At 40.6% G+C, this 57671-nt stretch carries 57 protein-coding genes and 1 pseudogene (1 of these 58 running past the window's edge); 27 read left to right on the top strand and 31 right to left on the bottom strand.

From position 1 onward, the window contains the following. From topA to F897_RS00865, 9 genes are all read left to right on the top strand, one after another. Positions 1 to 148: the final stretch of a type I DNA topoisomerase gene (gene topA, locus F897_RS00905; RefSeq protein ID WP_005232311.1), read on the top strand. It extends 2495 nt beyond the left edge of the window; only the last 148 of its 2643 coding nucleotides appear in the window; its start codon lies off the left edge, out of view; its stop codon occupies positions 146 to 148. 124 nt (positions 149 to 272) lie between these two features. Further along, complete coding sequence (locus F897_RS00900) at positions 273 to 470, top strand: hypothetical protein (RefSeq protein WP_005232309.1); 198 nt, start codon at positions 273 to 275, stop codon at positions 468 to 470. Between the two features lie 32 nt (positions 471 to 502). Beyond that, positions 503 to 1261, top strand: a complete 759-nt coding sequence (locus F897_RS00895; protein WP_005232308.1) for a hypothetical protein — start codon at positions 503 to 505, stop codon at positions 1259 to 1261. A 125-nt stretch (positions 1262 to 1386) separates the two neighbouring features. Continuing rightward, complete coding sequence (locus tag F897_RS00890; protein ID WP_005232306.1) at positions 1387 to 1959, top strand: HdeD family acid-resistance protein; 573 nt, start codon at positions 1387 to 1389, stop codon at positions 1957 to 1959. Between the two features lie 123 nt (positions 1960 to 2082). After that, positions 2083 to 3225, top strand: coding sequence for a glycerate kinase (locus F897_RS00885; protein WP_005232304.1), 1143 nt, complete (start codon positions 2083 to 2085; stop codon positions 3223 to 3225). A 289-nt stretch (positions 3226 to 3514) separates the two neighbouring features. Then, complete coding sequence (locus F897_RS00880; RefSeq protein ID WP_005232302.1) at positions 3515 to 5503, top strand: ATP-dependent helicase; 1989 nt, start codon at positions 3515 to 3517, stop codon at positions 5501 to 5503. 83 nt (positions 5504 to 5586) lie between these two features. Further along, positions 5587 to 5838 (top strand): RNA recognition motif domain-containing protein, encoded by a 252-nt coding sequence (locus F897_RS00875; RefSeq protein WP_005232301.1) that lies wholly within the window; start codon positions 5587 to 5589, stop codon positions 5836 to 5838. A 208-nt stretch (positions 5839 to 6046) separates the two neighbouring features. After that, positions 6047 to 6550 (top strand): DUF6586 family protein, encoded by a 504-nt coding sequence (locus F897_RS00870; protein ID WP_005232300.1) that lies wholly within the window; start codon positions 6047 to 6049, stop codon positions 6548 to 6550. A gap of 104 nt (positions 6551 to 6654) precedes the next feature. Then, entirely contained in the window at positions 6655 to 6933 is a 279-nt protein-coding gene (locus F897_RS00865; protein WP_004781893.1) for a hypothetical protein, read from the top strand. A gap of 201 nt (positions 6934 to 7134) precedes the next feature. Here the strand turns inward: F897_RS00865 and F897_RS00860 are convergent, their stop codons facing one another. From F897_RS00860 to F897_RS00845, 4 genes are all read right to left on the bottom strand, one after another. Beyond that, positions 7135 to 8862 carry a cation:proton antiporter gene (locus F897_RS00860; RefSeq protein ID WP_005232299.1) on the bottom strand — a complete coding sequence of 576 codons (1728 nt, stop codon included), beginning with the start codon at positions 8860 to 8862 and terminating at the stop codon, positions 7135 to 7137. A 153-nt stretch (positions 8863 to 9015) separates the two neighbouring features. After that, a complete protein-coding gene (gene rpmG / locus F897_RS00855) occupies positions 9016 to 9171 on the bottom strand; it encodes a 50S ribosomal protein L33 (RefSeq protein ID WP_001205031.1) in 156 nt (51 codons plus the stop codon). A gap of 16 nt (positions 9172 to 9187) precedes the next feature. Next, on the bottom strand, positions 9188 to 9424 hold the full coding sequence (gene rpmB / locus F897_RS00850) for a 50S ribosomal protein L28 (protein ID WP_000048256.1): 237 nt from the start codon (positions 9422 to 9424) through the stop codon (positions 9188 to 9190). Positions 9425 to 9589: 165 nt separating this feature from the next. Further along, on the bottom strand, positions 9590 to 11038 hold the full coding sequence (locus F897_RS00845) for a coniferyl aldehyde dehydrogenase (RefSeq protein ID WP_005232298.1): 1449 nt from the start codon (positions 11036 to 11038) through the stop codon (positions 9590 to 9592). Between the two features lie 115 nt (positions 11039 to 11153). Here F897_RS00845 and F897_RS00840 point away from each other — a divergent pair, with 115 nt between their 5' ends. The 5 genes from F897_RS00840 to F897_RS00820 all read left to right on the top strand — a co-directional run bounded on the left by F897_RS00840 (position 11154) and on the right by F897_RS00820 (position 14824). Beyond that, complete coding sequence (locus F897_RS00840; protein ID WP_034580311.1) at positions 11154 to 11873, top strand: TetR/AcrR family transcriptional regulator; 720 nt, start codon at positions 11154 to 11156, stop codon at positions 11871 to 11873. Between the two features lie 61 nt (positions 11874 to 11934). Next, positions 11935 to 12801, top strand: a complete 867-nt coding sequence (purU, locus tag F897_RS00835) for a formyltetrahydrofolate deformylase (RefSeq protein ID WP_005232297.1) — start codon at positions 11935 to 11937, stop codon at positions 12799 to 12801. Positions 12802 to 12994: 193 nt separating this feature from the next. Next, the gene (locus F897_RS00830) at positions 12995 to 13771 is read left to right on the top strand and encodes a hypothetical protein (RefSeq protein WP_005232296.1); all 777 of its coding nucleotides are present in this window, start codon (positions 12995 to 12997) and stop codon (positions 13769 to 13771) included. 25 nt (positions 13772 to 13796) lie between these two features. Next, positions 13797 to 14420, top strand: a complete 624-nt coding sequence (locus F897_RS00825) for a MotA/TolQ/ExbB proton channel family protein (protein ID WP_004781903.1) — start codon at positions 13797 to 13799, stop codon at positions 14418 to 14420. Then, entirely contained in the window at positions 14420 to 14824 is a 405-nt protein-coding gene (locus F897_RS00820) for an ExbD/TolR family protein (RefSeq protein WP_004781905.1), read from the top strand. Before F897_RS00825 ends, F897_RS00820 begins: the two co-directional genes overlap by 1 nt. Before the next feature lie 89 nt (positions 14825 to 14913). Here the strand turns inward: F897_RS00820 and msrA are convergent, their stop codons facing one another. From msrA to F897_RS00790, 6 genes are all read right to left on the bottom strand, one after another. After that, positions 14914 to 15438: a peptide-methionine (S)-S-oxide reductase MsrA gene (gene msrA / locus F897_RS00815; RefSeq protein ID WP_004781907.1), complete on the bottom strand. Its 525-nt coding sequence runs from the start codon at positions 15436 to 15438 to the stop codon at positions 14914 to 14916. A gap of 98 nt (positions 15439 to 15536) precedes the next feature. Beyond that, entirely contained in the window at positions 15537 to 15998 is a 462-nt protein-coding gene (locus tag F897_RS00810) for an META domain-containing protein (RefSeq protein ID WP_005232292.1), read from the bottom strand. Between the two features lie 103 nt (positions 15999 to 16101). After that, positions 16102 to 17148: an Lnb N-terminal periplasmic domain-containing protein gene (locus tag F897_RS00805; RefSeq protein ID WP_005232289.1), complete on the bottom strand. Its 1047-nt coding sequence runs from the start codon at positions 17146 to 17148 to the stop codon at positions 16102 to 16104. A 26-nt stretch (positions 17149 to 17174) separates the two neighbouring features. Further along, positions 17175 to 17687, bottom strand: a complete 513-nt coding sequence (dfrA40, locus tag F897_RS00800) for a trimethoprim-resistant dihydrofolate reductase DfrA40 (RefSeq protein WP_005232285.1) — start codon at positions 17685 to 17687, stop codon at positions 17175 to 17177. A gap of 98 nt (positions 17688 to 17785) precedes the next feature. Beyond that, the gene (gene thyA / locus F897_RS00795; RefSeq protein WP_265596761.1) at positions 17786 to 18148 is read right to left on the bottom strand and encodes a thymidylate synthase; all 363 of its coding nucleotides are present in this window, start codon (positions 18146 to 18148) and stop codon (positions 17786 to 17788) included. 62 nt (positions 18149 to 18210) lie between these two features. After that, a complete protein-coding gene (locus tag F897_RS00790) occupies positions 18211 to 18450 on the bottom strand; it encodes a helix-turn-helix domain-containing protein (RefSeq protein ID WP_023188500.1) in 240 nt (79 codons plus the stop codon). A 654-nt stretch (positions 18451 to 19104) separates the two neighbouring features. Between F897_RS00790 and F897_RS00780 the strand changes: the two genes are divergently transcribed. From F897_RS00780 to F897_RS00750, 6 genes are all read left to right on the top strand, one after another. Continuing rightward, positions 19105 to 20142 carry a hypothetical protein gene (locus F897_RS00780; RefSeq protein ID WP_005232283.1) on the top strand — a complete coding sequence of 346 codons (1038 nt, stop codon included), beginning with the start codon at positions 19105 to 19107 and terminating at the stop codon, positions 20140 to 20142. A gap of 53 nt (positions 20143 to 20195) precedes the next feature. Beyond that, positions 20196 to 21361 (top strand): IS3-like element ISAba22 family transposase gene (locus F897_RS00770; protein WP_087748731.1). Its coding sequence is split into 2 segments (ribosomal slippage): positions 20196 to 20454 and positions 20454 to 21361, totalling 1167 coding nucleotides; the frame shifts between segments, so codons are not numbered across the junction. A 145-nt stretch (positions 21362 to 21506) separates the two neighbouring features. After that, positions 21507 to 23762 carry a hypothetical protein gene (locus tag F897_RS00765; RefSeq protein WP_034580296.1) on the top strand — a complete coding sequence of 752 codons (2256 nt, stop codon included), beginning with the start codon at positions 21507 to 21509 and terminating at the stop codon, positions 23760 to 23762. Continuing rightward, the gene (locus F897_RS00760; RefSeq protein ID WP_005232280.1) at positions 23755 to 24243 is read left to right on the top strand and encodes a hypothetical protein; all 489 of its coding nucleotides are present in this window, start codon (positions 23755 to 23757) and stop codon (positions 24241 to 24243) included. The genes F897_RS00765 and F897_RS00760 overlap by 8 nt, the downstream gene beginning before the upstream one ends. Further along, positions 24243 to 25439, top strand: coding sequence for a phosphorylase family protein (locus F897_RS00755; RefSeq protein ID WP_005232277.1), 1197 nt, complete (start codon positions 24243 to 24245; stop codon positions 25437 to 25439). The genes F897_RS00760 and F897_RS00755 overlap by 1 nt, the downstream gene beginning before the upstream one ends. Positions 25440 to 25714: 275 nt before the next feature. Beyond that, the gene (locus F897_RS00750) at positions 25715 to 26566 is read left to right on the top strand and encodes a thymidylate synthase (RefSeq protein ID WP_005232276.1); all 852 of its coding nucleotides are present in this window, start codon (positions 25715 to 25717) and stop codon (positions 26564 to 26566) included. 327 nt (positions 26567 to 26893) lie between these two features. Here the strand turns inward: F897_RS00750 and tnpC are convergent, their stop codons facing one another. The 9 genes and pseudogenes from tnpC to F897_RS00700 form a co-directional block, all read right to left on the bottom strand. Continuing rightward, positions 26894 to 28498 (bottom strand): IS66 family transposase, encoded by a 1605-nt coding sequence (tnpC, locus tag F897_RS00740; protein WP_004733110.1) that lies wholly within the window; start codon positions 28496 to 28498, stop codon positions 26894 to 26896. Between the two features lie 74 nt (positions 28499 to 28572). Then, positions 28573 to 28908 (bottom strand): IS66 family insertion sequence element accessory protein TnpB, encoded by a 336-nt coding sequence (gene tnpB / locus F897_RS00735; RefSeq protein WP_005232274.1) that lies wholly within the window; start codon positions 28906 to 28908, stop codon positions 28573 to 28575. Next, positions 28905 to 29288 carry an IS66-like element accessory protein TnpA gene (tnpA, locus tag F897_RS00730; protein WP_005232272.1) on the bottom strand — a complete coding sequence of 128 codons (384 nt, stop codon included), beginning with the start codon at positions 29286 to 29288 and terminating at the stop codon, positions 28905 to 28907. Before tnpA ends, tnpB begins: the two co-directional genes overlap by 4 nt. 45 nt (positions 29289 to 29333) lie before the next feature. After that, complete coding sequence (locus F897_RS00725; RefSeq protein ID WP_005232270.1) at positions 29334 to 29666, bottom strand: hypothetical protein; 333 nt, start codon at positions 29664 to 29666, stop codon at positions 29334 to 29336. Continuing rightward, positions 29663 to 31765 (bottom strand): site-specific integrase, encoded by a 2103-nt coding sequence (locus tag F897_RS00720; protein WP_005232268.1) that lies wholly within the window; start codon positions 31763 to 31765, stop codon positions 29663 to 29665. The genes F897_RS00725 and F897_RS00720 overlap by 4 nt, the downstream gene beginning before the upstream one ends. Beyond that, the gene (locus F897_RS00715; RefSeq protein ID WP_005232266.1) at positions 31765 to 34632 is read right to left on the bottom strand and encodes a site-specific integrase; all 2868 of its coding nucleotides are present in this window, start codon (positions 34630 to 34632) and stop codon (positions 31765 to 31767) included. The genes F897_RS00720 and F897_RS00715 overlap by 1 nt, the downstream gene beginning before the upstream one ends. Next, entirely contained in the window at positions 34629 to 35864 is a 1236-nt protein-coding gene (locus tag F897_RS00710; RefSeq protein WP_005232264.1) for a tyrosine-type recombinase/integrase, read from the bottom strand. The genes F897_RS00715 and F897_RS00710 overlap by 4 nt, the downstream gene beginning before the upstream one ends. Before the next feature lie 98 nt (positions 35865 to 35962). After that, positions 35963 to 36565, bottom strand: a pseudogene (gene thyA / locus F897_RS00705) (thymidylate synthase); the annotation flags it as partial. Between the two features lie 171 nt (positions 36566 to 36736). After that, a complete protein-coding gene (locus F897_RS00700; protein WP_005232256.1) occupies positions 36737 to 37228 on the bottom strand; it encodes a lipocalin family protein in 492 nt (163 codons plus the stop codon). Positions 37229 to 37616: 388 nt separating this feature from the next. Between F897_RS00700 and F897_RS00695 the strand changes: the two genes are divergently transcribed. Beyond that, on the top strand, positions 37617 to 38162 hold the full coding sequence (locus tag F897_RS00695; protein WP_004781961.1) for a CHAP domain-containing protein: 546 nt from the start codon (positions 37617 to 37619) through the stop codon (positions 38160 to 38162). A 49-nt stretch (positions 38163 to 38211) separates the two neighbouring features. On the opposite strand, the gene F897_RS00690 is transcribed toward F897_RS00695, so the two are convergent. From F897_RS00690 to lgt, 3 genes are all read right to left on the bottom strand, one after another. Further along, complete coding sequence (locus F897_RS00690) at positions 38212 to 38598, bottom strand: hypothetical protein (RefSeq protein ID WP_005232249.1); 387 nt, start codon at positions 38596 to 38598, stop codon at positions 38212 to 38214. Further along, entirely contained in the window at positions 38591 to 38983 is a 393-nt protein-coding gene (locus F897_RS00685; RefSeq protein ID WP_005232248.1) for a hypothetical protein, read from the bottom strand. The genes F897_RS00690 and F897_RS00685 overlap by 8 nt, the downstream gene beginning before the upstream one ends. Positions 38984 to 39072: 89 nt before the next feature. Then, positions 39073 to 39885, bottom strand: a complete 813-nt coding sequence (gene lgt, locus F897_RS00680; protein WP_005232235.1) for a prolipoprotein diacylglyceryl transferase — start codon at positions 39883 to 39885, stop codon at positions 39073 to 39075. A 93-nt stretch (positions 39886 to 39978) separates the two neighbouring features. Here lgt and F897_RS00675 point away from each other — a divergent pair, with 93 nt between their 5' ends. Both F897_RS00675 and F897_RS00670 read left to right on the top strand, forming a co-directional pair. Continuing rightward, positions 39979 to 40761, top strand: a complete 783-nt coding sequence (locus F897_RS00675) for an NRDE family protein (protein WP_005232234.1) — start codon at positions 39979 to 39981, stop codon at positions 40759 to 40761. A 112-nt stretch (positions 40762 to 40873) separates the two neighbouring features. Then, entirely contained in the window at positions 40874 to 41755 is an 882-nt protein-coding gene (locus tag F897_RS00670; protein WP_004781969.1) for an AEC family transporter, read from the top strand. 258 nt (positions 41756 to 42013) lie between these two features. On the opposite strand, the gene rdgB is transcribed toward F897_RS00670, so the two are convergent. The 8 genes from rdgB to F897_RS00630 form a co-directional block, all read right to left on the bottom strand. Next, positions 42014 to 42640 (bottom strand): RdgB/HAM1 family non-canonical purine NTP pyrophosphatase, encoded by a 627-nt coding sequence (gene rdgB, locus F897_RS00665; RefSeq protein WP_004781971.1) that lies wholly within the window; start codon positions 42638 to 42640, stop codon positions 42014 to 42016. A gap of 106 nt (positions 42641 to 42746) precedes the next feature. After that, positions 42747 to 42977, bottom strand: a complete 231-nt coding sequence (locus F897_RS00660) for a hypothetical protein (protein WP_005232225.1) — start codon at positions 42975 to 42977, stop codon at positions 42747 to 42749. A gap of 106 nt (positions 42978 to 43083) precedes the next feature. Then, positions 43084 to 43674 (bottom strand): tetratricopeptide repeat protein, encoded by a 591-nt coding sequence (locus F897_RS00655; RefSeq protein WP_004781974.1) that lies wholly within the window; start codon positions 43672 to 43674, stop codon positions 43084 to 43086. Then, positions 43671 to 44264, bottom strand: a complete 594-nt coding sequence (metW, locus tag F897_RS00650; protein ID WP_004781976.1) for a methionine biosynthesis protein MetW — start codon at positions 44262 to 44264, stop codon at positions 43671 to 43673. The genes F897_RS00655 and metW overlap by 4 nt, the downstream gene beginning before the upstream one ends. Further along, a complete protein-coding gene (metX, locus tag F897_RS00645; RefSeq protein WP_004781977.1) occupies positions 44264 to 45424 on the bottom strand; it encodes a homoserine O-succinyltransferase MetX in 1161 nt (386 codons plus the stop codon). Before metX ends, metW begins: the two co-directional genes overlap by 1 nt. Before the next feature lie 112 nt (positions 45425 to 45536). After that, positions 45537 to 47234, bottom strand: coding sequence for a 2-isopropylmalate synthase (gene leuA / locus F897_RS00640; protein WP_005232223.1), 1698 nt, complete (start codon positions 47232 to 47234; stop codon positions 45537 to 45539). A 428-nt stretch (positions 47235 to 47662) separates the two neighbouring features. Beyond that, positions 47663 to 48346 (bottom strand): Fe2+-dependent dioxygenase, encoded by a 684-nt coding sequence (locus F897_RS00635; RefSeq protein ID WP_005232220.1) that lies wholly within the window; start codon positions 48344 to 48346, stop codon positions 47663 to 47665. A gap of 71 nt (positions 48347 to 48417) precedes the next feature. Then, positions 48418 to 50670, bottom strand: a complete 2253-nt coding sequence (locus tag F897_RS00630) for a TonB-dependent receptor (protein ID WP_004781982.1) — start codon at positions 50668 to 50670, stop codon at positions 48418 to 48420. Positions 50671 to 51172: 502 nt separating this feature from the next. Between F897_RS00630 and tig the strand changes: the two genes are divergently transcribed. The 4 genes from tig (at position 51173) to F897_RS00610 (ending at position 55524) form a co-directional block, all read left to right on the top strand. Then, a complete protein-coding gene (gene tig / locus F897_RS00625; RefSeq protein WP_005232218.1) occupies positions 51173 to 52504 on the top strand; it encodes a trigger factor in 1332 nt (443 codons plus the stop codon). 190 nt (positions 52505 to 52694) lie between these two features. Beyond that, complete coding sequence (clpP, locus tag F897_RS00620) at positions 52695 to 53300, top strand: ATP-dependent Clp endopeptidase proteolytic subunit ClpP (RefSeq protein ID WP_004781985.1); 606 nt, start codon at positions 52695 to 52697, stop codon at positions 53298 to 53300. Between the two features lie 29 nt (positions 53301 to 53329). Further along, the gene (clpX, locus tag F897_RS00615; RefSeq protein WP_005232215.1) at positions 53330 to 54640 is read left to right on the top strand and encodes an ATP-dependent protease ATP-binding subunit ClpX; all 1311 of its coding nucleotides are present in this window, start codon (positions 53330 to 53332) and stop codon (positions 54638 to 54640) included. A gap of 167 nt (positions 54641 to 54807) precedes the next feature. Further along, positions 54808 to 55524: a DUF2846 domain-containing protein gene (locus tag F897_RS00610; protein WP_005232213.1), complete on the top strand. Its 717-nt coding sequence runs from the start codon at positions 54808 to 54810 to the stop codon at positions 55522 to 55524. 61 nt (positions 55525 to 55585) lie between these two features. Here F897_RS00610 and F897_RS00605 read toward each other — a convergent pair whose 3' ends face one another. Then, complete coding sequence (locus F897_RS00605; RefSeq protein ID WP_005232211.1) at positions 55586 to 57112, bottom strand: fumarate hydratase; 1527 nt, start codon at positions 57110 to 57112, stop codon at positions 55586 to 55588. Positions 57113 to 57671 lie beyond the last annotated feature (559 nt).

Here is a 57671-nt window from a genome sequence, read left to right as displayed (position 1 = left end):
GGCGCCAGATGTGGATCCTGAAGGGAATCCAACTCTAGTGAAATTTAGCCGTAAGAACCAGTCTCAATATATTGGATCAGAAACCCCGGAAGGCAAGCAAACCAAATGGTCGCTGGTTTATCAGGATGGCAAATGGGTTGAAGCCTAAGCTATAAGACATCAAGAAAATGCTGACGAAAGTCGGCATTTTTTTATGACTAAGTATTTTTGATCAACACAGTTCTAGGATATTCTAGGCGTTAAATAATAAAAGATTAAAATAGGAATCATCCATGATTTGGCTAGATAAATTCCTGTTCTTAAGTATCGGATTAGGATCTATCCTGTATTTCATGCTTGGAAAGATTAATGAAATGGGTATTCCTATGGATCGGGGAATGATGATTATTCTGGTGATTATTATGTCGCTGGTTACTTTGAGCTGTGTTTTATATCTGCGCTCTGAAGATCAAAAAACGAAACAAAAATAACTTTTAAATAAACTATATATTGGCATGTTCATATGTGGAAAAAAATCCGAATCCTGATTTTATTGATGATTTTATTTGTGGTGGCAGTAAATGCTTATCGAGATCAGAATCAGGACTGGAACAAACCAATCTTTGTTCTGTTGCATCCGATCAATGCAGATGGATTGGCGACTACACAGCAATATATCCAGCAATTGTCTGCTCAGGATCTAAAAGGGACACAAGAATATCTGGAAAAAGCGGCCCAGCAGTACCGTGGACAGCCCACTTATTTTTATTTTAATCTGGGACATGAACTCAAAGAATTGCCACCTAAAGTGCCGGAGCAGGCCTCCTTACTTGGCACCATTTTATGGAGTCTGAAATTCCGTTTCTATGCCTGGCAACAGCAGCAAGGTTCAGATCCTTCCTCGAACGTTACTCTCTTTTTAAATTATTATGATCCTGCACACACCCAGCAATTAAAACATTCAACGGCTCTGCAAAAAGGCCGGATTGGTTCAGTCAATCTATTTGCTTCAAGCAGACAGTCTGACCAGAATAAGATTGTGCTGGTGCATGAATTACTGCATACCTTTGGCGCTTCAGATAAATATGATCTCACTACAGGCCAGCCGATATACCCCGTCGGTTATGCTAATCCCAATCAGCAGCCTTTATTTCCCCAAACCAAAGCTGAGCTAATGGCAGGGCACATTCCAGTATCGCAAAGCACCAGTAAAATGCCAGAATCTTTAAATCAGACTCTGATTAATGAAATCACGGCGATTGAACTTGGCTGGAAAAAATAATTAACGAAGTGCTGAATAAACCGGCATAAGTTACTATTTTTATAGATAAACTCAGTCAATTTCTAACAAATTTCTCCATGATTTAAGAGCATAATCAAAGTCATAGCCAATTACTTGAGAAGAATATGAAGACTGTTGGAAATGATCTGGTTCGGCATCAATTGCATGAAAACCGTAAATGGTATTTAGGCCTGGGTGCCTTATTAGTGTTATTTGGAATTGTACTGTTAGCGTCGCTGCCTTTTGCCACCTTATCTGTAGTATTCCTGTTTGGGGTCCTGATGATGATAGGTGGGGTAGTTCATCTGATTGCCGGGATTAAAATCTTCGATGGGACATTTCGCTGGCTCTGGCTGCTATTCGGTATCATCTATTTTATTGCGGGATATTATGCTTTTAGCACGCCAGCGAAAACTGCGATTGTACTGACCAATCTGCTTGCGATTGCTTTGATTGTGGCGGGAATAATTCGCGTCTTGAATGCTTTTATCTTTAAAGCATTTCGCGGCTGGGGTTGGACTTTATTTTCCGGGATTTTAACTTTAGCTACAGGTATCCTGATTCTATTGTCACCGAATGCACCGTTCTGGGTTCTAGGTGCTTTTCTGGCAATCGATATTTTGTTCCAAGGGATTAACTATCTGACTTTAGCTTCCTATATCAAGCATCGTGTTCCAAAAAGCTCCGCAGATATTTAAGTAAGACCAGTATAAAAAAGAGTGCAATGAGCGCTCTTTTTTTATTGGTATGTTCAGCTTTGCCTGTAAGATGGGTATGCATTTCAAATTAGTATAAAACCTATAACGCGGCCGATCATATTCATGAAAATCTTTGTTCTAGCTCCCGATTCATTTAAGGAAAGTATGACTGCCGAACAGGCCTGTCAGGCGATGCAGCGTGGTATTTTGCAGGTCTTTCCTGATGCAAATTGTATTACTTTACCAATGGCAGATGGTGGTGAAGGAACTGTAGATGCATTAATTTTAAGCCTAAAGGGTGAACGAGTAACGTGCCAAGTCACTGGACCATTAGCCAGTCAGTCGATCGAAACTTACTTTGGCTTGGTTGATGCTGGTCAGACCGCAGTGATTGAAATGGCGAAAGCCAATGGCATTCATCTGCTCGAAGCTGCTCGACGTAATCCCATGTTGACCTCGACTTATGGCACAGGGGAAATGATCAAACAGGCGCTGGAGCTTGGCGTAAAGAAAATCATTATCGGGCTCGGTGGTAGTGTGACCAATGACGGTGGTGCTGGAATGGCTCAGGCTTTAGGAGCCCGATTCTTAAATACTGCGGGAGAATCAATTCAGGTCTGTGGTGGTAATCTGGATCAGATTGATCAAATTGATTTTTCCCAACTCGATACTCGTTTAAACAATACAGAAATCCTGATTGCTTCAGATGTGAATAATCCATTGTGTGGACCGAATGGTGCTTCAGTGATCTTTGGGCCGCAGAAAGGTGCAACATCGGAAATGGTACAGCAGCTGGATCGAAATCTAAGACATTTTGCTGATCTGGTTGAAACAAGCTTAGATATTTCTTTTAAAAACTTTCCCGGCGCAGGGGCAGCCGGTGGGTTAGGTTTTGGGTTGATGGCGTTTGCAGGAGCAAAGCTGCAATCCGGCGTAACGTTAATTACGGAACAAAATAGACTAGCGGAAAAAATTGCAGATGCAGATTATGTTCTTACTGGCGAGGGCAAGATCGATCATCAGACCGCTTTAGGAAAAACCCCATTTGGTGTGGCTCAGGTCGCCCAGCAATTGAATAAACCGGTAATTGCGTTTGCAGGTTTGGTCGGTGAAGGGATTGAGTCACTGTATCAGACTGGATTTAGCCAGATTATCGGAATTAATCCACCAGATTGTTTATTGGAAGAAGCCTTAAAGAATGCAGAAATTAATCTGGAAAAAGCAGTTGTTCAAACTGTTCAAAATATTCAGGAACAGGGTGTTTGAGTAAGATGGTCATTGCCGCAAAAGCTTGATAAAAAGACAAATATAAATGCCTAAGCAGATTTTACTTTTCAAGGATGAGAATCCTCAAAATATATTTTGAGTTCGCAAGGTGACAAAAATCCTTTGCTAGGTTGAGGGTATATCCCTATACCCCAATCCAGAAGACGGCATTCATGCCGTCAACCCTATAGCGAATTAAGAATAAAAGTTCGGTCTGTTTCAGAGCAGCTCAAAGCTATAATAAGAGTGATCTGTTAAACTACACCTATCCACAGAATGATGAGTGAAAATGAGTTTAGCCACCCTGATTGATGAATTAAATCCCCAACAAAAACAAGCTGCGACGACTGATGCCAAGCACAGTCTGGTTTTGGCTGGGGCGGGCTGTGGCAAGACCAAAACTATCGTGGCGCGTGCAGCTTATCTGATTGATCAGGGTGTACCAGCGAATCAGATTCAGATTCTGACCTTTACTCGTCGTGCGGCGAGTGAAATCGTGGCACGGGTGGAGCTGGCACTCGGTGAACAGGCCAAAGGCTTACGTGCATCGACGTTTCATACCTTCTGTATGTATCTGCTGCGCCGAATTCCAAAGGCTTTTGGTCTGGAACAGTTTTCAATTATTGACCGTGATGATCAGCTGATGATATTCCGTCTGATTCGCGGGCGTGATGACAAGAAAAATCCGAATTACCTGCCAAAGCCACAAGAACTCTGTGATTTATATTCTTTTGCGCGGAATACCCGGCAAAAACTGAGTCTGTCTTTGGAAAAGCAGATGCCGGAATATCTGGGACTCAAAGACCAGATTGCCGACATTATGAAGGAATATGAAGCACGTAAGCGTGCGCGTAGCTTTCTGGATTATGACGATATCCTCGCTGTGGTGGCGACTGCTTTGGCACAGTCTGAAGGTCTGGTGGACTATGTGGCTTCGATCTGTCGACATATGCTGGTGGATGAAATGCAAGATACCAATCCACTGCAATGGGCATTGCTGGAACCTCTCAAAGAACATATTAGCCTATTCTGTGTTGGGGATGATGCGCAGTCGATTTATAGTTTCCGCGGTGCCGATTTTGAAAATATTCACCATTTCAAAGAGCGTGTGCCGGATGCAAAAATTTTTAAACTAGAAAAGAATTACCGATCAACCCAGGAAATTCTGGACCTGTCCAATTGGTTACTGGATCAGTCCGAAATCAAATATGACAAACGTCTGGATGCGCATCGTGGTGAAGGCATTAAGCCGAAGATGCACATTTTCCCGAATGAATTTGATGAAGCCAAATGGATCGCGATTGATATAAAAGAGCGCCATTATCTGCAAGGCAGCAAATGGTCCGATCATATGGTGCTGGTACGTTCCAGTTATGCAGCGCGACATATTGAAGCAGCTTGTATCGCGGCCAATGTTCCGTATCGATTCATCGGCGGGATGAAACTCTTAGAAACTGCACATGTAAAAGATCTGCTCAGTCTGTTGCGTGTGGTGGCGAACCCGCTGGACGATATTGCCTGGATGCGGTTTTTAACGTTGTGGAATGGTGTGGGTGATGTCGGAGCGAGTAAGCTGTCACAGCAACTTTTAGCTGAGCCAGAGATGGATATCATTGCCGACAAGCTGGAAAAATTTGGCAAGATCCCGCTAGAAACCATTCTGATTATGAAGCAAATGGCGGTACTCAAAACCGAAGTACAGGTCTGTGTTGGTCTGGCAGTCCAGGCGATTGAAGCACAACTGGGCGAGAACTATAAAAAGGACTGGAATCGCCGTCAGGGTGATTTTGAATTGGTTAAACAGCTAGCTTCTAAACATGCTCAAGTGAGTGATTTTCTGGAAGAGTATGTGCTTGATCCGGTCTCTATTTCTGAAATTGAACGCCAGTCGGATACGGATGTGGTGACCCTCATTACCATTCACTCGGCCAAGGGTACGGAACAGAAAGTCTGTTATGTGGCCAATGTCACGCCGGGACAATATCCGCATGCACGGGCGCAAGGGGATTTCGATGATGTCGAGGAAGAGCGTCGTGTGCTGTATGTAGCGTTGACTCGTGCACAGAATGAGCTCATTCTGACCAAGCAAAACCTCAATCACTGGGCGCGTGAAACGGTAGATGAGCAGGGACGTAAAATTGAAAGCTATTTTCTTAATGATCTGAACCGCAATTTATGTGTCACAGAAACCCATTACAAAACCCGTCAACAGACTGTGAAAAGTGCTTTAATCGAGCGCCAGTCGATTAATTTAGATTTTGGGATTGATCTCGATTAAACTATCCTTTCTGGGTTTGACGCAAAAAGTAGAGTAGGCACGTGCTTTTTGATTATTTTTGCCTATCTTCTTAAGGTTATCCGATGAAAATTTTAGTTCGTAACTTGGCACGCACTGTAACAGAAGCTGAATTGCTGACCCTGTTTCAGCAATACGGTACTGTTGAATCTTGTGCGCTAGTCATGGATGCAGAAACAGGCAAGTCTAAAGGTTTTGCTTTCGTAGAAATGCCACATGGCCGTGAAGCTGTTAAAGCAATTAAAGGTTTAAATACACTGCGCCTGCATGGTCAGGGGATTCGTGTGAAGCAAGCTGAAGAAAAGCCACAGGCTTAATAATACCTTATAAAAAAGAGCATGTGTGATGCTCTTTTTTTTGCCCTTAAAAAGGTTTGGATTTTTACTGAAGAGTCAATATCAGCAGTCTGAAGTATCAAGATCATGCAGAATAGATCGACAGCGTAGACAATCTTGCATTGCGTAATGCGAGCGTACGTTTTACTTTATAAGAGCCAAAATTTGTTTTAATGCTTAGGAAATCTCGATGACACGAGTTGCTCGCTATCATGCGGACCGTACCAATCAAAAACTTTATTTCACCCGTCTGGCCTGTCAGCAGGCTGAACAGACTGATCATGTGCAGCAGGCACAAGCTCATCGTGAAGCTGCCGTATTTCATCTGCATGGGGCACTGTTGGCCTTTTTACAGGAACTGGTACGCTATTACCGTCTGAATGACCTGAGCCCGACGCTGAAATCAATTGAAGAGCTCATGGCGACTAAGGGTCAGGTATCACCTGAAGTGACCGTATTACAGCATTTATCCAAAGATGGTTTTCTGGCTGAGCTGAAACGTGCTTACCGTCTCTGCCAATATGCGCCCGAGCCAAGTTCGCCACAACCTGAAGACGAAACTTCTTCAAATCTCATCATTAAAGTCACACAGACACCACAAGCCTGGTTACCTGATACTGCTATATTACGAGAATGGCATCGTGACCTGACGCAGCTTATTGATGGTTTTCGTAATGAGATGGTTGAATTTTAATCTGATCAGCTGTACTTGAAATTGCGATTATTAACCCTATATCAATTACTCTAATGATGCAAAGTGCAATCGCTCTTTGCCACCATGTTGAACATGGAGGATATATGTCTATAGAACAGTTGAAAGATTTATTTGGTAATCAAGACGCGATTTTGGAACTCGTTCAACTTGAAGGTGGCGCGTTGGCATTACGAAATGCGGGCTCAAAAAAACAGCCATTAGTCATGATTCAGTTTAATGACGAGGTGAAAGCCCTGTTGGGTGATCAAACGCCTGTGATTGCACAACACATGATTCAAGCCGCTTTATATGGTTTGCTGGAACAGCAGGTCAATGAATGGCAAGCTGAAGTTGTGGATGAAGAGCCAAAATATATGAGCTAAATTGCCTACCCTGGCGAGCAGGAAAGCACACTTGAAGTGTGCTTTTTCTGTTTTTATGAAATAAAAAAATAGAGAATAAGAGAAAAATTAAGTCGGTTAAATTAGAGAAGCAATTTAAAATTTTATAGTTTAGCGATCTGATAAATTTCAGTCCAATCAATAAAAAAAGAAGTTGCCAATTCTGACAACTTCTTTAAAAAATCAGCCTGAATAATGCGTAGGTGGATGGTTATGCGCAATCTCGATCTGGTTCAAAATATGATTGCTCATATTTCTCGCCATCTCCTCTTTGGCATAGTACACCTCGCCAATATTATCACGGCGAATGACTTCAGCTTCTTCTTTGCTTTCCGCACACAGCAGGATCTGAATGGCAGGGTTTAGGGTCTTGGCAATATCCACGATTTTGTGGATATCAATAATATCCATTGGTGAGATCACCAGTAGACGTGCATGCTGAATATGAGCCTGAATCAGCACACCAGGTTCAGTTGCGACACCAGAAACTGCTGCAATGCCTTTTTTACGCAAGTTTTCTACGATCTCACGATTTTCTTCGGCAATCACGACCTTGATGTTTTGTTCCATCAGTGACAGGGTAATCCGACGACCGACTTCACCATGCCCGACAATCACCACCTGATCGCGCAGATAGTCCTGTGAGACTTCATCGGGTAGCATGGCAAGCGGGTCACCACTACGCTCCAATAAGCGCGCCAAAGACGAACGTTCGCGAATCCATTTTTGTACCGGTTCCACTGCCGAGAAAATAAACGAGTTTAGGGTAATTGAAATCAGGGCACCCGCCAGAATCAGGTTTTGCCCATCGAGTGATAATAGATTTAGCGATACACCAAGTGCGGCCAGAATAAAAGAGAATTCACCAATCTGTGCCAGAGAAGCACCGACGGTAAGCGCCGTATTGATTGGGTAGCGGAAGAACAGCACCAGTGCCATAGCCGCGATGGTTTTACCAATCATGATAATACCGAGCACCGCCAACACATGAAGCGGCTGATCCATCAGAATACGCGGATCAAACAGCATGCCGACCGAAACAAAGAACAGAATCGAGAAGATTTCACGCAACGGTAAGGTTTCTTCCTCAGCACGGTGGCTGAAGTCAGACTCTTTGACCACCATCCCGGCAAAGAATGCACCGAGTGCCATGGATACGCCAAAGACCTTATAAGCCCCAAAGGCAATCGATACGGCTGCAGCTACGACAGTTAAGGTAAATAGCTCACGTGAGCCTAAACGTGCGACTACTTGCATGATCATTGGAACTAAACGTTTACCAATAATGAGCATGAAGGCAATGAAACCGGCTACTTTGAGCAAGGTAATACCTAAGGTGATCCAGACATTCTGATCGCTACTACTACCTTCCAGTGCCTGACCACCGAGAAGTACTGCAGTTGCGGGTAATAATACCAGTGCCAGCACCATGACCAGATCTTCAACCAGAAGCCAACCGACTGCAATTTTCCCGTTAATGGATTCGAGCAGGCCACGATCACCCAGGGCTTTGAGAAGCACGACGGTACTGGCACAGGACAGACTTAAACCAAAGATCAGGGCAGAGCCAAAATTCCAGCCCCAGAGCATGGAGACCCCGACCCCGAGCAGTGTCGCGACTGCAATCTGTAAGACTGCACCCGGCAAGGCAATACGCCTGACCTGCATCAGGTCATTGAGAGAAAAGTGCATCCCGACACCAAACATCAGGAACATGACGCCAAGTTCGGCCAGCTGGTTCGCCAGATGCACATCTCCGACCACGCCTGGGGTGTTCGGGCTAATTAGAATCCCGGCAACCAGATAACCAATCAGTGGGGGAAGGCGTAGACGTGCAGCGATATAGCCAAAAACCAAGGCCAAGCCAAAACCGACAGCTAACAGAATAATGAGCTCTACGTCATGTGGCACTAAACACTCCTTTAAAATAAATTTTATGAAATTTCAATTTTTTATGGGAAATAAGCACAGAAAATGCCAGAAGAAACAGAAAGTTTATCAAGCCGCATAAAAAAAATGCAAAAAAAAACGACCGGGAAGGTCGCTTTTTTCAAAAAACTAAAATTATTTGATTTTAGCTTCTTTGAAGATTACGTGTTGACGGATTTTTGGATCAAATTTTTTGATTTCCATTTTTTCCGGCATAGTACGTTTGTTCTTAGTAGTGGTATAGAAATAACCTGTACCAGCTGAAGAAACTAAGCGAATCTTATCACGCATTGTCCTGACTCCTTACTTAGATCTTTTGACCTTGAGCACGAAGGTCAGCAACAACCTTTTCAATGCCCAATTTGTCGATAATACGCATACCTTTAGTGGTTAAACGAAGACGTACAAAACGTTTTTCGCTTTCTAACCAGAAACGGTGGTGGTGCAGGTTCGGCTCGAACCGGCGCTTAGTTTTGTTGTTGGCGTGTGAGACGTTGTTACCAACGACTGGACGCTTGCCGGTAACTTGGCAAACCTTAGACATGGTGTAACTCCATTGATTTAGCCAACAGCAAATCTGTATGGCCAGTCAAAAATAAACGGATTGAATTCATTCAAGGGGCGTTTTATATCAAAAATGCGCTTAAAAGACAAGCGATTTTATCTAAAACGAAGCATGAGCCCGTGTGATAGCTCATGCCTTGATCATTTATCGAAGAAGTGTCTTCGAAATCAGCTTATGGATCGGCTTATTAAACGGAGGCAGAATGTATTTCAAGCTATACAGCTTAGGATTCGACATTACTGACCGTTCATGCGACAAACTGAAGAAGCCTTCTGGCCCATGATATTTACCCATACCGGAAGCACCGACACCACCAAATGGCAGATCGTCCTGTGCGACATGGGTTAATACAGTATTTTGCCCGAAATGCCCTGAATGGGTACGCTGTGCGACATAATCAGCACGCGCCTGATCAAAGTCGAAATAGTATAATGCAAGTGGACGCGGACGGCTATTAATAAAGTCGATGACGTCGTCAATTTGATCATATTCCATGATCGGCAGGAGCGGCCCAAAGATTTCATGCTGCATGATCTGCATGCTTGGCATGACATTGGTTACAAGAGTCGGTGCAATTTTACGCAGGTCTGCTGGCGATTCATTACGCGGATTGATTTCAATAATCTGCGCACCTTGCTCACGGGCATCATCCAGATAACCTTGCAAGCGGTTGTACTGTTTGTCATTGATAATCGAGGTGTAATCCTGATTATGGCTGATGTCCGGATACATGCTTTCGACACAGGCTTTAAAATGATCGATAAACTCGGCAGTTTTGCCACGTGGCAGGAACATATAATCCGGCGCTACACAGGTCTGTCCGGCATTCCAGAGCTTGCCCACGGCAATACGCTGAGCCACATCACGCAGGTCAATCGATGGATGCACCAGTACAGGGGACTTGCCACCCAGTTCCAAAATTACTGGTACCAGATTTTCAGCAGCCGCTGCCATCACGGTTTTACCGACAGCTGTTGAACCGGTAAAGATCATCTTGTCAAAAACCAGTCGGCAGAAGGCATCAGATACCGTACCGCCACCATTCACCACGGCAACCAGTTCTTTAGGAAAAGCTTCAGCTAAGGCTTTTTCCAATACCTTGCCAAAAGCAGCCGATGAACTAGAAATTTTGATCATGGCATGGTTACCCGCAGCCAACGCACAGATCAGAGGGCCGATGGATAATAATAAAGGGTAGTTCCACGGCGCGATGATGCCGATCACGCCTAGAGGCTGATACTGTACCCAGGCTTTTGCCGGCTGGTGAATAATACCGACATGACGCTTGGACGGTTTCATCCAGCCGGTCAGGTTTTTGCTGTAATATTTAATATGTTCAAGACAAGTCAGTAACTCACCAATTTTGGTTTCCCCGACAGAGCGGTTACCATAGTCCTGATTAATTGCATCGGCAAATTGATCTTGATACTTAACTAAGATACGCTTAAGCCGAGCTAAACGATCGATACGTTCCTTTGCAGTCGGCAGTGGGTAGCGTAAGTAGGCGTGTTTTTGTTGAGCCAGAATTTCATTGAGGTGCTGGCTATCAAGAAAATGTGGTGTCATTGAAGTTGTTTTTGTGTGACTGTTCATGCCGCACTACCATTATTCAAAATCGATTAATTAATTTTTAGAGCAAATACTCTAATTAGTCAAGTTACTTTGTGTGTTAGCCTTGCTAATGCATGAACTGAATGGTTATTTTAGGATGTCCCAAACCAAAACGTTAAAAACCAAAGAGCGTATCTTACAGCTCAGCTTGCAGTTGTTTAATGAACGTGGCGAACGATCTGTAACCACCAATCATATTGCTGCTGAACTCGGCATGAGTCCAGGTAATCTGTATTACCATTTCCGTAATAAAAATGAAATTATCAAGGAACTGATGGAGCAGTATCAGCATCAGACGCTGGAAATGCTAGCACTTCCGGAAGATCGTGCTCTGGATGCCAATGATAAGATTCATTATTTTCAGGTACTGAGCAGTCAGCTTTGGGCTTATCGTTTTCTGCACCGTGATGTATACCATCTGGTCGAAAATAACGAAGATTTCCGCAAGCTTTATCCGCGTTTTGCTGGACAGGTCATGCAGCAGGGACAAAAAATTTATAAAGCCTTCGTAAATGCCGGCTTGATGGAAATGACCGATTCAGAAATTGAAGCGCTGATCATTAACCTATGGATTGTACTGACCAACTGGACCAACTTCCTGTATATGTCGGGGCATATTACCGATTCCAACACTCTGGAAGAAAAATGGGTCTGGCAAGCACTGCGTCAGATGGTGTTTCTGGAAGGTGCTTACCTGCGTGGTGAAAGCCGTCAAACGTATGAGAGCCTGCTCAATTCGTTTGGTTCTTCAGAGCTATTTGCCAGTCTATCGTCGCCTAAACCGCCTGAATCTGAACAAACTATTCAGAATATCTAAGAAACGCGTTAGAATACTCGGCTTATTTTTTTAATTTAACTAATTAGTGACCTTAACCAACATGAATATGACGACTGCTAATACCGCACGTTTATTGATTACTTGTGAAGACAAGCCGGGCATCGTGCAGGCTGTTTCAAGCTTCTTGTATCATCAGGGTGCCAACATTACGGCGCTTGATCAATACGCGACAGCAGCGCAGGGCGGACGTTACTTCATGCGTGTTGAGTTTGAACTGGACAATCTGCAAAGCCGTAAAGAAAGCCTGTTGCAGACTTTTGCTGCCAATGTTGCAGAGCGTTATGGCATGCACTGGCGTCTGGCACTGGTTAGTGATGTGAAAAAGGTCGGTATTCTGGTCTCTAAAGTCGACCATGCGTTGCTTGAACTGCTATGGCGTCATGCACGCGGCGGTCTGCCATGTGAAATCACTAAAGTAGTATCTAACCACGAGACTCTACGTGAATCAGTCGAAAACTTCGGTATTCCGTTTGAAGTGGTTCCGGTGACCAAAGAGAACAAACGTGAAGCTTATGCACAGATCGATGAACTGATGCAGGGCAACGATCTGCTGGTATTAGCCCGTTATATGCAGATTCTTGATGAAGAGTTCGTAAGTAAATGGGAAATGAAAGTGATCAATATTCACCATTCATTCCTGCCAGCGTTCGTGGGTGCCAATCCTTACAAACAAGCGTATGACAAAGGTGTAAAACTGATCGGTGCAACTGCACACTATGTGACAGCTGATCTGGATCAGGGTCCAATCATCGAGCAGGATGTAGAGCGTGTGAACCATGACTTTACTGTGGAACAGCTGCGTGAACTGGGTCAGGACGTTGAACGTAATGTACTGGCACGTGCAGTGAGATGGCATCTGGAAGACCGTGTCATTGTCGACGGCAATAAAACTGTCGTGTTCCAATAAGCACTTGCATCTCTGTTTAAAAAAGGCATACTTTAAGTATGTCTTTTTTGTTTGAAACAAAAATAATGGAGAAAAGTGGGATTAGTAGTTGCAAATGAAAACACTTCTCATTTATTATTGGCGTACTTTAATTGTGCTAACCGATGAGCTTGATAGTTTGTTTCGTATCATCTCTTCGAGGTAAATAGATTTAATGAGTCAAGTTGCTGCTCCCATGACACCACCACCGTCAAATCAGATGAAAAAGAAAGTCGTTTCTATTCTGGCGGCGGTTCTGGTTGGACACGTGGGTCTTTTATGGGCAGTCAGCCAGATGAAAGCACCTGAACTGAAACCAGTCGATAAAGAGCCTCTAAAAGTCCGTTTCGTCAAACTTCAGGAAGCACCAAAACCTTTACTACCGAAGCCAAAGCCGCCAGAGCCTAAACAAGAGCCAACAAAGCCGAAAGAAGTTAAAATTGTAGAAAAACCGCTGCCACCGCCACCCAAAAAAGTAGAAAAAATTGAGCAGGTGAAGAAAGCAGAAACGCCTAAACCTGTTACTGCACCGCCAGTTGAAGCCAAACCGGCACCAAGCCCAGTGGTTCCTGCGGTCGTGACTGAAACTAAAAAAGTAGCACCTGCACCTGTGCCGGTTGCGCCACCAGCACCTGTCGCACCGCCGGCTCCACCTGCTCCGCCAGCACCAAAAAGTGTTGCAATTGGCGGCGGCGTATCGTGGCAGCGTGCACCAAAAGTGTCGCTCTCGGCAGGAGAGTTAAAATCAGCCTGTTCATTGATGGTGGATGTATCTGCAAATGAGCAGGGGAAAGTGGTCTCTGCGACCGCACGAAATTCGAGTTGTAGTCCGGCCGTTACGCGCAAAGTTGAATCAGCGGTACGTCGTGCACAACTGACCAAATATATTGAAAATGGTGTGGCTTATCCAACCCGAGTGGAACAGCCTTTCGATTTTCAGATTACCAAATAACGGCTAACCCATTAGGAGTTCGAATATGAACTTTTCAGTTTATTGGCAACATGCTGATGCAGTCAGTAAGACACTGTATTTCGTGTTATTGGCAATGTCGATTGCGACATGGACCATTTTTGTGCTGCGTTTAATGGGCACTCGCCAACTTAAACAGATTGCCTATGCTCAATTATCTAAAGCATTAGGACAATTGAAAAATAAAATGACTCCTTTGGCATTTGAACAACGTAAAGCTGTAGCTGAGCAGGCTTTATTGCGTCAGATCGCATTAGAAAAAGGCAATGCAGAAAAAGGTGTATCCGTCCTAGGTACCATCGCTTCAATTTCACCCTTTGTCGGTCTATTCGGTACAGTATGGGGGATCTTTCACGCACTGGTTGCCGTGGGTAAGAGTGGTCAGGCAGGTCTGGCACAAGTAGCGACTCCAGTGGGTGAAGCGCTAATCATGACCGGTCTGGGTCTGGCTGTGGCAATTCCTGCAGTACTTGCATATAACATCTGTGTACGTGTTAACCGTACTTTAAGCAATGAATTGCAAGACCATGCGCATAGCTTATTGATTGATACCATGTTGCAACAGGATTCTTCTGCAAAGAAGGCTGATGCAAAAGTAGCACAAGACAGTTTAGTTGGAGGTCAAGCTTAATGGCTTTTCAATTGGGTGAAGACAACGATACAGGCATGAATGAGATGAACCTCATTCCTTTGATCGACATCATGTTGGTATTGATGATCATCTTTCTGGTGACAGCGACCGTTGCGAACCCATCAATTCCATTAACTTTGCCGCAAACCACTGCAGAAATTATTGACCTACCACCTGAAAATGTCACCATTAGCATCAATGCCAAAGGTGATGTAGCGTGGAATGGCGATGTACTGACCCTGGATCAACTTGAAACCCGTTTCAATGAGGCGAGCCAGGCACAGCGTCAACCGACCATCGTATTGAAAGCAGATAAAGAATCACGTTATGACACTGTTGCTCAAGTGATGTCACGCGCGAGTGGAGCCGGACTCAGCGATATTGCCTTTGCAACCGATAATTAATTTTTTGCTCTCAAATAAAAAAGCGACTGATCTCAGTCGCTTTTTTATTGCCTTAATTTAATAGGGCATATGATCAAGCAGAATCCAGTCTAATGAGTTTTAAGCAGCGTCATAAACTTGTGTTGTAATTTATTCAGCTTGGGCGGAATCGCAAAATTACAGTAACCCTGATTCGGATTCTTGGCAAAGAAATTCTGATGATATTCTTCGGCAGGATAGAAAGTCGGTGCAGGGCTAAGTTCAGTCACAATATTCAGCCCTTCAGCTTTTAATGAATCTATTGTGAGCTGTGCAGTTTCTTTTTGCTCATCATTAAAATAATAAATCACAGAACGATATTGCGTGCCGACATCATTGCCCTGACGGTTTAATGTCGTTGGATCATGGGTTGCGAAAAAAACTTCGAGCAACTGACTATACGTAATCTGATTTTCATCAAAATCGATCAGGATCACTTCGGCATGATTGGTATCACCGCCACAGACTTGCTCATAGGTCGGATTAGGATTTTGTCCGCCCGCATAGCCACTGACGACCTTCTGTACGCCCTGAAGCTGTAAAAATACTGCTTCGGTACACCAAAAACATCCACCACCAAATAGTGCTTGTTGCATGGTTAAGTCCTCATCATTGTAGAGTGCTGATTATTGAATGTTCATATGAGTATGAAAGATATAAAGCCTGCACGACACAGGCTTTTTGTAGTCAAAACTTAGCGAGGCTGTACTGCACTTTCTAACTGAATGAGTAAATTGCCATGACGGTCCATTAATTTCAGGGTTTTACCGTAGACCTGATAATGGGTCACTTTGCTCAGTGCCTCCTTAAATTTTTGATCCAGACCGTCATTATCCAGACAAGCCATTTCGGTACTCGCCATCTGGCTTAAGTTGAGAGTATCTTTACCGGCAGTGTAGCTGCCCATGATACGGTTACAGCCATCTGCGCCAGACACGCGTTGAGTCACTGCATCGAATTGCAGACTTGGAATATTGCGTGCTGTCGGTGCTGTAGTAATTTCGGTATTACCAATCTGGTTCACAATCCAGGTACGATTTTGCAGGAGCTGTAAATTATTTTCAGTTTTGACTGATGAGGTACTAGGTACAGTTTCACAACCCGACATTGCAAAGACTGAACCTAAAATCATGATTGCTGTTAATTTTTTTAGCATGAGAGAGACTCTAATTCTGAGTTAGCTATTTGTATATAAACAAAAAAATTAAATATATGCCAGTTGATTTTGTATCTTTCTTTAAGTTAGATAACTTGGAAAATTATCTGGAATTCGACTCAGGTAGGCCTTGACGCAGGCGTTGTGAATACTCCTGACTGGAGATCTGACCGGTATCTCTAACTCGTGGATTAACGTGTGCACGCTGATACCAGGTTTGTATATCCCAGCGTTGATCTAGCGCTTTTAAATCATATAAATAATCAGGTAAATACCCAGAAGCCAGCAAGCGGTAATCTGAAGGAAGCTGTTGTTGAGATACTGCCTGAGCCATATCAAAGACCAGAGTCGTGCAGTTACTGCTCAGGGTGTTATACCATTTAGGCTCTTTGGCCAGTTCATCAGCCTTACGCAGATATTCTTTAAATAGGGCTTGAGCTTCTGCTTGCGGCATTTTTACCGGAAAAAAGTAGACCTGCTCGCCACGAATATTGCTACGCGTATATACAATATCTTTCTCATCTGAGGCGACCAGACTTAGTTCATATTTTCGGAAGAAGCCGCCAATGGCAGAAAATTTCTCATCCTTTTCTTTGCGAATTTCGATCGAGAAGACGAGTGGTTTCTGATTGGCAAAATCAAAACTGACCAGCGTATGGGCAATTTTAGGCCCCATCCAGTAAGAGGTAATGATGTTTACTCCGGTAATGTCGTTCAGGTCAAAACTCCGGCTTTCCCAGCGTTCGGTATATTGCCCCTCTGCTTGCCAGTCAAAATTACGGATATTGTGCAAGGTGACTTGATTGCCTTGCTGCTCATAGGAGAGCAGTCGGGAAACTTCAGGATTCCAGTCACGATCCTGACGAGGCTCCATGCTTAAATAAGCCAGTAAGCTGAACAGAAAGGCCAGCAAATAAAGCACTGTATCCACCTGTCGGGAAATCAGATGCTTGGTGAAATAAATGCCCAAGACCACACAGGCAAACACAAGCCAGAGACCAACCAGAATGATGCTGCCAATTTTGCCCAAGGGTTGTTGTACCCAGAGCATCAGGCTCAGCCAAAGGCTTGAACACAGGACAAATACACTAAACAGACTCCCTAATAACCACAGGCTCCAATGCTTTTCTGAATTGTCTTGTCCTTGCATGTTCGATCTTTTATAGAAAATAGGCTTTATTTTCTGTATGTTGCGAACTCAAATGCAATACCGGTTTTGTCATCGATATGTTGTTCTGACGCAACTTTTTTGAACTCGGCCGGAATTTCCGGATAGTAGGCATGACCCTGTACATCCAGTTCAACATGGGTCAGTTCCAGACGATCAGCGATCTCCAGAGTCTGTTTAAAGATTTCACCGCCGCCAATGATAAAAATAGCATTCGGTTTTTCTGAAGCCTGCACATCGGCCACGGCTTGAGTCAAGGCATCTTCAATCGTATGCGCGACTTTGACGCCTTCAAAGGACCAGTCAGGATCGCGGGTAATCACCCAGTTCACACGTTTAGGCAGCGCACGGCCCATCGACTCAAGCGTTTTACGGCCCATGACAATTACGCCGCCTTGAGTGATTTCCTTAAAGTGCTTGAGATCTGCTGAGATATGCCAAGGCAGGTCATTGTCCTTACCAATACAGCGCTGCTGATCCATTGCCACGACATGAACGACTTCTAAATCCTGAAATGCCATACCCATACTCAAAAACAGATAAAAATTATTGCTATTAAAATGCAAAATCCCACTTTAAGCAAAGTGGGATTTGAATATTTTCCGGGGTTTAACAGGAATTAAACTGCAACTGGCGCTTTAATTCCTGGATGTGATTCATAACCCACAATTTCAATATCCTCGAATTTGAAATCAAACAGGTCTTTAACTTCAGGATTCAGTTTTAACTGGCACAGGCCTAAAGGCTCACGACTCAATTGAAGTTTAGCCTGTTCAAAATGATTGGCATATAAATGCGTATCACCACCCGTCCAGACAAAATCGCCTACATCCAGATCACACACCTGCGCAATCATATGAGTCAGCAGGGCATAGCTGGCAATATTAAATGGAACGCCAAGGAAATTTATACCCCCAATCTTATGCACAATATGCTTCATTTGTTGGTGGTTAGTATAAAAACTTGACTGTGCATTTTGTATTTTGCACAGTTAGGAACCTTAACCATCAATTAGAAAATGTAAATTAAATTTTAACCTTAGTTCTAGGTGTCACTTAATAAACTATCTTCTAAAAAACTAATTATAGATAAACCTAACGCATTTAGCCAATCATTCAGCTCTAGTACATCTAATCTTCTGTCAAAATTTTCTACTTTTGCTATGTAAGATTGAGGTTTCTTTAAAGACGAAGCTAGTTCTACCTGAGTTATTTTTTTTGACTCACGTATAGCAATAAGGTCATGTATCAACTTTCTGTATCTAGGATCGTGTATTGAGCTCATAGCTCAAGATGTTGTACTATTATGTTTAATATCCCAAAATGGGATATTTTTATATTATAGTGGTATACTTTTTATGTGTTTAACTCAATCTCTTAATGAATGTTTCGTTGAATTCTTGACAAATACAAGCTTTAGATCAGAAGAATTTAAAGATGTTAGGAAGATGTTTGTTAATGCCTATCCAGAATTTAGATCGAACTGTTTTTATCATAAAACGTATCAGATATTTAGACGTCTACAAAAAAGTGGATATATTGAATTAGATAGTTCTACTTTTAATTATAGATATACATCGATTAATAAAAGATCAGAATTGATTGAAAATGAAGGTTGTCAGCACGAAATAATAATTCGTTGTATTCCACATCAAAAGTACAGCTACGCAAAAAAAGATTTAAAAACTTTTGAGCTACAGATAGTGGTCTTTTCTAAGTAGTAGAGCAGGTATGCAGTCATTAGAGATTAAACCTGTAATTTCATGTCAGATATAAAATCTTATTTAAGATCTCGTTGAGATTGGCTAGAGGAGTTATATCAGATCATTTTACATCCATTAAAACAGCAATTGTGGATTTTCTATTTCATAGTTATATGAATATTAAGTTTATGAAAAAAATGATAAAATTTAGTGAAACTTTTAATTAATAAATCAATATGGCTAAAAAAAAACCTATAAAGATATCTCAAGCTAAACTTGCCTTTAGAAAGGGGCAAGCGCTTAGAAAAACCCCTTTAGAAACGTTGAGCAATTTAAGAAAGAGTGCTTCGATAGCTGAATATAAGGAGTGTATAAAGCAATTTCGTATCTTTGGGTATGATGATGCGAATGTATTTCTGAGTTTAGGTAAAGATAAATCAGAAAAATTAGTAGGGCACTTTATTGGATTAGAGCCCTTATCATTAAAAAACGAGCTGTATTGGGCTGCTTATTGGTTAGAATCACAAGCAAATAGTCTCAATCAATATTTAGAAATTAGGAATGCTACACAAAATTTAATTCTAGAAGATAAATTCTGTGAAGCCAGACAATTAATAGATTCATTTATTGATCAACATGGCTGGACTTTTTGGGCTATTGAACTTAGATGTATTATCGACCATCGTCTTCATGGAATGGAAAGCCTTAGTCAATGGTTAAGCCCGTTAATTAGTGCGTCAGGTAGAAAGATAAACGGTCTGATATACGAAATTCTAAGTGATCGTTGTGATGAAACCTTTTCATTTTATGCATTCTATGGGAAGTGTCAAAACTCATTTCCTCGGCTAAAAGGTATGGATTCATGGGTAATTCCATATTTAGAATATCGGGCTTTTAACACCATTAATAACATAGAAGAAAATCTTCCATTATTGCTGTCTAAAGAAATTACATCATCATTAGTTGATTATTATGAGATTTTTATTGAGGCTATTCTTTATGTTCAAATTAGTAAAGATTTAGAACATTTAAAACCTAATGTTGGGAAAATTATAATAAAATTAATTGAAGCTGGAGTTAATGATCCTAGACTTAATAAATATTTGAAATTAATTATTAGTGATGATGTGAATTTTTTTACTGAAATTAAAGAAAATGATTTTTTAAAAGCATTAAATTTCAGTTCAGTAGAAGAATTAGAAGATGATAATTCTTTAATAGGTAATATTAAAAGTTTAATAAAAAAATGTGAGCATCAAGGTGATGTGTGCTGAAAAAACAGGAGGTTTTAACTTGGTAAACTAAACACACTCATCAGGAGTTTACCATGAGCAAGAAATACAAGACTTACACCACAGAATTTAAAGCTGAAGCCATCAAATTAATTGAAGCCAATCAAGGCAATGTCTCGGAAACAGCTAGACAACTTAGCATTTCAATGCAAACTCTTTCAAATTGGAATACCAAAGCAAAGGCTGGAACTTTAGCAGGTACAAAACAGTATTCACCTGATCTAAACGCTCTACTCGAAGAAAATAAAAAACTCAAACAACAGCTCAAAATAGCTGAAATGGAACGTGAATTTTTAAAAAAGGCAGCAGCGTACTTTGCCAAAGAAAGTCAGTAAGGTACGCCTATATGAAACAAAAAAGATATTCATTTCCAATTACCTTAATGGCTCGATTACTTCATGTTTCAGTTTCATGTTTTTATGATTGGCTCAAGAGAGGCGTGAGCAAAAGAACGATTCAACGAAATCAACAGACGATATTGGTGAAAATAGCCCATGAGGAGACAAGGCAGAGCTATGGTTATATTCGATTAACCAAATACTTACAAGCTCAGGGCATAAAAATGAGTATGTACGCTGTACGTCAGATAAAAGCGCTGAACCACCTGTATTGTAAGCGACACAAGCGTTTTAAAAGGACTACGAATAGTGACCATAATCGAGCGATCTATGAAAACCTGCTGGAGCAACAATTCTCAATGACTAGACCAAATCAAGCATGGTCAAGTGATATTACGTACATATGGACTGTTGAAGGATGGCTGTACTTAGCAGCGGTAAAAGACCTTTACACGAAGCAAGTGGTTGGCTATAGCTTAAATGAGCGCATGACAACACAGCTTGTTTGTAATGCGCTAAATATGGCTATTCACAATCAAAAACCAACCAAAGAACTGATTGTGCATTCAGACAGAGGAAGTCAATATTGCAGCCATGAATATCGAAATATACTTGAGCAATATGGTTTTCAAGGTTCAATGAGCAAGCGCGGAGACTGTTACGATAATGCACCGATTGAAAGCTTTTGGGGAATACTGAAAAATGAGTTAGTGCATCATTACAACTATCAAACCAGAGAAGAAGCCAAAGCAGATATTATAAAATACATTGAGTTATTTTATAATCATCGAAGAATTCAAAAGGGTTTGGGTTTTAAGACACCAAATCAAATGGCCGAAGACTTTTATAAGTTGGCTGCCTAAAATCTCCCAAGGGAAAGTCTCCTGATAATTCAGCGTATATCAAGGTAATGGTGCTCAAGATGAGATTGATAATTTATTTAAGATTGCAGTTAATTATAAAAACTTAGATATAGGCCAAGTTGTACTTAATTCAACTGTACATTTTGTGTCTAATGACATTGGGTATAATCAAAGCCCTAACCATTTCATATTCAGTAGTAATTTCACTTTGGAAGATATAACAACATTCTCTTTTGATGTTGGTATAAAACTTTTGAAAGAATATTTTTCTAAAGAAAACAATGAAATAGTCGAGAGTGTGCTTGGGTTTGTAGAAGGTAAACTAGATAATAAAGTTAGTAGAAATGTCATTTTTCTATGGTTAGCAGATTATTTATTTTCGAAGGCACAATATGAATTATTGGACATTTTATTAAATGAGTTGGATAGTTTTGGTGGCTTTTGGTCAAGAGAGGTTGCTAAGTTTAGGTTGGCAATATTTAATGAAAAAAATCAAGTAATTGAAGCAATTGATTTAATTAATGAATGGGTGATTGATTCACCTCGTATCATAAATGAATTTAAGGTTTCTGATATATTTGATAATAGAAAATGGAAATTTTTTAAAAATTTAGATTTTTTGAAAGTTGGCCTAATTGCACATTATACATATCAGCTTACGGATAATGAAGGTATCGCATATATATGTAAAATGGCTTGTCGCTCTATAATTGTTAATGGTATTAGAGAGAATATTAATGAATTATTTTATAATAATGAAGATCTTAAGAAAATAATTATCCACTTTTTCCTTAATGTATGGGTAGATGAAAATCTTTCACTCTGTGATGATTTAGATACGACAGAAAAAATTAGACAAGAACGTATTGAGGTTCTGCAACTATTACTACAGTGGGATAATGATAAAAAGAATGCTACAAAATATACTGATGAAATTAAAGATTTGACCTTTGATCAGACGTTGCAAAAAGGTTTAAAAACAATTAATCAAACAAGGGTTTTTGTTAATGAATCAGCAATCAATAGATGGGCAGAATCAGAAATTTTAACTGATTTTAATCGTTGGATTGCTACGAAAAGCTCGTCTTCTGGTACACGTTTTATAGATGATATTGTCAGTCAATTCTCAGTGGATGCTAAGCATCTTCAATTACTTCAAGATGTATCGGATGGTCAGCCAAGTATTTCATCTGCAATGTTAATAGATATTATTGATCGATTATATAAACGTTTTTTAACTGATCCTACAGATGGATTAGATTGTTATCTAAGCTTAAGAATTAGACATGGTAGTTTAAGGGGTACTATTCTTGGACCTTTGGAAGAAAAAAGACTGCTATATTTTTCAGGTGATATATCTAAGCGTGAGTTCGTTAATGAATGGTCTGACAGTTTAGAATTTAATCATCTAACTCTAGAGGAAATTTTAGCTATTCTTGAGGATTTCTCTAAAAAAGTGAAATTTTTAGTAGATGAGTTAGTAAATGATTTTGTTCAAATTAATTCTAAAGAAAAACCCCGTGGAGCATTTAAATATTGGTTTAACAAGGAATTTTTGAAAGTGATTACGGGTATGTTGGATGATTTTGATGAAACAAATTTATCATTCTCAGCCTTCCTTGCTAGTTGTTACTTTTTGTTTTGGAAATCTTTAGTTGATTTAGGGCTAAAAGATATTAATTTGTATATTACCAATGATTTTAAAGAGAAAATTAAAAATGAATTTGATGGATTGATTTCTAAATTTAGAAGTTTGAACATTGGATCTGATTTATTGCCACTGATAACGATGCTTCAGCGGATTTCAACTGATACTCAGACGCAATGCGATGTTGTTTCAGATTGGTTCCGATTACCGAATCATGCTGATGATGAAGATTTTCAGTTACCTGATGCTATTAATATTGCACAAGCAGCAACACAAAATGTTTACAGAGCGTTGGATGCAAATTTCCACCATCAAGATACTATTAAAATTTCTCTGACAACTACAGCTCTAGCCGTTATAACAGATTGTCTATTTGTGATCTTTGAAAATGCTTGGAAGCATTCAGGTCTCGGATCAGATTTGAAAAATATCGACATTGAAACTGAATTTAATGATTCAAATAAGCTGTTAACTTTAATAGTCTATAGTGATTTATCGGAGGATAAATTACGTGAATTAACACAGAGTGAAATTGATCGTTTAAAAGAGAAATACATTGCTAATACCTTGCCTATTCACTTAGTCAGTAAGGAGGGAGGTTCTGGTTTTCCTAAACTTCGTAGAATTGTCAGATCTGTGAAAAAAACACAGTGTCCAAATCCTTTTGATTTTGGCTTAAAAAATTCGCGATGGTTTGTGCAGATAACAATTCAACTTTTTGAACGTGAAGGACGTTTCGAAGCTCATGTATAATGAAAAAAACGTACTAGTTATTGAAGACGATAAGCCAAAATTAAACTCGATTCTATCATTTCTTAGATCGATATTAAGTCCAGATGTCCAGATAATAACGGTTGAATCTTTATCGAGTGCAATTACTGAAATATCGAATAGGGAAATTGTGCTCGCTGTAGTAGATATGTCAATTCCGACATTTGATATCGCTAAAGACCGATTGGGCGGAGGTCGGCCACTAGGTTTTGGTGGAGCAGACGTTTTGAGATTTATTGATAGTGAAACTGAAGATACATATAGTGTTGTTCTTACTCAATATGAAGAATTCACGTTACCTCAAATCAAAGAAAAACGTGATCCTAGAGGATTGCAAGAAATATTGGAACAGGAGCTAGATCAACGATTTTTAGGGGTTATTCATTACACTGGACAATATGGACCATGGCAAACTGCTTTGGTTGAAGTTTTAGAAAAAATTAATTTGGTAGCTAAAAAATAATGCATGTACTACTTATAGATGATTGTGACTTAAAAATTAATCAACTTAGACGATTTTTGATTGGGCAAGGAATAGATGAAAATGATTTATTGATTGCTAAAGACGCTGCAGATGCAAGTAGAAAATTAAATCAATATAAATTTGATTTAATGCTCATAGATGTATTATTGCCAGCGCGAGGGGGGGCAAAACCATCTGCTGATAGCAGCATTAACCTGCTTAGACAAATAGTTGAAGATCGAGTTTTTCCAACTCCTACACATATTCTAGGTGTTACAGCATGTCAAGAAACACTTAATGCTGTTGATGATCAGTTTAGAGAGTTAGTTACAAGTGTGTTGCACGTCTCACCAGATCAGGAGCAGTGGAAAAATGCTCTTCAACAGTTTGTGCAACGAGTATTAAGAACGGAGAGTGAGAATACATCATTTAATTATGATGTAGTGATTTTAAATGCTCTAAGAAAACCTGAATTAGAGGCTGTTTATAAAAATTGGCCACTTAGTCTCTCAGAGGAAAAGCTACTCGGATCAAACATCAACTATAAAACAGGGCAATTGAATTTAGTTAGTGGTAAAACATTAAAAATTGCATGTGCCCATCTCAATCAAATGGGACCAATTGCAGCGACACATTCAACGGAAGTTGTGTTAAAAAGCTTCAAACCGAGAGTGTTAATCATGACTGGTATATGTGGTGGGTTTGCAGATGCAGTTTCAGTAGGTGATGTTGTTGTAGCTGATAAGAGTTGGGATTGGCAAGCAGGAAAATGGACAGAAGATGGGGCATTACAATCTGCATCTGATGCCAAAGAGGCAGATTATGAATTAGTTGCTATAGCTAAGACAATTGATAGCGAAATGCGTTCCTTCTACGAAAATTACAAGGAATTTAGACCTCAGAATCACCCTAAATTAGTATCTGCGCCTATGGTTTCTGGGAGTTCAGTTGTTGCTTCTGCTGATATACAAAAAGTATTCAGAGGTCAGCACAGAAAAATGGCTGCTATAGACATGGAATGTTATGGTCTTTATTACAGTTGCGCTAATCACTATGGACAAACGACGAAAGCTATTTGCATTAAATCTGTTTCTGATTTAGCCGATAGAGCAAAAGATGATGATTTTCACAACTATTGTAGCTTTATGAGTGCTAGTGTCGCTCTGAGGCTTATAGAAAAGTTTTTTAATAAATAAAAGCTCATTTATGAGCTTTTTAAAGCCAAACTAATTGTTAGTAATATATCTTGATTTGGAGTTACCCAAAAGTACATGCATTGAATTTTACCCCTATTGAAACAAGTTTGTAGAACTAGATGAAGAAACTCTATAATAGAAAGAGCCTCGTAATAGAATAATTTGTAGTCCTGAATTTTTAAGATTTGAAGCGAAAGTGAATTAATCTAGCTTAATCTAATAATTTCATGGGTATAGATGACCTATTAAGAGGGAAGTGAAATTAAGGTGGTTAAATGAAGCAGTATCTAGATTTGTGTCAACGCATAGTTGATGAAGGTGTATGGGTTGAAAATAAACGAACTGGAAAGCGTTGTTTAACCGTTATTAATGCTGATTTAGAGTACAACGTAGGGGCAAATGAATTTCCCTTGGTTACGACTCGAAAAAGTTATTGGAAAGCAGCAATTGCAGAATTATTAGGGTACCTACGTGGTTATGATAATGCTGCTCAGTTTAGGGCTATTGGCTGTAATACTTGGAATGCAAATGCTAACGAAAATGGAGTCTGGTTAGCTAACCCTCATCGTAAAGGTGAAGATGATATGGGGCGAGTATATGGAGTCCAAGGGCGCCATTGGCGTAATTCTGAAGGTAAAGAGTTTGACCAGCTTCGTAAGATTTACGACGACTTAAGAAACGGTACTGATGATCGTGGTGAAATTTTGACTTTCTATAATCCGGGCGAGTTTGAAATGGGATGCTTACGACCTTGTATGCATACTCATACCTTCTCTTTGGTTGCAGATACACTTTATTTAACATCATCACAACGTTCATGTGATGTTCCATTGGGTCAAAATTTTAACCAAATTCAAGTCTTCACATTATTAGCCCTCATGGCCCAAATTACAGGGCATAAAGCAGGAAAGGCTTATCATAAAATTGTGAATGCACATATTTATGAGGATCAGTTAGAGCTTATGCGTGATGTTCAACTTAAACGTGAACCTTATCCAGCGCCAAAACTTCATATCAATCCTAATATTAAGACTCTTGAAGATATTGAAACATGGGTGACATTAGATGATTTTGAAGTTGAAGGTTATCAATATCATGATGCAATTGCTTATCCATTCTCAGTATAAGTAGACCTTTTGTATAAAAGAGGGCTTTACTTGATGAGGATTTAAAGCCATCTATCCAAATAGAGACCTCTTTTTAAAACTAATGTTTAAGTAGTTCTGAGTTAATACCTTTAGTGTCTAACAGTTCTTTTAAGCGGTTGATTTCTAACTCAGCTAAAACAACTTGCTTTTTATGCTTTTCATACATCTCTCTATAGTAATCATTCGATTCTTTTAGTTTTTTTAACTGATTATTTGTATTTTCAAAAGAAAGCTTTATATCTTGGTATTGATTAAACCAATAGATAACTTCATTTGTAAGCGTCCGCTGAACCCCATGCCTATTTTTTAATTTGAGTTGGATTTCCAGCGATGTGGTAGTAATTCTTCTATTTGGGTCGCTTTATGCGTCGGCAGCCTTTTCAGCACATCACTGAGATAGGCATACGGATCCAACCCATTCAGCTTTGCTGACTGGATTAAAGTCATGATATTTGCCGCTCGCTGTCCACTGCGCAGCGAACCTGCAAACAACCAGTTCTTACGGCCCAATGCCCAGGGACGCATTGAGTTCTCTGCCCAGTTATTGTCAATGGGTAGATTGCCATCATCCAGATAGCGGCTTAAGGCTGGCCAACGCTTCAGACTGTAATTGATGGCCTTGGCGGTTGGAGAACTCGATGGCACCGTCAGATAATGTTGGTTGAGCCATTCATACAGTTGTTGCATCACCGGTTGGCTGTGCTGTTGTCGGTATTCGCGGCGGTGTTCTGCTGTACTATCGGTCTTTTTCCTGAGTTCTGCTTCTATCGCATACAGTTTCTGAATCATCAGTAATGCCTGTTCAGCGATCTGACTTTTCCCAGTCACATGTAGCTCATGGAATTTACGACGTGCATGCGCCATGCAGCCCACCTCAATGACATCGCCTGATTTAAAGCGTGCTTTATAACCACTGTAATCATCACAGACCAGATGGCCCTGCCAGCCATTCAGGAACTCTTCTGCATGCTGACCTGAACGGCTATCCTGAAAGTCATAGATCACCGCTTGAACTGGATTGTACTGTGTAGTGGCATAGGCCCAGACATAACCTTTCTTCGGTTTTTTCTCATCATCACCCATCCGCATGATGGTGACCGGCGTTTCATCGGCATGGATCACCCGCTGTTGCAGCACCACCTCTTTTAAGGCATTGGCCAGAGGCTCCAGTTCTACACCGCAGCGACCTATCCAGTCAGATAAAGTAGATCTGGACAGATCAATGCCCGCCCGCTGATAGATCAGGCGCTGACGGTACAGCGGCAAATGATCGGCATACTTCGATACCAGCACATGGCTGAGCAGTTCAGGTGAAGCAATGCCTTTATCAATCACATAGGCGGGCATCGCTTGCTGAGTCAGGGTGTCACACTGATCACAGACCCATTTGCCACGCACATGCTGTTCCTTATAGAACTGTGCCGGTCTGAAATGCAGTTTTTCACTGATATCTTCGCCGATACGACGTAACTGGCAGCCACAACTGCATTGGGTTGATGCAGGTTCATGCTCAATACGGATGGTGTGTAGATGATCCGGCAGCAGTCGACGTTTAGGTTTGTTGACTGTGGCTTTCTCTGTCGCTGCATCGGTTTTATCTGCATTCAGCCGCTCCAGTTCCAAATCAACTGCTGCGATATCCTCTTCAACCGCTTCGTCCCACAGATGGATTTGTTTTGCGGTGAGATGTTCGTTTTTACTGCCAAATTTGTGCTGTTTAAATAGTGCGAGCTCATGCTCGTATTTTTGCGTGAGAATGGAAAGATGTTGAACTTTGGCATCCAATTGCTGGTTTGATTTTTCTAATTCTTGATTTGATTGTGCCAGAGACTGATGCTGCATTGCCAACTGTCTGGTAAATTCCAGCAGTTGTTCATGGGTCAGTTGGCTTAAGTCTGGCAGCGTATTCATGACCGCAGTATGCCTGAGGTCATGACGCAGAGGAAATAGAACGTTTGGAGAATAGCAGAATGGACCAGCCTAGTTTAGAGCATCGTCACCACCTGCTGTCGTCCAATGCGCTGCCAAGGTAAACCCTGGATCAGTGCATGTAACTGTTCCGGACTGATCGCCATGCTTTCACCCTGGTGAACCTGCGCCCAGTGGAATTTTCCCTGTTCCAGCCGCCGGGCACACAGCCAGATGCCCAGTCCATCATGTACCAGCACTTTCATGCGATGGCCACGTTTATTACAGAACAGGTAAGCACAATGCGGTTTGATGTAGCCAAAGGCTCTCACCACCTGAGCCATGATAGTATCCATCCCTGCTCGCATATCCAGAGGTTGGGTAGAAAGCCAGATTTCATCAATGCGGATCATGTTGCAAGTGCCTTGAGTAATTCTGCTAAAGCAGATATTTCTGATACTTGCCATTTCAAGCCAATTTCTGCTTTTGAGTGGGGTAAAGTAATTTGAACCGTTAACATGTCAGTAGGAGTAGGATCTAATGGTGTAGAGCAAGATAAGGCAATAAATGCAGGTTTATTCGGTAGTGGTGAGCGATCATTCCCTGGCTTAGCATCAATTAAGCGAATCCATTTGGATACGAGATTTGTATTCAATCCATGTTGCAAAGCGACCGAAGCAATTGAAACGTCCGGTGCTTTACAAGCCTGAACGATCTGCTGTTTAAATTCAGCACTGTATGTTCTTCGTTTTTTCGCAAGAGATGCGATGGATGTCTGGTGATTTGTAGTCATAAATTTTAGTCCCCACTTGTTTTTAAGTGGGGACTAAATTAAGGCTTATAGGATGAATTCATAAGGTGTGTTCAGCGGACGCTTACCTTCATTTTGTGTTAGAACTAGTTTTTCTCCCAACGAAATTTCATTAACCACCATATGGTTTTTACTTTCCTCATTCTTGAGTTTTCTTTTGTCCTTGATTTCTTTTAGTTTATGGATAGGCCAATCACGGTTTGTAATTGTATTTCGATGAATACCAGTCATTTTTGATAATTGTGCAATAGTGGCCTTGAGCTTTGGATCTTGCTCGATTTCTAATAGTGCTTTGTTAATACTTAACGTATTAGTTTCATAGTCTTCACTATTTTTTTGATCATAAGCTTGATTATTCATAGTTCAACCATTTCACCAATACTATTTAAAACCATTGCAGCTTCGTCAATTGCTGCCTGAATTTGCTCCCTATTATGAGCATATTCTGGTTTATTAAGATTTGCTTTATTTAAGATGTAGACTTCACGCCATTTCGGAGCATGTTTACTGGTGACAATAGCTTGTGAACATCTGGCAGGATTACATCTTAGGCTGCCGATGCAAGGTAAAGTCGTATCGTATTCTTCATTTCTATTACCATAACAAATGCCTTGTCCAACATACACAATAGCCATTCCTTGGTCAGCCATTGCTTCATACACTTCTTCTTCGGTGTAGCCTTCAGCCATATAGCCTTGAAACAACTTTATCAGATTAGTTTTATGCTCAACAGCTCTACCACCATAATATGTACCATTTGGATTGTGAACAGTTTTAACAGCTTCTAATTCAGCAGAGCGTCGCAATGATTTATTACCTGTTCGGCTTCCATCCTTTGAGAGCATTTCACCAATCTCTCCATAGCCTAACGTAACTGAAGAAGTTGCTCCAAGTGAGGTGAATTTACTCACACTGTCTACGAAGTGCTTTAATTGAAAAGATATTAAAGGTAAACCGACTTCTGCTCTAAACAATTGATAGGTCAGAGTGTGGCGTAGCATATATGGATAAAATTTAATTTGATTAGCTACAGTAGCATCCAAAATTTTCACAATAAAATTATTCATCTGATGGGTAATGCCAGTACTGCCCATCGGTATAGGTGAATTACTAGAGCTCACTGTGTCCATATTTGAGATAAGATAAGGTGATGATTTAATTTTTGCTATATATGATGCTGCTAATATTGCATCTCTAACAATAGGTATAGCCACCCATTTGTCATCAAACAAACCTGTATTAATCTCTTGTTGATGCTTTTTTACAGTACTTTTAATCAGCCAGACTTCATGCTCCTCTACTAAACATGAGCAATCTTTTACTTTTACTTCTGCTAATTCAGATGGCCTCATACCTGTATATTGAGCCACCAAGTACACGCATGAATATGAGACTAGATTGAAGTATTCACGGAGTTTATCTAATTGGTAGTTGCGACTAGTTAGGGCTTTCCTCAGTGTTAATCCACATGCTAGGCCATTTTTATTTAACATCCAATCATAGGGCTCGATGATGCTTAAAACGGAACTTGATGAGTACCCTTTATTTCTCAATCGAACTGCAATATAGGCATTCAAAATTTCATGATTAACTCCTACTTGATTTGCCCAAGAAGAATATTTACTAGAGTATAAAGCTTCTAAAGAATTGATATCCAAGATCTTTGATTTTTGACCTGTCGCATTTAAAAAGTCCACTACGATTAAAGATGCTATTTTGGATAAATTTTCAAATACATTATCGGGTAAAACTTTTTCCTTATTCTTTTTTTCAGTACTTGGAAGTTTCTTCCAATTTAAACTATTTAGTTCAACATAAGCTAGAGGCTTATCAAATACATATTTAACAGCACTAGGGCTACGTAAGTATTCAAAAAATTGATCTAATTCTCTACCTTTTACATGTTCGTAGTTTTTGGCAGCTTCATGGTAATGCTCGGTATTTACCTTGGAGAGTGTTTTAATCTGTGTTTGAACAAATTCATAACCTAGGTCTTGACTTATTTGTATGAATATTTGATTAATAAATGTTAACCCTTTCTCAAAAATAGGAATCAAAGAGTTAACTTTAAGAATCCCTTTTTTATTATTTTTCCTGCTGTTAAGTTCAGGTCGGAAAATAAGATTGTTAAGTAAAGCAAGTTCTAAGATGATTTTTAGTTCTGTTAGCACAAACTTTGGAATATTTTTGTATTTTAAAAAATTAATGCGCAGTTTTGCGCCTTTTACATTTTGTGCTGCATTAGGATAATCAGAATTAAAATCCCAAACATTATCGGAAAATTTAGATATTTTTGAGACAGATCTTTCCATAAGAGCGTTTATGTATGTAGTGGACTCTATAGATTCTTGTGGATGAAGATCACTATCTAAATTCTTAGCAGTGTTTAGCTCATTCATTATATAGCGGCGATGATTAACAAAACCCGTCAATATACTTATTTTCGCTTCCTTATCCATTACACTACTCCATCAATTGTTATTGTAGATCCAAGATAGTTGGATCTATTTTTTCCAATTTCTAGTTCTTCCTTTGAAAAATCTGAAGTCTCAGGATCTGTAATATAACTTAGGAGTTCTAGGTTTTCTTTGATAATTTTTCCGTAGGGAGTATCCATCACTCGTGAATTTTCTAAAATAGCTAGGTAATCACGCTTCATTGCAAATAGCTCAGGAAGATAATTTGCTGTAATAATTACGTTGTCACAACTTAAGCATTTGTTATATTGCGAGCAGGGCGTTCCAGGAGTATAAGAAGCCATTTTTTTTACAAAGTCAGGTGGATCAAAAATATTTCTGCATGCAGCTAGATTGGTTTTAAATGTTACTCCCAACTCTTCCTCATTTTTGATTTCTATTGTTTTAATTTTTTCTTCGGAGCGACTATTTAAAGTTGATTGATGAATTTCCATCAATTTCTCATTGAGCCTCTTTCTGCTAATGGAATTAAAATCTAAAGAGTCGATATAGCCAATAGTTGTATGCAAGGATGAGTGACCAAGCATCAATTGAATCTCATGTATAGGTACATCAGCTTCAAGCATTTCACTTACGAAACTTGGTCTAAACCGACTTAATGTAAGGATTAAGGGTTGGCCATGGTCATTTTTTAATTGAAATTTATCAATAAATCTAGCAATACTATGACCTAATGGGCTCGCATTTTTTTCGATAGTTCCAAGTAAAGAACTGATTTGTCCGTGTTTTTTAGTACTATTTGATTGATAAATGAAGAGCCTATCCTTAATCACACTATCCTTGATATTTTCACGGATGCAGCTAGTCATTTGAATTACCTGTTTGAAAATTTCTTTTACAGAGCTAGATTGGCTTTCTGTGAGCCAAGTTATCTTCGCCTTGATAAGATCAAGATGATACTCTTTATACCCATCGGATCTCTCTTTCCAATATCTTAGGCATGGTCTAGATGTGGCTGGATGGCGAGTTTCAAAATCCTTTATGTCTAGGGATAGTATGGAATCAGTATTTAGACCTGTAACTTGAGCGAGTCTTAGAATATAAGGCACTAATAAATCTATTCCGATCATCGGTGTGATTCCCCATTCTTCATAGACCTCATTCAGACCTTTTTTCGAATCTTTAATAATGCTGAGAAATGCCTTTTCAATATGGGTTTTAGCTGTATTGTGATGAACAGGTTTACAATCCAAAAAATTTTCAAACAGCCAACGAGCATTATCTAGATTTGATAGACCTTTTATTCTATTTCCATGTTGATCCAGAGGATTTATTCCGATACCTGTTTTTTTATAGGGTTCTAAACTTAATTGAGTTTCAGAAATCGCTTTTTCGATAGCCTCTAATATTTGAATTCGTTCATTCTTACTAAAGGGTTTTTTTGTGTCTGTTTGCCTATGGACATCGAAGCCCTGTACATCAAAAAAACTGTATTCTAAATTCTTTACTTTAGTCAGCCTATTCAATGTCATACGTACTGAACTTAAAATAGTATTTGCATGATGGCTTGATATATTGTTTTGTATTATTTTGTCCTCAAGATAACTTCTATATTTGGATAATAGATACTCATCAAAAGTGTCGATAATTCGTAAAGGGCTAGATCCGTATAATTCAGATAGAAACTCTACAAATAGGCCGCATGCATTTGTGTAGTTACTTCGTCCTGAATTAGAAGGTAGGGTTTTCATCTGTGAGGCAAAAAGTTGTTCAATCTGAATAAAAGGTTCTAACTCAGAAGGTTCGATGAAGTCGAGTACACTATTGAGTTTGAGAGTAGCTAATCTGTTGAAACGCTCCTTCATAGTTTCACGAGGTATATCTAGAAGTTTCTTCCTTTCATGATTTCGTTCAGAAACACTTTTATAATTCGTATTTAATAAACCAAGTTTTTCGAGATCTTTGTGAATGAAATCCCAAGCATCTTTGACAATATCAAAACGTAAATCACTTTGAGTAATAGGAGATTGCTTCGTATGCATTTTCCCAAGTGAGATTTTGTTACCAAAAATTGGTAACTGGCTTTTTTCTTTCAAGTTTAGCTTTCTGTACCAATTTAGCAGTTTCCTCCTGCTTTCAACGGCTCCAGCTCCTGAGTTGCCTTTTGGATATACTAAAATTCCTTTTTCAATCATTTTTTGAGTTAATGGATAAGCTAACTCTCTATAATTGTTAGCTGAGCTCTCCGAAATGCCTAGAACGGTTTGAATATGTTCGATTGCTACGTTAAAACCCAAATCTGTATTGGCTTTTGTAACTGGTATATCCCACATGGCGTCTATATCATCAGATATGGTTGATACCCATTGGCTGATAACAGACTTAGCATCTTTAATTGCTCTCTTACGACTTTTAATTGTTTTGAAGTCTGCCGAGATAATTCCTAAGTTATGAAGGTCTTCATGAATGTAATCAATTACTTCTGCGATCCATTCATATTGAGTTGATAAAGATGCCCAAGAGCGTTGTTCACTACCTATTGATTTAAAACAAATATTACTCGGATATAAAGCTAAGCGGGGGAGGTTTTTTTTATCATCAAAGCTCAGATTACTATACCAATCGAGTATTCTCTGGCGAATAAAATTTTCTCTGCTTGATGCTTCTTCTACAATAATTTGCATTTCAGCCATCTTTTCTATTAATGGCATTGTAAGGTGTTTTCTACGTCGAGCCTCGCTCAGAGTAATAGGTATCTCTTTTGATAAAAAATCAGACAGAACATTAACCCCCCAAGGGCTCTTAAAATCATTACTAAGTGGTAACTTTAATAGATGATTTGGGGACTGTAATAGGTTGTCTACCCATATTTTTACTAGGTGATCAGTGGCTTTCCCATTATTTTTCATTTTATATCCTTAATACCGATCTTTAACTGAGTTTTTTCACTTAAACGTTTCATTTTTTCGGCTCTAGTTAAGAGATCACCTTTTTCATCACACATGGAGTTATAGATATCTTGAGGAATACTGGTATATATTTGAGTGGTATTTAGGTGATTATGGCCTAAGTTTTTTTGTAAAATCACAAGTCGATCTAAATAGTCATTCCCCAAGTCATTTGATTGTAAAATCGCATAAGCATTACCATGTCTGAGCTTATGTGGGGATATTTGTCTATCAAGATGACCTTGCTTAATAGCACGCTTGCTTAGTCGTTCTAATAATTTATTAATGGCAGATGGAGTGTAAGGAGTCCCTTGAGCATTTAAAAATGCAGGAGTCTCAGTAGGCGTAGCATATTTTCTTGCATATTTTTTATATAGTGGGGAAGCATGATATTTTTGAATACGCTCAATAGTTGCTGAGCTAATTAACGTCCACCGAGGTTTGAGTTCATTTCCACGACCTTTACTTCCTTCAACTTCAAGTGGGACGTAATCTAGATAAATGGGTTTATCTGATTCGCGAGAGATAAATTTTTGGGAATTAAAATTTACAGTGTTCTTAAAATGTTCAAGCGTAACACGAGGAAGTTCTGAACGACGAAGTCCCGAGTCGTACAAAAATTGAAGTAAAACTCTTTCTCGTTCAGAAGATGTAGATTCAATTAGTACAAATAGATCATCTAGATTACAAGCAATAATAGCTTTTCGTTTTGGTACTTTTGATAGATAGCCTTTCTCGTAAGGATTATCTTGTCTAAGTGGTTTATGACCTTCTGTAGATGAGCATAGAAACTCAATAAAAGCACGTATAGTCGCATCACGATTTCTAACAGTAGATGAGCTGATATTTTGGTCTCGACTCAAAAAAGTCAAATATTCTTGTATTACGTATGAAGGAACAGTGATAAATACATCATCACTTTCATCATCATTATAATCTTGGCGGGTACGGATATATTGCAGGAAATAAGTTAGATTCTTACCATAAGTACTTGCTGACTTATACGAAATTTTTTCATGCTTGGAGTAATAGGATAAATATTCAGAAATGAGAGGGAGAACCTTAGCATTGTCGTCAAATACAACGACCCCATTAACATTTATTGTTTGATCTAGTTTTATGTTCTGAACATGATGATTTAAACATGACTTAGATAAGTCTAGTTTTATATTTGAACAAACTCTAACATCCATAATGTACGCCAAATTACTGCATAGACTAAGTTATATAACATACTGTGCATAATTTAAACGTTAGTATAAACGTAAAAGAGTAAGAGGTTTTAAGCGGCTAAAACTTCGTACTGTGAATTATTAATTTGGGGGGATAAAAGAAATACGTCAGCACTACGTTGATAAAGCTGGCAAGACAGTTTGCCATTATGTACAAAGAACTGGAACAGGGTATGGCAAGGCGGTAAAGCCACCTGACTCGCTTCATTCGGATTCCAGCCAGACACAATCAGACGGCGTGAATTTGGATTGGTCTTGATCTCATTGATCAGCCATTTGATCTGGTCAAAACCATCCTGATTGTAGCTGCCATCTGCATTTTGAGTGGCACCAAAATTACGCCATTGATGGCCATAGACTGGACCAAGTTCACCTTCTGGACGACCAAAGCGTGCGGTCTGTTCCGCAGTGGCCCATTCATCCCAGATGGTCACTTTATTATCCTGAAGATACTTTACATGGGTATCACCTTTCAGGAACCACAGCAGTTCAATCACGATCGAACGGAAATGAACTTTTTTAGTGGTAAGTAAAGGGAAGCCCTTGGAAAGATCAAAGCGCATCTGATGACCAAATACCGAACGTGTACCTGTGCCGGTACGATCGCCTTTATCGCCGCCGTTGTCGAGGATATGTTGTAAAAGGTCAAGATATTGGCGCATAGGTCTCTCTTAAAATCTGTTGCAAATTGCTTTTCTTTGAATTGGGCAATTTAAAATTGCGCTCATCATAACATTTTTTTGAGCACTTCCGCATAGCAGTGAAAATGATTAAACATGAGAGAAAAGGGCATAAAAAAGCACCCATGATGGATGCTTTTTTATTATCTTTTTTTAAGCCGTTGGCTTACCGGTATGTACCGTATGGATCAGATCGGACAGGTCATAACCCAGCGATTCAGCATAGGCCAGATATTCCTGTTTGGTCGTTTCATCCAGTGTCGGCTTACGATGCAGGAGCCATAAATATTTCATGTTTGGCTCACCGACCAAGGCGGTCTCATACTTGTCATCCAGTTTGAGAATCCAGTAATCCCCTTTGGTAAAAGGTACCCAGTGCAAACCTTCAGGCAAGAAACTGACTTTCAGTTTGCCATGTTCTGCATCAACAATAGTGGCTTCCCCAATAGATTCATCGAGTTTGCCCGCACCATCTAGACAACGGTTCTGGACGCGGACTGTGCCATTTTCATTCAGGCTGTAGGCTGCGGAAATATCAGTACTGTCTTCAGGTTGGTGTTTCATAGGCAGACGGGCAATTTCGTACCAGATCCCTAAATATTGTTCTAAATTGAAATTTGAAATAGTCTTTACATCATGACTCATATTTTTCTTCCTCATCATCTCAATTTAAATTTACTAAATCAGTCTAATACGAGAGTTGTTAGCCAGAATGATGTAATCCCGTAGTGAAATGTTGACTTTATTATCGTGAGTAAAATTACAGATTTAGTCAGAAAGGCGCTCAAATATTGATTTAGAAATAGTCTGAGCAGAATTGCTAATTAATTTGAAAAGTAGTGAATTTATAACTTTTTTGTGAAAATTGTAAATTTTATAAATCTAAAAGAAATAACAAGTTAAGTAAAATTAAATAAATGCGGAAAAATATATTTACATTTTTAACGTGAAAAGTAACATTTAACCGTCTAGTATTCACCGCGTGTTGAAGATTTGAAAGCCAAACTTACAGGCGAGGAGTACTTGGTCCAATATGATTTATGATCATCAAGTGAATATGAGCGAAGTGCATGCTCCTGTTCAAGCGAACGTCATAATTCGTTCCCAATCGGGACAAAATTCCAAACGTCAGCCTCAGCGCTATACCTCTGCGTCAGCTCGTAACAAAAACTCTGAATCTCGCAAGACTTTCGGTGCAATGAACGGCCAGCGTTTCGATATTGAAAAATTCACCAGCTACCTGCAAGGCATTACCCGCAGTACCAGTACACAGAAATGTGCACGCAGTATTCGCGTCGGATTGCAGTCTTCAGGCGCAAAAATTGTGAATCATCCTGTTGCCGCAGCTGACTGGGGTAACACCCTGCAGCAATTGGGCTATCGAAAAATCAACCTGTCTTTTGACCGTCCGAAAAAAGGTGATATCTATATTATCGACCGGACTTCACAGCATCAGTATGGTCATATTGCAGCGTATTCTGGTTCAGCCTGGGTTTCTGATTTTAAACAGAATGGCTATGCGGTCTATCGTAATTCCAATGTGAAATATACGTATTACCGTCTGGATTCCTATCTTTAAATCCGACGCTGAAAATTTCAGAACTTAAAAATGAAAGTCGCGAAATGGTTCAATCTTCGAAGCGTTTCGCACGTTGATTATAAATCGACACGATAAACAGTCCAATCGCCACAAAGCCTAAGCATTGTAGACCTAGCGCTACAGTTTCTCCGATCTCACCTGTTTTGGGTAAATAACCGATCAGGCTAATTACTGCCACAATCGGAATCGCCATCGTTAAAGCACGAAAACCTTCAGCATAAGGATTTTCAGGAGAAAGCTTTAATCTGAATTCACGCAAGACGTGCATCAGCATTCCAATCGCCAGACTGATTCCAACAAATATCGAACCCAGTTTCGTTACAGTCGATGCTATGTAAATTACGATACATACCGTAATAATAATGATGAGCTTGAGCTGACGATTGCAGTGTTCGGAATACCAGAATTCAAGCATGTGGTGAACCTGAATCCGGCTTGTTCTGATTAAGCAAAGACAGAGGCGAAAACAGGCAGATTGCCAAAGCCATAAAGGCAATTCCCTGAGCGCCTGGCAGCAAGATTTCACCCTGTTTCATGTTCATAAAAATCAGGCTGATTAATAAGGCAATCGGAATCCAGGTCAGGACACGATAGAACAGGCCAGTCGGATTTTTTGCTGCGAAATGAATTTTACAGTAACGACAAATCAGAAAAATAATTCCGGTACCGGCAAACATCAGGATGGCATCTAAAGGCAAAGGTTCCATCCAGTACAGACCTACGGCAATTGCAGCAATCACAACAAAGAACAGCAGTTTTTTCAGGATTGACACCTGCGGATTGAACCAGAACTCAAGCATGATGATGTGTGAACAGAAAAGATAAAAAGCACTTTAGCATATTTTAAATATAAAAAAGCGAGGCAGATGCCTCGCAATATTTAGCAAAATTATCCGTTATTTTTCTGTGGACCCCAGTCATAAACTTTCTTCTGATAGGCGTACCACAGCATCCACAGACCAATCAGGATCATTGGCAGGCTCAGGAATTGTCCTTTACTCATCCAGCCAATAAAGAGCTGACCATTATCCGGTTCACGGAAGAACTCGACGATAAAACGGGCCAGACCATAGCCGGTCAGGAATACCGCAGAAACTGCCATACGTGGACGGGGCTTGCTACTGAACCACCACAGTACAATAAACAGAATCAGGCCTTCACAGAGCGCCTGATACAGTTGTGAGGGATGACGTACCAGTTGCAGCGGATCGGTCGGGAAAATCATGCCCAAAGCAAAGTTTGGATCAGTCACTTGACGGCCATAGAGTTCACCACCAATAAAGTTACCGATCCGGCCAAACATCAGGCCTGTCGGAACGCAGGGCGCAATAAAGTCCAGTGTCTGGAACCAGGCCATCTTATATTTCTTGCACCACCACAACATCGCTACGATTACGCCGAGGAAACCGCCGTGGAAACTCATGCCACCGGTCCAGATCTGGAACAGCCAAAGTGGATTTTCCAAAAACTGAGAAAAACCGTAGAATAAAACATAACCAACCCGGCCGCCGATGATCACACCTAGCGCCCCAAAGAAAATCAGATCCGAGACCATATCTGGTGTCCAGCCGCGTTGTTTAGAGCGATAAGTCGCCAGTCCCCAGGCAAATAAAAAAGCCAAGAGATACATCAGTCCATACCAGTGGACTTGCAAAGGTCCGAGCGAAATTGCAACGGGATCTATGTTTGGATAGGTGAGCATTCCTGTTCCTTGTGATTCTGTTTTGCACAGATTTTAGCTGAAAGCGAAGAAAAATGTTGTACATTCAATGTGTAAAGATCGAGAGCATCAATTATGTGTATTGTGGCACTGGCTTGGCGGGTTCTGGATGAAACGCCATTATGTCTGATTTCAAATCGTGATGAGTTCTATCAACGTCCAACCCAGGCATTACATGAATGGGAGAACAGTCTGATTATTGCCGGGCAGGATCTTCAGTCTGGTGGTACCTGGATGGGTATAACGGTTTCAGGACGATGGGCAGTGATTACCAATTTCAGGGAGGGTAATGACAAGAATAACTACCCAACTTCACGTGGACATATCATTCAGCACTTTCTGGAATCCGAATTGACACCTATCCGGTTTGCTCAAGAACTGGAAAAATGTCAATGTGATTATGCGGGCTTTAACCTGTTTGTCGGCGATCGAGAGCAGGCAGTCTATATGAGTAACCGTGGTGAGGCACCACAAGTACTAGCACATGGCGTGTATGTAGTGTCCAATGGCTTGCTCACGGAACATTGGGAAAAGACTCGACACCTGCGCAAGCGTTTTACCCAGGAATTTCTGCCCATGCTGCAGTATCCAGATATGCCTGAATCTGATCTTTATTATGCCGTTTGGGATATTCTGGAAGATGAACGCAAGATCATTCCGGAGTTGTTGCCGAAGACCGGGATTTCACATGAACTGGAACAGTTGTTGTCTTCAACCTTTATTCAAAGTCCGGCTTATGGCACGCGCTGTTCCAATTTCCTGAGAATGAAAACCGATGAGTGGCAGTGGCTGGAAAAATCCCAGCAGGGTGAAACAGCAGGACAGATCGTTGAACAAGTTATTCCGATTATTAGCTAAATAACAGTATTGGTGATGATATTTATAAAAAGATCAGTTTAAACAGTGAACTCTGAAAACAGATAGGTATGCTAGGATAAAGCCCATCTATCTACGCATTTTCAGCTTTCCTATGGCATTGCTCCTTCCGCTTATTTCATTTCTGATTGGATTCTGGGGCGTTCATTATTTAAAGTCGATCCGTCCATTCATGGCGGCCTTGCTGGCACGTCTTTTGATTCCCTTGATTGTCATTTACAACATGGTGTTTTATAAGCCGGGCAGTTTGTGGCTGATCGGTTTTAGTATCTTTAGCTCACTGTTTCTATTTGGCCTGTTCTTTCTTTTCTCCAAAGATAAATTGCGGGCATTATGTTTTAGTTATTTAAATGGGGTCTGGCTTGGCTTTCCTTTTGCCTTAGCTGTATTTGGTCCGGATGCCTTAAATACTATTGTTGCTCTTTATATTGGTGGTTCCTTATTTGGCAATGTCAGTGCAGTAGTGGCAGTCAGTGCTGAAAAACAGGCTCCCCAATTCATTATTAAAAATATGCTGAAATCCCCGCCAGTGATTGCGCTTTCTATTGCAGCGATTCTGTCCTTCTGGGATTTTAGTGCCTATGAAGCGCATCCGCTGATTCAATGGGGCTATGCAGCCAACAAGCTTCTAGTGACTTTTGCCGGTATGTGTATTCTGGGAATGTGGCTGAGTAAAGTCAGGATTCAACTGAGTGATTTAAAACGTAGTTTGATCTTGATCAGCGGTCGTTTTGTGCTGGCTCTAGGTCTGGCGGCAGGGGCTTATTTCTTGTTACCGATTCCACATCAAGCCCTGATTTATGCTGTGATGATGATGTATTTCCTGCTTCCACCCGCCGCGAATATTGTGGCACTGGAGACCCATTATCAGGGCACAGGTTATTCAGCCAAATATATCGCTTCAGGAACGATTGCGAGTTCAATTTTGATTGGAGTATATGGGGTGGTGGTGCATATGTTGGTACCGGGTTTATAAATTTAAAAGTTCTCTCTCCCTCTGGGAGAGAGTTAGAGAGAGGGTATAAAGTTTTTGAAAGTCCTTCCTTTATTAGGGAAGGGATTGAGGAGGATTAAGTTCTTTGTAGAAATGAATGAGAATAAAAAGTAAGGGGTGAGATGGAAGAATCCCTCCCAACCTCCCTTTGAAAAAGGGAGGGCTCCTTCTCCCCAAGGGTGAGGGAATGACCTCTAACTCCCTCCTAAAAGGAGGGAGGACTCCTTTTAGGAATTAGATTTATTTTTCCAAACTCGCCTTAAACAGTTTCATCGCCTGACCACGATGACTAATTTTATTTTTTTCTTCTTTGCTCAGTTCCGCACTAGAAGTTCCTAGTTCTGGTAACCAGAATAATGGATCATAACCAAAACCATTTTCACCGCGTGGTGCTTCCAGAATTTCACCTTTCCAGATGCCCTGGAAAATTTGTGGCAGTGGATCTTCAGCATGCTGGACTAAGGCCAGTACACACACAAACATACCTTCAATCGCTTCACCATCTTTGCGTAACGGTTTTAGTCTGTTTAAAAGCTTTTCATTATTGGCTGCATCATTGCCATGTTCACCGGCAAAACGGGCTGAATAAATTCCTGGCATACCACCGAGTACGGGCACACAAATTCCTGAGTCATCGGCAATGGCTGGTTTACCCGAAATTTTGGACGCATGACGCGCCTTGATAATGGCATTTTCTACGAAGCTTAAACCGTCTTCAATCGCATCTCCGATATTTAGCTTGCCTTGAGGAATCACTTCAACCGGTAGTTTAAGCTCGGCAAACATCTTTTCGAATTCTGCAATTTTGCCTTTGTTATTACTTGCTAATACCAGTGTGCCTTGGGATAACCAGTCAGTTGAAGTCATGTTGAATCTCGTTGTTGAACTTTAAGGGAGGGACTATTTTAACCTTGCTTGCCAATTTACGTGAAATAAACCGGTAATAAAAAAGCACCCGAAGGTGCTTTTAATTTTATCTATTTCTAAAACCTTGAGCCTTCATACAGTTATTAACCATATCTTCTCTATCCATTGCATCAATTTTGGCTAAGCCTAAATCATATTTACATTTTGCGAGAGCATTATCTGCTTCATATCTAGTTATGCCAGGCTTATTCCAAGTGTTGTAAGAAGTTGTTGAGACTGTACATGCGACTAATGAAAAAAATAACAGCAATGATGCATATCCCTTAAATTTTTTCATGTAAATTCCCTTTATAGGCTTTAGAAATAGTTTATTATTTTTAATATGTTACAGTTTTTTTAAAGTATAAAAAAAGCACCCGAAGGTGCTCTTTAAAAATTTTAGCTTATTGTGCCTGAATCCATTTGTCTGCACGGTCACGTGCCTGACGGATCTGTTCTTGGGTTAAGTTAGCTGCCAATGCAGTTTTCTTACCTTCAGATAAAGTAATCACTTTATTGTCCAGCATGCCATCGCGGGTAGAGAGTTCATACCACTGGTAAGCACCCATGTAGTTTTTCTTCTTTTCTTCCATCATGGCCAGATTGAAGCTGGCACGGTTATCACCACGGCTAGCTGCTTTTTCGAAGTACTGGCGAGCCAGTGTTTCATCTTTTTTGGTACCAATACCATCTGCCAGCATACGGCCAACATTCAGTTGAGCCACTGCCAGACCTTGGTCGGCAGCAGCTTTGTACCATGCAAAGGCCTGACGTTCATCTTTCTGGACGTCTTTGCCATATTGATATTTGGTTGCTAAATAAAATTGTGCACCAGGCTGACCCGCTTTAGCTGCTTTAGTCAGACTATGAATGTCCATTACTGAATATTGCGCTGCTTGGCTGGCCACAGAAGGCGTTGGTGCAACGTAATCGGCATGGGCCTGCATGCCAAAAAGTCCAGCCAGTAGCGTCGTACTTAATAATAATTTTTTCATAGAGCGCTCACTCGATAAATTGCGACTTCACCAAACAGATTTGGGAGATGTTTGCTAAGCAAACTATCTTCTTGATTCCCATTCACAGCGAGTCGATTAATAATTTTTATGTTGTTTTCCGCGCATAATGCTTCAAAGTCACGGAAAGTACATAGGTGAATGTTCGGGGTGTTATACCACATATAGGGTAAGGCTTCCGAAACCGGCATTTTCCCTTTTAATGCCAAGAAAGAACGAGTCTTCCAGTGCGCAAAGTTTGGAAAGGTAATAATGGCCTGTTTCCCTACACGCACCATGTCACGCAATAATACGTCTGGTGCATCTACAGCTTGCAAAGCCTGTGCCATCACCACATAGTCAAAAGACTGGTCAGCAAAACGGCTTAAACCGAGGTTTAAGTCCTGCTGGATGATATTTAACCCGCGACTGATCGCAATTGCAATCTTTTCTTGATCAATTTCTAATCCATATGCACGAATATTGTGCTTTTTGCTCATATGGGCCAGCAGTTCGCCATCACCACAACCGAGGTCGAGGATACGTGAACCGGGCTTGATCCATTTTTCAGCAAGTTGTTGGTCAATACGCATTACACAGCCTCCTTCGGTGTTGATCGCAGATGTTCTTCACCGCCCAGGAAGGCGCGCAAGGATTTTACATACAGAGGAATCGGGAACAGGAAGGAGTCATGGCCTTGCTCAGCATCAATATCCAGATAGCTGACAGGCTTATTATTGGTAATTAAGGCGTCTACGATTTCAACAGAACGTGAAGGTGAGAACCGCCAGTCTGTGGTAAATGAAACCACCAGGAACTTACATTTGGTTTGCGCCATCGCTTTGACCAGTGACTGCTGATATTCACGTGAAGGATCAAAGTAGTCTAGTGCTTTGGTCATGATCAGATAAGTATTGGCATCAAAGTTACGGCTAAACTGTTCACCCTGATAACGCAGGTAGCTTTCGACCTGGAATTCCACATCGAAGCCATACATGAATTTGCCAGATTTTAAATCACGGCCAAATTTCTGCTTCATGGCTTCCTCAGACAGATAGGTAATATGACCGACCATCCGTGCCAGAATCAGGCCTCGTTTTGGATAGCTGTCATTTTCTAGATAACGGCCATGATGGAAGTCCGGATCAGACAGAATCGACTGACGCGCGACTTCGTTAAAGGCAATATTTTGTGCAGACAGTTTCGGTGCACTGGCAATAATCACGCATTTTTGCAGACGGTCCGGATAATCTACCGACCATTGCAAGGCCTGCATGCCCCCGAGTGAGCCGCCAATGATGGAATACCACACATCAATCCCCAGACGGTCAGACAGCATCGCCTGAGTTTTCACCCAGTCACGCACAGTGACTAGCGGAAAGTCTGGACCATATGGGCGGTTATCATTTTCGGGATTAGGAGAGGTAGGACCAGTAGAACCATTACAACCGCCGATATTATTCAGCGCCACCACAAAGAATTTATTGGTATCGATTGCCTTACCCGGGCCAATACAAGCATCCCACCAGCCTGGTTTTTTATCATCTTCATGATGATAACCTGCAGCATGATGATGGCCAGACAGGGCATGGCAGATCAAAATGGCATTGGACTTATCGGCATTCAGTTCGCCATAAGTTTCTACCATCAGTTCAAAACGTGGGAGGATGCGACCGCATTCAAGCTCTAACGGCTGTTCGAATTGGAACTTTTGTGGGACAACAAGGCCCACTGAGTCAGCTGGAAAAGACACGGGAATGATTCGCCTTAAATCTTTAGTATGAATAAATAAAAGGATACCATTTGCAGGTATCCTTCTAAAGTCTTTTTACTGCTATGAATTATCGCTAATTCAAATACCGGGTTTAGACGGCAGCAGCAATCACCTGTTCAGTGCTTAACACATCCTGGTCGATCAGGCGGTTGGTACAGGCAATAATCGCTTCAATTGAAGAGGTCACGATGTTGTCATGTACGCCCGCACCAAAGGCAGATTTACCTGTGCCTTTTACTTGAAGTTCAACCAATGCCAATGCTTTGGCATGTGCACCTGAGCTGATGCTACGTTCTTCATAGTTCAAGACATCAATCGGCAATTGTAAGGCATCCAAGATTGCAGAGATCGGACCGTTACCTTCACCACGCAAGTGCTGGGTTTCACCATTCACTTCAATATCCAGCTCAATCACCTGATTACCATTTTCATCTGACAATTTGTAGTTTTTCGCTGAATAATGTGCATCTTTCGCCGCAACATATGTTTCTTTGAACAAGCTCCAGATTGCTTGTGCTGAAATCTCAGTACCATCTTCATCAGTTTTTTGCTGCACGATTTGCGAGAATTCGATCTGTAAACGACGTGGCAAGGTCACGTTGTAGTTCGATTCTAACAAGTAAGCGATACCGCCTTTACCAGACTGTGAGTTCACGCGGATGACAGCGTCATAGTCACGGCCCAAGTCTTTCGGATCGATCGGCAAGTACGGCATATCCCAGATTTCCTGGTTTTTCTGGAATTCGAAACCTTTTTTGATTGCATCCTGGTGTGAACCAGAGAATGCTGTGAAGACCAAGTCACCCGCATATGGATGACGTGGGTGTACAGGCAAGCCAGTACATTCTTCAACAGTCGCAATAATTTCGTTGATATTCGAGAAATCCAAGTTTGGCGCAACACCCTGGGTGTACATGTTTAAGGCAATTGCTGCCACGTCCACGTTACCGGTACGCTCACCATTACCGAATACACAACCTTCGACACGGTCAGCACCGGCCATGATCGCCAATTCAGACGCTGCGATCCCACAGCCACGGTCATTGTGACAGTGAACTGAAATGATCACGCCATCACGACGCTCGATGTTACGGTGCATCCATTCCACTTGGTCGGCATACACGTTTGGTGTAGAGACTTCGACAGTGGCTGGCAAGTTCAAGATCACTTTGTTTTCTGGAGATGCTTCCCAGATTTCAGTCACAGCGTCGCAAACGTCTTTCGCCACTTCCAATTCAGTTGCAGAGAAACATTCAGGGCTGTACTGGAAAACAAATTCAGTTTCAGGCTGTTTTGCTGCGTATTCTTTCACTTTTTGCGCTGCATTAATCGCTAACTGTTTTGCACCTTCAACATCTACGTTCAACACTTTTTGACGGAAGGTTGGAGAGTTAGAGTTGTAGATATGCACGATTGCGCGTTTCGCACCTTGTAAAGATTCAAAAGTACGTGCGATCAAATGGTCACGTGCCTGAACCAGTACTTCAATGTAAACATCAGCCGGAATATGACCTTCTTCAATCAATTTACGGGTGAAGTCGAAATCAATTTGAGATGCAGAAGGGAAGCCGATTTCAATATGTTTGAAACCGATTTTTACCAACATCTGGAACATTTTGAACTTCTGCTCGATGTTCATTGGCTCGAAGATCGCCTGGTTACCATCACGCAGGTCAGTACTCATCCAGATTGGCGCTTTAGTGATTTCATTGTTCGGCCATTGACGGTCTGGTAAGTCCACACGTTGATACATGCGACGGTATTTTTTACTTGGATCAGCCAACATCATGAGAGAGCTCCTTAGGTAGCCTGGCAAATTCGCTTGGTGCAGCAGTTGCTCGGTCTACAGTATAGATTTTGTCTATATATTCGTTTACAGGCAGGTGTGGGTAAATAAGATCAATCCTGTATTTTTTAAAGTCTTGATCATCAGGATCGACCAGACACCTGCATGGTGAACCTATAAGATTAATTTTAGTCCAGAAAACGTGAAAAGTTTTTGCTTTTTCTATGGATTTTAGTCGTATGTTAATAAAGATTTTCTTATAAACTTTAAGAATTGAAAAATATTTTCACTTATTCTAAATATTGTATTTTATATTTTCTTAATTTGGACATAATGCGTTATTTATTACGTTCAATTGTGCCACAACTCAGTATATTTTGATAAACAATAGATCCAGTTGTTTATAAAGATCATTGAAGACAGAGCCTCTTTTAAAGTTCAGCCCATTTACGCATTAAATTATGATACAGGTTGGTCAGTTTCATAACTTCTGAATGCTGATCACCCAGCTGCACTCTCAAGTTTTGAATACTCTGATCCAGATTAAACAACATATGCCGCTCTGCATCATCCCTGATCATGCTTTGTACCCAAAAAAATGAAGCAATTCGACAACCGGAAGTGATTGGCGTAACTTCATGCAGGCTGGTGGATGGATAAAGAATCATATCGCCGGCAGGCAATTTTACTTCGTGATAACCGTAAGTGTCTTCGACTACCAGTTCACCACCGACATATTCGTCCGGCTCGCTTAAAAAAACCGTACAGGATAAATCCGTTCTGAGGCGTTCACTGCTGCCGCGAATACGACGAATTGAATTGTCGACATGAAAGCCGAAAGATTCATTATTTTCATAGCGGTTAAAAAGTGGGGGAATAATATCCAGTGGAATCGCCGCCGATAAAAACAGAGCATGCTGTCCCAGCGATTCCAGAATAATATTGCTGAGATGATGAGTGAGTGAATGATCTTCAGGTAATTGCTGATTCTGTTTCACGGTGGCAGAGAGCGTACCCGCGGTAACCTTGCCATTGACCCACTCAATCTTATTCATCTCCTCACGGAAATATTGCACCTGTTCTTTGCTCAGTACATTTGGAATATGATGCAGCACGAGAAACCCCTGAATAATCGTCTTTTAAAAATAACATAGCCCCCATCAGGAGGCTATGCGGTTGCATTGAATTAATATTTAAAGTTGACTGCTAACACTGCACTACGTCCTTCTGCTTCAGTAGCATAGTGAGAAGCATAGGCTTTAGTGAAGTAACGTTTGTCAGAAAGGTTATTTACATTCAACTGTAAATCCACATTTTTGTTAACGTTATAACGCGCCATAGCATCGTAGCGTACATAAGATGGAGCCCATTTGATGTTTGCAACATCACCATAAACTTTGTCTGAATATACTGCACCACCACCCAAAGTTAATTGCGGCAATATCTTATAGGTAGTCCATAATGTTGCTGCTTGTTTAGGTACATTAGGCATTTGGTTGCCATTATAAATGGCATTATCTGTACAAGTTGCTGTTGAACCTGAACCACGGCATGATTTACCATTTTTTGTTAATTCACTATTAAGATAAGTATAACCTGCCGAAATATCCCATTTATCGGTAATTTGACCATTTAATCCTAATTCAACACCATCAACTTTACTTTCACCTACATTCGCATAAGTTGTTGGGTCAAGTTGTACACGAGTATTTTGTTTTTCAGTACGGAAGATCGCTGCTGTTAAATTCAAACGATCATTTAACAAGTCCCACTTAGTACCTAACTCGTAAGTTTGTGCTTCTTCAGGATCGATCATTTGGTTATTAGCATTTATGGTTTCGCTGTTATCTCCCCAACCAGCATTTAAGCCAACAGGACTGGCAGAGGTAGCATAACTTGCATAAATTGAACCATTTTCAACAGGTTTAAAGGTTATACCTGATTGATATGTAAAGAAGTCTGAATCATTGTTAGCTGTATATGCAGCAGCTGAAGATGTAGCACGAAAGTTTTGTGCAGCTTCAAACTTGTCCCAGCGCACACCAAGATCAAGTAACCATTGTGGTGTGATTTCAATACTATCTAATAAATATACAGAAGTGCTTTCAACCGTGGCATCAAAGTCTTGGCGGGCTTCTAGACGATCTAAAAATGGTTTTTGAGTTGGATTGTTTAGAGAAGTACACCAATTGCTTGAAAGGTCTTTACAGTCGCTGTAAAACCCAGTTGAGGAAACTTTGCCATCTTTACTGTTAATGATGTTATAACCACCTTTGTCAGTTTCTTGCTTGCTGTATTCAGCACCAACATTAAAGCTATGATTAATGGCACCTGTAGCAAATTTACCTATCAATGCTAATTGATTTGTAAAGGTATCGCTATCTGTGATGGCAGAGTTTTGACGATGCCATACTTGGCCATTAGCTACATTGCCTTTAGAATCATCAGGGTTTGTCCAGACATAATCATTTTTAGATTTGCTGTACATTGCAGTGTTTGTAACGGTTAGATTGTCAGTTAAATCATGTTCTAACTTGATTGTCCCTGCTTGGTTCTCTTGTTTTTGGAAGTCACGATCTTTCCAACCATAATAAACGCCTTGTTTTACTTCCGCAGGTTTACCTTGTGGTTTACCTAAACCAGCATCCCAATATGGTATACCTGAATCGGGAGTATCATCCGATTTTAAATAGTAATAACTTAAAGTTGCACGAGTAGGGGTGTCTAAGCCGAAAGTAATACTAGGGGCAATACCAGCACGTTTATATTCAGCACCATCAGATTGACCTGCTTTCTCATTCATGTGGCCCATAACGGCAACACGTGTAGCAATCCCATTGCCAAAATCTTTGTTGCCATCAAGCGTCACACGTGCGTAAGCATCTGTACCGCCAGCAACAGTACCTTCTAAAAAGTCACCTTTTTTGGCCACTTTAGAAATCATGTTGATGCTACCGCCAACAGTACCTGCACCACCCATAGCAGAAGCAGAACCTTTGGTGACTTCAACTTGTTCTATGGCAAACATTTCACGGTTTTGTGAGGTTGAATTACGAATACCATCTAAATACATTGAGCTTTCAGAGCTATAGCCACGGATAAATGGACGGTCGCCATTCGGGTTGCCGCCTTCACCCGCACCCAAGGTAATACCCGGTACAGTACGTAAAGCATCAGAAAGTGTAGTGACTTGAGTGTCTTCAATCAGTTGTTTAGAAATGACTGATACAGATTTAGGTGTATCCAGTAAGGGTGCAACAAATTTCTTATTTGCGGAATTATCTACTTTTAAACTTGGTGTCTGTTCAGCTTTAACTTCTTGATGAATAGTTTCGAGCTTGACCACATTTTCATCAGCCACAGCATTTACAGTTACGATCGAGAGGGAAGAGGCAATCGCCGATGAAACGAGTTTTTTACGTGATTTGATAAACGACATGTGGGAACCCGAAAAAAGCATAAAATTTATGTATGCGAATAATAATAATTCTTATTTAAATTAAGAATTACTTTTAGATAGGAAATGACGATTTTAAAAATTATATTAATTGCCTTTAGCGATGTTATGGTGTATCAAAATGTTTCTAAGTTAATGTATTTAAACTAAATCTGATTAATAGATTATTATCTTTACTTTTATTGAGATTATTAGAGTTTAAAAAAATTGAAGAAAAGATAAAGAAAAGTTTACTAAAAGCACTATAAAAATCCATAAATGCAGATTAAAGAGATGATCTGTCCAGTTTCAGTAATCAATATATCTATTCTTATTTGAGGGAAGGGATATTTAATCAAAGAAAAATGAATTTGACTGAATAAATTTGATTATTACAGCATTAATAAAGACGATTCAAGTATTGTGTTTTGTATATCTGCAAATGTTGTCATATAATGTGGCACATTTTTATAAACCTGTTATTACCAAATATATAGAGGAAGCCATGCAAGTAACTTCTGAAGCGGTTTCGGGCGTTGCCCGTCGTTTAAATGTTTCTGTACCGACGAGCCGTATTAATGAGCAATTTGAAGCTCGTTTAAAACGCACTGCTAAAACTGCGAAGATCAACGGCTTCCGTCCAGGTAAAGTACCTGTAAACGTAGTTCGTCGTGAATACGGCGCTGGTATCTACCAAGAAGTTGTCAACGACATCATTCGTGACACAGTTTTCGAAGCAATCCAACAAGAAAAAATCAACGCTGTTGGTATGCCAAACATCGAAAAAACTGAAATGAAAGACGACGCTTTAGTTTATGAAGCGACTGTTGAAGTTTATCCAGAAGTTGAAGTGAAATTCGAAGGTCTGGAAGTTGAACGTAAAGCGTCCGAAGTAAATGACAAAGACGTTGAGAAGATGATTGAAAATCTTCAAAAACAACGCGCTTCTTGGGCTGAAACTAAAGGCATGGCTAAAAAAGACATGCAAGTAACTTTCGACTTCGAAGGTACTGTTGATGGCGAAAAATTTGAAGGCGGCGCTGCGCAAGACTTTAAACTTGTTTTAGGTTCTGGTCGTATGATCCCTGGCTTCGAAGATGGCATCATCGGTATGAAGAAAGGCGAAGAGAAAGTGATCGATGTTACTTTCCCTGAAGATTACCAAGCTGAAAACCTTGCTGGTAAACAAGCTCAATTCAAAATCAATGTAAAACTTGTTGAAAAACAAAAACTTCCAGAAATTGATGCTGAATTCCTGAAAATCTTCGGTATTTCTGAAGAAGATGGCGTTGAAAAACTGAAAGCTGACGTTCGTAAAAACATGGAACGTGAAGTGAAAAACGGCCTGCGTAACCAGGTTAAAGGCGCAACTTTCGATGCACTTGTAGCTGCAAACGAAGTTGAACTTCCATCTGCAATGGTTGCTCAAGAAATTGACCGTCAACGTCAACAAATGATCCAGCAGTTCACTCAACAGTTCGGTGCTCAAGGCGCGAAAGCATTTGATTCAAGCATGCTTCCAGATGACCTGTTCAAAGAACAAGCTGAGAAATCAGTTAAACTTGGCGTATTGGTAAGCCGCATTCTTGCTGATGCGAAAATTGAAGTAGATCAAGCGCGCGTTGAAGCTTATATCGAAGATATGGCTTCTTCTTACGAAGATCCAAATGAAGTGATCGAATACTTCAAAAATGACAAGCAACAACGTGCTCAAATCGAAGCAGTTGTACTTGAAGACCAAGTTGTTGATCACATCCTAGCATCTGCTAAAGTGACTGATGCGACTGTAAGCTATGAAGACTTATTGAAAGAGCAACAAGCTCGTCAACAAGGCTAATTCAAGCTTTCCCTAAAAAGGCGCTTCGTGCGCCTTTTTTCATATTAGTAATTTCTTGACATATCTGATTTTCACAAAACTAATGCAAAAAATATGATGGAATTATTCGCGATTATTTTGCAATTTCATTGATTATCCCTCATATTGTGATTATGGATTAAGTCACAAAAATTTAGGAATAAATAAACCTATGTATGTTCCAACGATTGAAAACGCTTTAGTGCCAATGGTGGTAGAACAATCCTCTCGTGGTGAGCGTTCTTTTGATATTTATTCACGCCTTTTACGTGAGCGGGTAATTTTTCTGACAGGTGAAGTTGAAGACAATATGGCCAACCTGATCGTTGCGCAAATGTTGTTTTTAGAAGCTGAGAACCCAGATAAAGATATTCATTTATATATCAACTCACCGGGTGGTTCGGTGACTGCTGGCATGGCGATCTACGATACCATGCAGTTTATTAAACCGGATGTTGTGACTTATTGTATGGGTCAGGCAGCATCAATGGGCGCATTCCTGCTCAATGCAGGAACTAAAGGCAAACGTTACTGCCTTGAAAATGCACGTGTCATGATTCACCAGCCTTTGGGTGGTTTCAAAGGCCAGGCATCAGATATTGAAATTCACGCACGTGAAATTCTGTTCATTAAAGAACGTTTAAACCGTTTAATGGCTGAACATAGCGGTCAGGACTATGAAAAAGTGGCACGCGATACAGACCGTGACAACTTCATGACTGCTCAGCAAGCGAAAGAATACGGTCTTGTGGATGAAGTTCTAACGAAACGTCCATAAGTTTTAGAGATTGAGATATTGGAGTAAATATGTCCGAACATCCTCAAGGACAAAAGCATTGTTCATTTTGCGGTAAAACGCAGTCTGAAGTCGGAAAGCTGATTGCAGGCGAGGACGCATACATTTGTAATGAATGTGTGGACGTATGCTTAGATTTGGTTCAAACCAGTCAACAGGTCGAAACCAATGACTGGGCGAACCGTCCTTTACCGAAACCGCATGAAATCCGTGCGGCGCTCGATCAATATGTGATTGGTCAGGACGTAGCGAAAAAGACATTATCTGTGGCCGTATACAACCATTACAAACGTCTGAAAGTACAGACCAATGGTAAGAAAGCAGATGATTCCGTTGAAATTGCCAAAAGTAATATCCTGCTGGTGGGTCCGACCGGTTCAGGTAAAACCTTGCTGGCACAAACCCTTGCCCGTCTTCTGGACGTTCCATTTGCCATGGCAGATGCAACAACCCTAACTGAAGCGGGTTATGTGGGTGAAGATGTTGAAAACATTGTACAAAAGCTTTTGCAAAAAGCTGATTACGATGTCGAAAAAGCGCAAAAGGGCATTATCTATATCGATGAAATCGATAAGATTACCCGTAAATCTGAAAACCCATCCATTACACGTGATGTATCAGGTGAAGGCGTACAGCAAGCCTTGCTGAAAATGATCGAAGGTACGGTTGCTTCAATTCCACCACAAGGTGGTCGTAAGCATCCGCAGCAGGAATTCATTCAGATTGATACCTCGAATATCCTGTTCATCTGTGGCGGTGCATTCTCAGGTCTTGAGAAAATCGTACAGCAGCGTCAGGAGAAAGGTGGTATTGGCTTTACTGCAGAAGTCCGTAATAAAGACGAAAGCAAAAAGCTGTCTGAATTGTTCCGTCAGGTCGAAGCGACTGACTTAGTGAAATTTGGTCTGATTCCAGAATTCATTGGTCGTTTACCAGTGATTGCGACTTTAGATGAGCTGGATGAAGAAGCTTTAATGCAGATTCTGACTGAGCCGAAGAATGCATTAACCCGTCAATATAAACATCTGTTTGAGATGGAAAATGTGGACTTAATCTTTGAAGATTCAGCACTACGTGCGGTTGCGAAAAAAGCATTGGAACATAATACAGGTGCGCGTGGCCTGCGCTCGATTCTGGAAAATTCATTGTTAGAAACCATGTATGACTTGCCGAGTCGTAGCGATGTAGGCACTGTGGTAGTCAATGAAGCAGTCATTAATGGTGAAGCTGCACCAGAATTTCTTGCTGAACGTCAACCACATGATGAACCAGAAACAGCGGTAAAAGTTGATTTAAAGGTGGTGAATAGCAAATCTGCTTGATTGCTATTCGTCAGAAACGTGTGAAAACCCCGTGTTTTCGCACGTTTTTTATTTCCAAAAGATAAAAGCAGATGCTAATCTCAACATCTAGGCGTGGATGCCGAAAGCTATAAAAATATATCGCAAAGTACTTACATACAAGAATAAAGACGCAGTGAGGGATAAGCATGCGTGGAGTCGCAATGGTGCTCATCGGCAGTTTGGCGCTGATGGGTTGTCACGGTAAAAAAGCCGTAGTTGAGCCTACACAGCCACTCAGCACTTTAAAAAATATTGATCTTGAAAAAAAACCGGGCTTCGTCGAACAGCATCGGGTGGGGATGTTTACGATTGGTGGCTGGGTCAACCAGAAACAGGGTAATCATTTTCAGGCAGTTAAACCTCAGCATGAGGATGCTGCAATCGTTTATTTATACCGCCCGGATTCCAAATGGAACCGTCAGGAAATTGTCGCTGCCAGCCTATTTATCAATCAGCATCGTATTCCGAGTTTATTGCATAATCATCATTACTGGATTGAGTTGCCTGCAGGTACTTATCGCTTGAGTACCAGTCGCCCTTTAGGTGCGTTGCACTTCCAAAAACCTAAGTATTTGGACTTTACAGTAGAAGCGGGTCAATCCTATTTTATTAAGTATGATGAAGAAAATTTAAGCACCCGTCGTAGTGTTCCGGGACCTCTGATGCTAATGCCAAGCAGTATGGGACTCAATGAAATTGCTTTTACCCAGTTAAAATCGGACAGTTTTAACTTTTTTGCACAGGATCAGGAAACTGGGAAAATCCGCAAGAAAGCCCAGAAAATTAAGGCGACTGAATATGATCCATCTACAGATGTACAGTTAACCACACCGTTTAAACTCTGGGATCCAAGAACCTGGTAATTAATTTTAAAATTCCAATAAAAAAGCACCCATTAAGGGTGCTTTTTTCATGCAGCTTAAATTAGCCTGCAGCAGCGTCAACTACTGGAATCTTGCCAATTTTCGCTTGCCAGATTTTTGGAGCAGTCGCGTGTACAGATGTACCATTTACGTCAACTGCAACAGAAACAGGCATATCTTTCACTACGAACTTGTAGATCGCTTCCATACCCAGATCAGCAAATGCAACCACTTCAGCTTCACGGATTGCTTTAGATACGAGGTATGCAGCACCACCAACCGCCATGAGGTAAGTTGCTTTGTTGTCTTTAATTGCTTCAACAGCAGCAGGACCACGGTCCGCTTTACCGATCATGCCGTAAAGACCAGTTGCTTCTAATACCTGACGAGTGAATTTATCCATACGAGTCGCAGTTGTTGGACCTGCAGGGCCTACAACTTCGTCACCTACTGGATCAACAGGGCCTACGTAGTAGATAAATTTGCCTTTCAGATCAACAGGAAGTTCTTCACCGTTGTTCAGCATGTCTACCATACGTTTGTGTGCAGCATCACGGCCAGTATAGATCGTACCGTTAAGAAGTAATGTATCACCTGGTTTCCAAGAGTTCATTTCTTCTTGGGTAATGTTGTCTAGGTCAACACGTTTAGAAGATGAGGAATCCCAAGTGACTGATGGGTAGTCTTCAAGGCTTGGTGCTTGAATATGCGCAACACCTGAACCATCAAGCGTGAAATGTGCGTGACGGGTTGCAGCACAGTTCGGGATCATGCCGACTGGTTTGCCCGCAGCGTGACAAGGATAATCTTTGATCTTGATGTCTAGAACAGTGGTTAAACCGCCAAGACCTTGAGCACCAATGCCCAATGCGTTTACTTTCTCGAAGATTTCGATACGAAGTTCTTCAAGTTTGTTTTGTGGACCACGACGCAGCAATTCGTCCATGTTGATCTCTTCCATCAATGCTTCTTTTGCAAGCATCATGGCTTTTTCAGCAGTACCACCAATACCGATACCCAGCATACCAGGAGGACACCAGCCTGCACCCATAGTTGGAACAGTTTTCAGTACCCAATCTACGATTGAGTCAGACGGGTTCAACATTGCCAGTTTAGATTTATTTTCTGAACCGCCACCCTTAGCAGCAACAGTGATGTCTACTTTGTTACCTGGAACAAGTTTGTGATAGATCACAGCAGGCGTGTTGTCTTTGGTGTTCTTACGGCCAAAAGCAGGGTCAGCCAGTACAGATGCACGAAGCACGTTAGAGTTTTCAAGATAACCTTGACGTACACCTTCGTTGATCGCATCGTCCAGGCTCATGGTTAAATCAAATTTAACATCCATGCCCACTTCAACAAATACGTTGACGATACCAGTATCCTGGCAGATAGGGCGGTGGCCTTCTGCACACATGCGTGAGTTAATTAAGATTTGCGCGATCGCATCTTTCGCAGCTTTGTTCTCTTCACGGTCGTACGCACGGCTCATCGCTTGGATGAAGTCTTGTGGATGATAGTAAGAAATGAACTGAAGCGCATCTTTAACCGATGTGATCAAGTCATCTTGCTTGATAATAGTTGTCATACAAATATCTCTTGAGCGGGCTGTTAGCTAGCGGGCTAAATTATAAGACAAATGAATCTGGTTGTGGGCGTTTTGCAGGGACATTGGCCAAAAGTTTATAGTTTAAGCAATAAGGCATATTACTTTGGCTGAAAGATTGGTTAAAAATGACCGGTTTTTGTCATATTTACTGTCATATTTCAGCTTAAAGTTTATTTGAATATAATTAAATTTATTATAAATATATGATTTTTATTAATTAATTAAAATTATGGAAATTTCATCATTGTCATATAACTGTCATAAAACTTTTACATAATGCGCTTATCAAATGAATGATGAGTTTTCTTTATGACCCTGACTAGTGTATTGATGGTAATTGCTTTTAGTCTTTATATCGCTGCTACTTGGTTCTACGGCCAGAAAGAAGATCAAGCTTAAGCTTTATCTTCTTTTTTACATTTTAAGAGCTAAAAAATTAGCCTATCTTCAAATCTTCAAATCTTCAAATCTTCAAATCTTCAAATCTTCAAATCTTCAAATCTTCAAATCTTCAAATCTTCAAATCTTCAAATCTTCA

It is taken from the genome of Acinetobacter variabilis, assembly GCF_000369625.1.
GTDB lineage: Bacteria > Pseudomonadota > Gammaproteobacteria > Pseudomonadales > Moraxellaceae > Acinetobacter > Acinetobacter variabilis.
Note: the sequence above shows the minus strand (reverse complement) of the source record. Positions and strands in the feature narration are given on the sequence as shown.

What these genes read in the sequence shown, in the direction of transcription:
- F897_RS00900 (WP_005232309.1), top strand. Translation starts at nt 273, where the DNA reads ATGATTTGGCTAGATAAATTCCTGTTCTTAAGTATCGGATTAGGATCT.
- F897_RS00895 (WP_005232308.1), top strand. Translation starts at nt 503, where the DNA reads ATGTGGAAAAAAATCCGAATCCTGATTTTATTGATGATTTTATTTGTG.
- F897_RS00890 (WP_005232306.1), top strand. Translation starts at nt 1,387, where the DNA reads ATGAAGACTGTTGGAAATGATCTGGTTCGGCATCAATTGCATGAAAAC.
- F897_RS00885 (WP_005232304.1), top strand. Translation starts at nt 2,083, where the DNA reads ATGAAAATCTTTGTTCTAGCTCCCGATTCATTTAAGGAAAGTATGACT.
- F897_RS00880 (WP_005232302.1), top strand. Translation starts at nt 3,515, where the DNA reads ATGAGTTTAGCCACCCTGATTGATGAATTAAATCCCCAACAAAAACAA.
- F897_RS00875 (WP_005232301.1), top strand. Translation starts at nt 5,587, where the DNA reads ATGAAAATTTTAGTTCGTAACTTGGCACGCACTGTAACAGAAGCTGAA.
- F897_RS00870 (WP_005232300.1), top strand. Translation starts at nt 6,047, where the DNA reads ATGACACGAGTTGCTCGCTATCATGCGGACCGTACCAATCAAAAACTT.
- F897_RS00865 (WP_004781893.1), top strand. Translation starts at nt 6,655, where the DNA reads ATGTCTATAGAACAGTTGAAAGATTTATTTGGTAATCAAGACGCGATT.
- rpmG (WP_001205031.1), bottom strand. Translation starts at nt 9,171, where the DNA reads ATGCGTGATAAGATTCGCTTAGTTTCTTCAGCTGGTACAGGTTATTTC.
- rpmB (WP_000048256.1), bottom strand. Translation starts at nt 9,424, where the DNA reads ATGTCTAAGGTTTGCCAAGTTACCGGCAAGCGTCCAGTCGTTGGTAAC.
- F897_RS00845 (WP_005232298.1), bottom strand. Translation starts at nt 11,038, where the DNA reads ATGAACAGTCACACAAAAACAACTTCAATGACACCACATTTTCTTGAT.
- F897_RS00840 (WP_034580311.1), top strand. Translation starts at nt 11,154, where the DNA reads ATGTCCCAAACCAAAACGTTAAAAACCAAAGAGCGTATCTTACAGCTC.
- purU (WP_005232297.1), top strand. Translation starts at nt 11,935, where the DNA reads ATGAATATGACGACTGCTAATACCGCACGTTTATTGATTACTTGTGAA.
- F897_RS00830 (WP_005232296.1), top strand. Translation starts at nt 12,995, where the DNA reads ATGAGTCAAGTTGCTGCTCCCATGACACCACCACCGTCAAATCAGATG.
- F897_RS00825 (WP_004781903.1), top strand. Translation starts at nt 13,797, where the DNA reads ATGAACTTTTCAGTTTATTGGCAACATGCTGATGCAGTCAGTAAGACA.
- F897_RS00820 (WP_004781905.1), top strand. Translation starts at nt 14,420, where the DNA reads ATGGCTTTTCAATTGGGTGAAGACAACGATACAGGCATGAATGAGATG.
- msrA (WP_004781907.1), bottom strand. Translation starts at nt 15,438, where the DNA reads ATGCAACAAGCACTATTTGGTGGTGGATGTTTTTGGTGTACCGAAGCA.
- F897_RS00810 (WP_005232292.1), bottom strand. Translation starts at nt 15,998, where the DNA reads ATGCTAAAAAAATTAACAGCAATCATGATTTTAGGTTCAGTCTTTGCA.
- F897_RS00805 (WP_005232289.1), bottom strand. Translation starts at nt 17,148, where the DNA reads ATGCAAGGACAAGACAATTCAGAAAAGCATTGGAGCCTGTGGTTATTA.
- dfrA40 (WP_005232285.1), bottom strand. Translation starts at nt 17,687, where the DNA reads ATGGCATTTCAGGATTTAGAAGTCGTTCATGTCGTGGCAATGGATCAG.
- F897_RS00790 (WP_023188500.1), bottom strand. Translation starts at nt 18,450, where the DNA reads ATGAGCTCAATACACGATCCTAGATACAGAAAGTTGATACATGACCTT.
- F897_RS00780 (WP_005232283.1), top strand. Translation starts at nt 19,105, where the DNA reads ATGGCTAAAAAAAAACCTATAAAGATATCTCAAGCTAAACTTGCCTTT.
- F897_RS00760 (WP_005232280.1), top strand. Translation starts at nt 23,755, where the DNA reads ATGTATAATGAAAAAAACGTACTAGTTATTGAAGACGATAAGCCAAAA.
- F897_RS00755 (WP_005232277.1), top strand. Translation starts at nt 24,243, where the DNA reads ATGCATGTACTACTTATAGATGATTGTGACTTAAAAATTAATCAACTT.
- F897_RS00750 (WP_005232276.1), top strand. Translation starts at nt 25,715, where the DNA reads ATGAAGCAGTATCTAGATTTGTGTCAACGCATAGTTGATGAAGGTGTA.
- tnpC (WP_004733110.1), bottom strand. Translation starts at nt 28,498, where the DNA reads ATGAATACGCTGCCAGACTTAAGCCAACTGACCCATGAACAACTGCTG.
- tnpB (WP_005232274.1), bottom strand. Translation starts at nt 28,908, where the DNA reads ATGATCCGCATTGATGAAATCTGGCTTTCTACCCAACCTCTGGATATG.
- tnpA (WP_005232272.1), bottom strand. Translation starts at nt 29,288, where the DNA reads ATGACTACAAATCACCAGACATCCATCGCATCTCTTGCGAAAAAACGA.
- F897_RS00725 (WP_005232270.1), bottom strand. Translation starts at nt 29,666, where the DNA reads ATGAATAATCAAGCTTATGATCAAAAAAATAGTGAAGACTATGAAACT.
- F897_RS00720 (WP_005232268.1), bottom strand. Translation starts at nt 31,765, where the DNA reads ATGGATAAGGAAGCGAAAATAAGTATATTGACGGGTTTTGTTAATCAT.
- F897_RS00715 (WP_005232266.1), bottom strand. Translation starts at nt 34,632, where the DNA reads ATGAAAAATAATGGGAAAGCCACTGATCACCTAGTAAAAATATGGGTA.
- F897_RS00710 (WP_005232264.1), bottom strand. Translation starts at nt 35,864, where the DNA reads ATGGATGTTAGAGTTTGTTCAAATATAAAACTAGACTTATCTAAGTCA.
- F897_RS00700 (WP_005232256.1), bottom strand. Translation starts at nt 37,228, where the DNA reads ATGAGTCATGATGTAAAGACTATTTCAAATTTCAATTTAGAACAATAT.
- F897_RS00695 (WP_004781961.1), top strand. Translation starts at nt 37,617, where the DNA reads ATGATTTATGATCATCAAGTGAATATGAGCGAAGTGCATGCTCCTGTT.
- F897_RS00690 (WP_005232249.1), bottom strand. Translation starts at nt 38,598, where the DNA reads ATGCTTGAATTCTGGTATTCCGAACACTGCAATCGTCAGCTCAAGCTC.
- F897_RS00685 (WP_005232248.1), bottom strand. Translation starts at nt 38,983, where the DNA reads ATGCTTGAGTTCTGGTTCAATCCGCAGGTGTCAATCCTGAAAAAACTG.
- lgt (WP_005232235.1), bottom strand. Translation starts at nt 39,885, where the DNA reads ATGCTCACCTATCCAAACATAGATCCCGTTGCAATTTCGCTCGGACCT.
- F897_RS00675 (WP_005232234.1), top strand. Translation starts at nt 39,979, where the DNA reads ATGTGTATTGTGGCACTGGCTTGGCGGGTTCTGGATGAAACGCCATTA.
- F897_RS00670 (WP_004781969.1), top strand. Translation starts at nt 40,874, where the DNA reads ATGGCATTGCTCCTTCCGCTTATTTCATTTCTGATTGGATTCTGGGGC.
- rdgB (WP_004781971.1), bottom strand. Translation starts at nt 42,640, where the DNA reads ATGACTTCAACTGACTGGTTATCCCAAGGCACACTGGTATTAGCAAGT.
- F897_RS00660 (WP_005232225.1), bottom strand. Translation starts at nt 42,977, where the DNA reads ATGAAAAAATTTAAGGGATATGCATCATTGCTGTTATTTTTTTCATTA.
- F897_RS00655 (WP_004781974.1), bottom strand. Translation starts at nt 43,674, where the DNA reads ATGAAAAAATTATTATTAAGTACGACGCTACTGGCTGGACTTTTTGGC.
- metW (WP_004781976.1), bottom strand. Translation starts at nt 44,264, where the DNA reads ATGCGTATTGACCAACAACTTGCTGAAAAATGGATCAAGCCCGGTTCA.
- leuA (WP_005232223.1), bottom strand. Translation starts at nt 47,234, where the DNA reads ATGATGTTGGCTGATCCAAGTAAAAAATACCGTCGCATGTATCAACGT.
- F897_RS00630 (WP_004781982.1), bottom strand. Translation starts at nt 50,670, where the DNA reads ATGTCGTTTATCAAATCACGTAAAAAACTCGTTTCATCGGCGATTGCC.
- tig (WP_005232218.1), top strand. Translation starts at nt 51,173, where the DNA reads ATGCAAGTAACTTCTGAAGCGGTTTCGGGCGTTGCCCGTCGTTTAAAT.
- clpP (WP_004781985.1), top strand. Translation starts at nt 52,695, where the DNA reads ATGTATGTTCCAACGATTGAAAACGCTTTAGTGCCAATGGTGGTAGAA.
- clpX (WP_005232215.1), top strand. Translation starts at nt 53,330, where the DNA reads ATGTCCGAACATCCTCAAGGACAAAAGCATTGTTCATTTTGCGGTAAA.
- F897_RS00610 (WP_005232213.1), top strand. Translation starts at nt 54,808, where the DNA reads ATGCGTGGAGTCGCAATGGTGCTCATCGGCAGTTTGGCGCTGATGGGT.
- F897_RS00605 (WP_005232211.1), bottom strand. Translation starts at nt 57,112, where the DNA reads ATGACAACTATTATCAAGCAAGATGACTTGATCACATCGGTTAAAGAT.